Genomic DNA, 57,671 nt, shown 5'->3' with positions numbered 1-57,671 from the left:
TGGAATTTGAGAAGAGCACCGTATGGAAGGTGAATGTCCATGCTTTTCTATCGGCTCTGAGGGTCTATCTGCGCGACAATCAGTTAAAGCTGGAGAAGGCTGAGTGGCTTGCTAAAGCACGGACAGAGATTGATTTATTCTTCGATCAGCTCGACAAGACTGTTCATCCATCGGAAGATGTGAATCCGGTACATTTTCTAAACACCCTGCAAAACAAGATCATGCCGGATACGATTCTTGTTCTTGATGGATCGAATGCCATGTTCTGGGCCGGTCTACTGCTGCGCGCTAACACCCCTGGTCAAATCATCATAGCGTCTGACGGAACTCACGGACCAATGGGACCGGGATTGCCTCTGGCTCTTGGCGCTAAGCTGGCCGCGCCCGGCAGAGAAGTCCTTCTATATACCGGAGACGGATCATTTGGCTTCAACATGGCCGAACTCGATACTTCCATCGCATATCGCATTCCGGTTACGGTGATCGTTCATAATGACAGGTCATGGGGCCTCTGCAAAACAACACAAGAGATCCTCTACCAATCTGTCTGTGGCGTGGAATTATCAGATGTTCGGTATGACCGGATAACCGAAGCATTTGGCGGAGAAGGAGTTCTGGTGGAGAGAGATGTGGATGTGGAGGATGCAATAAATGGGATGGTGTTTCCCACGCCGGTAACCCGTTGTCTTGATGTTCGTATGATAACAACCTCATATAGTCCGGGACTGGCGAAGTTCAATACTTTTTTGGAAGCGATGAAGTGATCCAGCATTTTCAGAGGGGGACTCCAGCATGAATGTAATTGTCTGTGTGAAGCCGGTAGTTCGCGATGACGGTCATGCGACTGACGGTCTAAGCCACTACGATCATCTGGCTCTAAATTTCGCAAGACAAATCAAGATAACGATGCCATGTAAAGTCGTGGCAGTCGCAATGTCGAACAGATCTTCCATTCCGCACTTAAAGAAACTGAAATATAAAGAGGTTGATGAAGTTGTATTAATATCGGACGAGTTGTTTACCGGCTCGGATACTTATGCGACGGCATATATTATGGCTTCGGCAATACAGAAGTTCATTCCGTATGATTTGATCATTTGCGGAAAAAAGTCTCTTGACGGAGGAACTTCACAGGTTCCTATACAAATTGCAGGCGGCTTGAACATTCCGCATATCAGTTATGTGAACAGCATTGAGATAGAAGGCAGCGGTTATGTACATGCTACACGCAAATTATATGAATATGAAGCCGGCGTTAGAGTGAAGCTACCTTGTTTAATAACGGTTGACGAATCTTTTTCTGTCAGACAATATATTTCACTGAGTGCTATCCAACAGCACTTTGATTATCATCCGCGCGTCATCAGCAATAACGAGTTGGGCCTTGATCCTTCTTCAGTTGGCGCATCCGGATCCTTAACAAAGGTTATACGCTCGAAGAGAGTAAATCAGGTTACGAATTGCAGGTTTCTGGAAAGAAATGAGTACTCTCAAATTGCGGGGATGCTGAATCATGTATAGCGGAGCCGCGATTTTTCCAGAAGATCATACATGCCGAGATGTATTAGTATTTGTAGAATGTCAGAATCTCGAAATGCGGCAATCTAGCCTGGAGGTCCTGAATGTCGGATGCCAATTAGCTGTTGAGTGTCATGGGAAACTAGGTGCAATCGTAATCGAAAGCGATGTCTCAGCCGATGAGCTCATTCGTTTGGCTTCGCTCTGCCATTACATCATACTTGTACAGGATCGGATAAATCCTTTCGAGGAAGATCTCTATATAAGGGATCTGGTCAGCGTGTGCAGGCAATACAAGCCGAACGTATTTCTGCTATCGGCGACCCTCTTTGGCAAATCCATAGCACCCGCGATAGCCGTTCAGCTCCAAGTCGGATTGACGGCGGACTGCACGGAATTAAGAATGGACTCAAGCGCTTTGATTCAGATCAGGCCCGCACTAGGCGGAGAGCTGCTGGCCGAGATTAAAACTCTTAATAACCATATTCAAATGGCGACTGTAGCTTCGGGAGGTGTGCAGGCTGCGCCGCCGCAAGCCTTCTTGCATACAGGGACACAGCTGTTTAAAGTGGATACAGCTATTTCGCGAATTGAATTGACGGATTGGCGCAAAGCGGAATTATCCGCAACTCCCGAGCATTCCGAAATCGTAGTGGGAGTGGGGCGCGGCATCAAATATGAAAATGAATTTCTAGCCATCCGGAAATTTGCGCAAGACATCGGCGCGTCAATCGGGTTTACCAGAGCAGTCATTGATGAAAGCTGGGCGGATGAAAGAAATCTCATTGGCCAAACGGGGAAGAGTATTAAGCCGCGTATTTATTTTGCTTTTGGCATTTCTGGAGCCATACACCATATCACCGGAATAAGAGGCGCCCAGTACATCATTGCAGTCAATACGGACAGAGAAGCTCCCATTTTTAAATATGCCCATTATGGAATAGTTGCCGAACCTCTACAATTTATTACCGATATTTCCAAGCATCTTGCCGCTCAGCGCGAGCCAAGTCCCGCTGCCGATGGTTAAACAGTGAACAGGAATACAAGAAATCGGTTTAGCTATGCATAATGAAGTATTTATCGATCTGAGAATGACTTATCGGGAGGATAAACTATGGCGAAAGTGATTCTATTAAAACCTTGTTTCAGGCAGAGAGCTGCCAGAAGGTATTCAAGATTGAAACCGACATTCGCAAGTATACCGTTCCAGCTAGGGGAAGCCACAGCTACAAGGAATTGTATAAGAAACGGACGGTCGTCGAACGGGTGAATTCGTATGTGAAGGGCTTCTTCCAATTGAATAACATTCGTCACCGGGGCGGATCGTTTGCAAAGGTGGACTTCGATATTTCGTGTCTGTTCTATACCCTAAGCAAGCTAGCGGTGGACCGGATCAACAGGCAAATGAAGGAAAAGAAGGTTGCGTCCTAAATCGCTCTCTTGGGGTTGGGGATAATTACAGAAGAGCTGTGATCTCCAGTTTGGAGTTGTGGATAAGTCTGCCCTTTTTTCGGCTATCCACAAAATCAAGGACCGCACCCTTGCTTTTCAAAAAACGTATCCCCAGAATTCGGCCGTTAAACGGAATTAGAACTTGTATTATGAAATTGACTCATAATCTCAAAAAAATAAAAAAGATATAAATATAGGAGGAAAAATGGAAAACAGAAAAGAGTGGATAAAAAGGGCGTATGAGGAATATGAAAAGCTGGATATCAGGAATTTAGACAAAATAGGATTAGGCAGATATGATGATGAGTATTATGTTGTTGGCTTGTATCATCCTTTAAGATCAATGTCACATATTACAACTAATAAAGAATGTATAAATGAATTTTTATCAGATAATTTTCATCAAAATGTTGATATATATATTCATGTACCTTTTTGTTATAAAAATTGTACATTTTGTCACTTTTACAAAGAGATTATTCCATCAAAAAAACCAAATGATCTAGAGGCAAAATATATTGCTGCTCTCAAAAAAGAAATTCTATTTTATAAAAATTTTAATAAAGGTTCTCTAAATGTGAACTCAATACAATTTGGAGGAGGAACCCCGTCTTCACTGTCAGTTTCTGCATTAGAAGAATTAACTGAGTTTTTAAGTAATAATTTTAATATTATGCCTAATGCAGAAATAAAATTTGAATTTTATCCGGATCAGATTGAGTGTGAGGATGAATTCCGTAAAAAATTAAATATTCTTAAAAGATTCGGTCTTAACTGTGTAATAATTGATTTAGAAGCAACTTCACCAAACGTTTTAAAAGCAATAGCAAGAGAAAATACTTCTTATGAAAATTATTTGAAAATGATAGAAATATGTAAATCAGAAGGAATTTCTAATATTGGATCAGCTTTTATAGTGGGACTACCTAATGAAACTCTAGATAGTTTTGCAGAAACACTAGAAAAAATTACTGGAATCGAGGCTCTGTCAGCTATAAATTTATTTCCTTTAATGTGTAAACCATCAGACATTACTTTTAAAGATAGACTAAATTATCCATCAAAATATAGTTCTGCTTTAGAGAGAGACGTTATGTATATAATGGCAAAACAAGTGTTAAAGGACTATGGGTTTATAGAATCACCAACTCAATATTTCTCAAGAAATACATTCATCCCTAAACAACAAACATCAAAAGCTAATTCTGGAAATTTGTTGGGTTTAGGCCCTGCAAGCTTTGGCTTTTTAAATGGAAATAATAAGAGTATACAATATATGAATTATCCCAACTTAGAAGAATATTGTAATGCTACTAATAGTGGGACTAATGGAATGTGGAGATCTTCAATTTTAAATAAAAAACAAACAGGGTTACGTCAATTTATGTTTCAATTAAATAGTTTTAAGTATGCAAATAAAGATGATATTTATTGTGAGACTGGATTTAATGTAGATAGTGAATTGGGAGATAAAATAAAATTTTTACTTGAGCATCAATTGCTTGAGTATAACAATAATAATGAAATTAAATTCACTAAAAGAGGGCAGTTCAGAAATGCAGAAATATTATTCAATTTTACAGAAGAGGATAGAAGAATATGGAACAAAAATGACCCTGAGTATGCTACCTTGGTTAAATATGACTATTTTCCTAATATTTCGTACCAAAATCAATTACTCTTTAATAACGCATTATTACATTGGAATGATAAAAATGCCAAATAAAGCTATAAAGTTTGAAGGGAGTTTAGCGTATGGACAGCAAAGTTTTAGGCGAGGATAATTTAAGTAAAGAAGGACAATACTGGATAAACACCTTAAGTGATAGTCCGTTTACCAGATATTTACCCTGTAGTCTTGTAAGTGATCAGAATAGTAATGAGCTAAGTAGGTCTAGTATAGAATTTAATATTGACAACTTAATCGCGGAAAAAATTATTGAATTTAGCAGAAATTCAGAACTGAAAATATTTTCTATTTTGACGGCTTGTTTGCAGGCGTTTCTATACTTGTATGATTATAAAAATGATTTCAAAAGTATTTTATGGACTCCAGTATTAAAGGAAAGCTATAATAGCAATTCCAGTCTAAATACAAAAAAAATTATTGGAATTGAAAATAAAATTACTACTGAAATGAATTTCAATGATTTGCTTTTTCAAGTTGATGAAGTAATAGAGGCTGCAAATAAAAACTCAAATTATCCTATTGATAGTATATTAAGAGATTTAGGATATGATTTTAAAAACAATGAATGTGAAATGTTTGATATTGGGTTAATATACAATAAAATACATGACGAAAATGAGTCTCAGGTACTTTATTGCAATATAGTATTTAAATTTAGTAGAAACCAGGATAGTATTTTTTGCACTGTTGATTATAAAAATGCCCATTATAAAAAAGAAGATATTGAAGCATTTATTTCCTACTTCTGTAACATTTTGAGTTTCTCAGTAGAGAATATCAATTCTAAAGTTGTTGAGATACCTATGCTATCTAATGCCGAAATATATAAACTTTTAGAGGAATTTAATAATACTGTAGCAGATTATCCTGAGAAAGAATCATTAATAACCCAGTTTTATAAGCAGGTAGAGAAAGCCCCAAATAGTGAGGCTGTAATATTTAAGGATGTTACTTTGTCTTACAAGGAACTCAATGAAAAATCAAACCAAGTGGCAAGAAAACTGAAGAAAGAGGGCATCAAAAAAAATTCAGTTGTAGCTATTATGTTAGGACGTTCTGAATATATTGTTATTGGTATACTTGCGATAATGAAGGTGGGAGGGACTTATCTACCTATTGATCCTGTTATACCAAATTTGAGAATTCAATATATGTTAACTGACAGCAAGACCAATCTTATCCTCAGTGAAAAAATGTGGTTAAATAAAGTTCCAGAAAACTATAAAGTATTAGATATTAAAAATGAAAATATTTATTTAGAAGACAGTTCGAATTTGGAAGAAAACATCTCGTTTGATGACTTAATGAACATCATTTATACTTCTGGCTCTACAGGGAATCCTAAAGGTGTTTTAGTTCCATATAGAGGTATGGTTAATATAATTAACTGGTATGTAAATGAATTGAAATTTACTTCGAAGGATATATCCTTGCAGCTTGTGAATTATACTTTTGATGGATTTGCAGTTAATCTTTTTCCGGTATTAACCGTTGGAGGAAAATCTATAATTTTAGATGAAGAGGATTCAAAGAATTTCATATCTATACGTGATTTCATTCATAAATACCAAGTTACAAATATGGGTATTGTCCCCTCTGTGTACAGAGCAATTCTAGAGGTGTGTAAGCCAGGAGATTTGTCAAGTTTAAGATTCGTACAGGTAGCAGGGGATAAGACAGATATCAAGCTGGTAAACTTAAGTCACCGTATAAACCCATACATATTACTGGTTAATGCATATGGGCCAACTGAAAATAGTATTCAAACTACGACATACTTGGGAATGAAACCCAATAAAAAAGTACTTATAGGAAAGCCTATATATAATAATAAGGTTTTTGTCTTGGGAAAACATAATGTACTTATGCCTATTGGCGCACCTGGAGAATTATGTGTTTCTGGATATGGACTGGCAAAAGGATATTTAAATGATATAAAATTGACTAATGAGAAATTTATACCTAATCCATACATTAAGGGAGAAATAATGTATAGAACAGGAGATCTAGTGAAGTGGAGTTCAGACGGGAATTTAGATTTTTTAGGAAGAATTGATAATCAGGTTAAGGTAAGAGGACTTAGAATCGAAACACAGGAAATAGAAAATTGTTTACTTAAACTTGACTATGTTAAAGAAGCAGTTGTAGTAGTAAAAAGCAAAGAATTTGATAATATGGAAAATACTTATTTATGTGCATATATTGTACTTGAGAAGGGCATTAATGATAATAGTATAACTGCTTCGGATTATAGAAGGCATCTGTCAAAATATTTACCCTTCTATATGATACCTTCTTATTTTATTCTAATAGATAAGAAGCCTCTTACACGAAATGGAAAACTCGATATAAATGCTTTACCTGAAATTAATAAGTGCATAAAAACAGGTAATAAGTATACAGCCCCCACTACATATTTGGAAAAAAAACTTGTGAAAATGTGGGCTAATTTATTGAGAATTGACACAAATAAAATAGGTATTCATGATAATTTATTTGAACTTGGTGGCAATTCCTTAATAATGATACAGTTAGCACAAAATATAAATAGTGAATTCAGTGTGGAGTTACCATTGAAGTTATTTTTCGAAGAGCCAACAATTGGATGGGTTGCGCAGTATATCGGGGAGAATGCTGACATTGTCGGATTATAATGGAACCCAGTAGTTTGACACAAAATTGAAGGCTCAATCTAAAAATCAGTGGTTGAACGTTTCAGCCAGATAAGCGATGCCGATTGCATTCGACTAAAATACCGGCTTTGTAGCAAACGTGATTGCGAGTAAAATAGTGTCTCCGTTGATAGGCTTTAATGCGATTATGCCGACCTTCTACTGTGGCATTGGTCCAACGGCAATAATGGTAATTGATGATTTCATTCTGCCAATTACGCATCGTCTTCAAGGTCCTTTGAACGGATTCATGATCGATGTTTTCGCCTTGTTGTAGCCAACGGTGAAAGCCAGCAATTGCTGCCTGAACATTCGGAGAATACTCATACCAGCGGGAAAACGCTTCTTTCCATTCCCAAGCCTTGCGTAGCAGAGGAGAGAAGGCAAGCAGGACGTTTAGCTGAATGTTGCTTTTTTCAGAAAGACTGTCGCCGGGAGGATTCAGTAACCGATGATCCCTTTTCAAGATCGCTTTGGCCCGAGGCGAAAGCGTGAGCTGCACCGTCTTTCGGACAGCCTGGACACTTTCTATGACATAGCCGTGTACATGGAATCGATCTGCAATGCGAATCGCATCCGGAAAACATTCGCTGATCCACGTATGGTACATCTGGGCCAAGTCCATGACGACAGCTTTCGGCTTCAGTGCTAGAAAGTCAGGGTGCGTACGAGCATAGGTGCGTAAATCCTCCAGTTTGCGTCCTGGCAGTACATCCAGCAGGGTTTCGCCCCGAAGATTATGAATGCCCGTATTGTACGTATGTCCTTTTTGATCGCAAAGTCATCGACCCCCAGCACCAATCCTGAAGAACTCCCTGCTTCGCGCCAAGCCTGTTTGGAAAGGCGTTCACTTTCTGTGGGAAGGGCTTCCTGATGCATCCGCTGTACCGTACTCGTCGGCGCTTCTTGCATTCTTGCACTATGAGCCGCTGTGGAGCCCAGTGCTTGTTCTACCGTCTGCCGGCGGAAAAGATGGCTGTATCGCTGTTTTGGACCTACAAATTCGTAAATCCAGACAAAGCCAATCTGGCAATGGGAGCAAAGCAAACGAAGAGAAGGTACCACTAAGTAGCATCTTTTGCCTAAGAGATTCAGATGCCGGATCTTCCGCGGCTCGTTGTGTCCGTTGCGGATTACGCCTTGTTCCGATTGGCAAACGGGACAGGGTTGCTAGTAAGCAACGGGCTTAGCCTCCAGATGAACCTCTTCGGCGTTGATGATTAACATGGTATGCAGTTGTAGTTCTGGTACTGGAGTGGCATCTGTCATTTCCTTCTTTGTTGTTGGGTAGGACTTTCAACAATACAGGATTTGCAGATGTTTTTCCATTTTTATCCCCGGTTTAATTTTCAACCACTAATTTCGGGTTTGAGCCAAATTGAAAAAGGAGAAGAGTAGATATGGATGCAAACATGACCTTGCCTTGAAAATGTAGACAGTAAGAATCCCTCGTTTTCAAAGATTGATCATACCTAGACTAGACCGCATTTTCAAGCAAACACGGTGGAACATAACCATTGGTTGAATGTGTTCTGCGACGATTATAAAACAACTCAATATAATCAAACACTGCCTTTTTAGCTTCAGCACGAGTCTTAAAAGTATAGTCATTCAAAAGAATATGTAAAATGCGCCCCTGGGCTAGACCATTTTACCGGCCCTTCCGTTATTTTGTTGCATGCCTTACAGTCAACGCGGGGTACTCTGGCGTGCATGTAGGTTTTCCAATCCCAGAAGTCCAGATGACGCCACTGCTTTTTGTCCGCATCATAGGCTTTGCACGTTCCTCCACACAAGGGACAGACGAACTCGGACCCCCGTTCAAAGTCCATAAATAAATGCCAAGCTTGTTCGTGATCATCGAACGTAATTTCGGTTAGTTTCCAAGGATATTCGACCTGCAACGCCACATTAAACAACTCTAATATTACACGATCTTCACTGTTTTTCGAGGTCCACATTGTTCATCCGCTCTTATTAATCTTCTTAGGAACAGTTTGGACTACTTCTCTATTCTTTAGACCTCACCCATGAAATATAGCGACGAGCCAATAAAAAAAGGTGTGGAAAGGAAGGACAAACTATTTATTATCCATAGCGCCGGCTCCGTTAATTTATACAATAATTCTGCTGCTGAGAAAGAAGTGCATGACAACAATTGGCGTGGAACTCGGAATTTGCTAATTTCCTCGGAAGCATTCGATTCCAAGTTTAATTTCATTAGTACAGCTTTTTCATGCGGCATAGTCGAAGGGGTTGTAGGCAATGATTTCACGATCTATGAGCAACCGCATTTTCGAAATCCTTATGAATCCTGCAAGAATCAGACCGAGAAGTTCATTGAACACTATTGCTTGTCGAGAAAAAAAGAGTATCAAATTCTGAGACCCAGTGTGGTTTGCGGAAGACTGATCGACAGTCCGCTTTATTATATCTCGAAATTTGATGTGTTCTATGGATGGACCAAATTTTTCTGGAACTTAAAAAAGCAGGGGATAGCGGAATCTGTAAGGGTCCGAATTTCCGCTGATTCAAAAATTAATGTGGTCCCCGTTGACTTTGTGGCTAAAACTGTGATGAATGTTTTTCAGCAGGATTTAAAATATGACGGCGATGATCGTACGGATTTATGTTTGCCAGTTTATGAGGATGGTACGTTAACGTATTTTTGGTATAAGCGTTCCGAGAATAGGGAACGTGGGACGACCAGGCAAAGTAGCAGGAAGTGGGACGAGGGGACGATGTTTTTTGTTAGCGGCGGAGATCTGTTACCACTCGGCCAACTGGATCAGCATCAGGAAAGCAGCACCAGCCTGGGTGAGTAAATTGAGCATCTCGAATGCAGTCGATGAGGGAAAATCTAGAAGGTATAAGAGAGAAAAGTGGCGGACAAATCGAATCAAGTTATTGTCCTCCAATTGCACATCTGTCAGAGGACAAGAACCAGATATAAAAACTAAAGAACATCGGTGTCGCCGTTTGGAAGCAGCGTGATCAGTGGAAGGTTGTACAACGTAAGTGCGGTGCGTCGTAGGGCAATAGGAATGCTGTCGGCAACAAAGGCGGTGCACCTCCAGGTAACCAAAACGCCAAGTGGGACCGCGGCGGGCATAGCGGGCCATTTCAAAATGACAGGCGATGACGCATGTTTTCTTGCGGAAGTTCCTGCCGGACGATATGGCTGAGATCATGGAGCAGATTGAGACCTGTTCTCCGAGCGATATGCTTGATTCTACATACCCTGACATCAATAGCCAAGGGACCATGTTCTTGTCCTTCGCCATTAGCTGATTGATGAAACAAGACTGGATATCATTCGAACTCTGTACGCCGACATATGTACAAAATACGGGTTTTGTGAAGATGTCCTGAGAAAAACCGCGTAACACCGCAGGTTTATCGATCTATGTTATTTACAGCATTACGCATCTCTTCATCTGTTAAGTTATATCATTGTTGTTTGAATTGATTTTTCAATCTAGCCAAGATGAGGAATCTAAAACCCGCGAAAAGCCTTGTAAAATCAAGGTTTTTCGCGGTTTTTTTATTTTTCTCAAGCCTCGTCATTTATTAAAATTAATTTTAAAAACAACAGCGCACTAGGACTTGAAAATAAGTCTTAGATTACCGCTGCTTTTCTTGTATTATACGGATTTAAAGTGACTACTGTTCCAGACAGATGTCTCCACTTCGACGCTACTCCTAAGTTGGGCTTAAAATCAAAGTAACTCCAGAGCTTTCAGTAAGGCGTATTCACTTGCTTTAGCGCCTTCTTGAGAAAAATGTGCATTCGGAAACATTGGAGCCAAATGATGATATCCAGGGTAAACATGCAATTCAACTAAGACGCCATCAAAGACCAGTTGTTTTGCAAATAATAAGACTTCATCGATGAACAAATCAATGCTGCCTATACTCATATAAGTTGGTGGTAAACCAGCCAGTGATTTTGCACGCGCAGGCACGTAATACTCACTTACCCCCTCCTGACCGGGTTCATGCCCTAAGACAGATTTCCAGCCAAAGTAATTACTTCGCTTTGTCCAAACAAATTCACCAGCATAAGGATGTTCTGGCGAAATACTCATACGGTCATCGAACATTGGGCTACGCAGCCTTAGATGATGGATATCGAATTCCTTCTGATCACGAATGTATAGGGCCAGACCCGCTGCTAAACCACCGCCAGCGCTGCTGCCTGCAAGAGCGACTTTCTGAGTATCTATCGCTAATTCCTCGGCATGTTCAATACACCATTTTAGGCCTGAATAGCAATCCTGCAATTGACTTGGCTGAACATGTTCTGGCGCCAGGCGATAATACACGGATACACAACAAAAACCATGTTGTGCAGCCAGTGACGCATTACCTGGACGATCAACGACTGGACTACCCAAAACCATTCCTCCACCGTGAATCGAATAATATAACGGCATCTTTTTATATTTTGGTTGGCTAGGCTTAATAATTTCTATGCGAATATCAGGACCGCCAAAATAACTTGGCACCACCCTTTCTTCGAATGTGACAGGGAACATCTGTGTTACATCGATTTGCGGTAACATCTTTGATTGATTTTTACGTGATTCCATTAGCGTTGTTTCGGAAAGATCGCTTGTTGGTATTAAATCAATGGCACTAATAATCTCCTGATCAATCAGATGTCTGCTTCTGCTTTTTTGTTCGCCCATAGTTACTATTGCCTCACTTTCTTGATTTCCATTTTTCCTATTCATATTCTAAAGAGTGCAATAGGCTATTTAAATGAAAACAATAACTTAGAACCATTTTTGACATAAAAAAAACTGATGAAAATATTCATCAGTCTCCATTATGTGAATAAACAATTTTCTTAATGGTTTCAATTGAGAGAAAATATTCCTTAGCAAGCTGCTCAATACTGCTATTATTCTTAAAAGCATGTCTAATAGCGGCATTCCGGTGCTCAAGCCACTGTCTTCCGCCACTTAAGCTTCCCCAGCTGTTATATTCCTTCTCCTGTTTAGGAATGTAAATAGTCTCTCCTTGAACATACTGTTGGATCTCTATAATTAACTTTTCAGGTAATATTTTTTTAGCATTCGTATATTTCAATTTGCTTCACCCCTTATTTTTAATCACATAATAAGGTGCAAAGCCAAAATATTAGAAAAGCTTATTCAGCGTTATACAATATTTCGCCCCATGCAAAGTAACGCTTTTCAATAATTGGCTTTGCATGAGTAGTAGAAGTCACAGACAATCTCAAGAAATTATCCATCAGTAAGCACCCCCCTTTACATCGCAAGTATAGCATATTTCATTATTGCGCAGTGGCAAACTTACGAGAGGTAGTCCGATATTTCGTCGGCGACATCTCTTTTCTAGCTGTAAACTGTTTAATAAAGTAGGTATCATACTCAAACCCAGTAGCGCGCGCAATTTCATTAAGGCTCATATCTGTGTGTGTCAAAAGGTCACTCGCAACCTTTAAGCGATGTGAAAGCAAGTAACCAATCGCTGTATTCCCGCATCTTTCCTGAAACATCTTATTTAGAGTCACACGGTTCAAGTGAACACACTTCGTCAAATCCTCCAATGAAATTTTCTTCGAATAATTGGTGTGAATATAATCTAACACTACATCGACAGGTGAGTGTTCGTTATTTCGATTTAATTCCTCCAACAAACCTAAAATTTGAATGAGGTATTTTTTTATTCGGCATACCCAGAGTGCATCACTTTGCGCCTGCACTTCCGTGCCAAGTACGAAAAACCATTCAAACAATAGCGGGTATGCTTTTTCCGTTACACGAGGCACTCCAGTATACAAATTATTACTTTGAAAAAGGGAAAGTCCCGTTTGTATTCTAGGCCATGTAGGAAAATAATCCTTCGTTTCGGAAAGAGTAATAGTGTTAAGAAATTCGGGATGAAAACTAAAGGATTGTGCAGATACGTTAATCTTTTCAACCACTTGCACATGAGCGTCTTCAGCCAAGCAAAGGACACCAGGAGCACTAATAGATATTGGACGTTGGTTCAGTATCCCCTTTATACTTCCAGACGTTATAAAAATTAGCGTAAACCGTTCTGGATAAGGAAGAATACTAAAATCCTCCACGGCGACAAATTCTATGTTCACGGTACGTTCTTTGTGTCTGTCTACTTGTGGCATAGTGATCACCTATCAAATAGTATAGTTGGTTGCTTCACTTATTTCAGTGTAACATACAAGTTCAGAGGATATAATATTGTTGTGAATCAACAAAAAGGGAGGAAATTATGAATGACTGCTGAACCGTTTCATATTCATGTCTCCGATGAAATCCTTGACGATCTTCAATACAGGCTGCGCCACATCCGTTGGCCCGATCAATTAGAAGGCTCTGGATGGGAGCGAGGAACAGACTTAAGTTATTTAAAATCACTCGTTTCATATTGGAAGGATCATTATAATTGGCGCGCACAAGAATCGGAGTTGAACCGCTTCTTCCAGTTTCGCTGCAATATTGACGGGATAGATGTGCACTTCATACATGAGCGCGGCAAAGGACCTGACCCTCTGCCCATTATTCTTACCCATGGATGGCCAGACAGTTACCTTCGTTATCAAAAAATTATTCCTCTCCTTACGGATCCGGCTAGCCACGGAGGTAATCCTGAGGACTCTTTTGATGTCATTGTCCCTTCATTGCCTGGATTCGGATTTTCTGGTCGCCCTAATCGGCCTGGCGTCAACAATTTTATTGTCTCCCAGATGTGGGCTAAGCTAATGACAAAAGAATTAGGCTACAAAAAATTTGCCGCTGCAGGTGGCGATATTGGCTCCGGTGTTACAAGGTATCTAGCATCAAATTATCCTGAACTTTTATTTGGAATCCATCTAACTGATGTTGGCATTATAAGGAGTCTCATGACTTCACAGGATGAGGCAGAACTCTCTGAAGAAGAACTGCAATATAAGAAAAACGCTTCCGAATGGATTTCATATGAGGGGGGCTATATGTCCATTCAATCGACAAAGCCTCAGACTCTTGCTTATGGACTTTCCGATTCGCCGGCAGGTTTGGCAGCTTGGATAATCGAGAAATTTCGCGCATGGAGCGATTGTAAGGGTGACCTCAACCAGAAATACAGCAAGGATGAGTTGTTGACTCATATTATGATTTATTGGGTGACTAACACCATAGGATCATCTACACGTATGTATTACGAAAATTCGCATTCCTTGCCACCATTGGGTCGCATAGAAGTTCCGACAGGCATGGCCATATTCCCCGCGGATATCGTGCTGCCCCCCAAATCCTGGACTGTGCGCAATCTGAATGTCACTCGTTGGACCACAATGCCTTCCGGCGGGCATTTTACTGCTATGGAAGAACCGGAGCTGCTGGCCAGCGACATTCGCGCATTTTACAGACCTATTAGAATGAAAAATAAACAGTCTGAATAGATAATCTAAACACAAATTGTTACTACCATGCATAATGTCTTAGGAATGGAAGTTTAATATTACTCGCGCGCTTCGTAGAATACTCAGCATAAATAAATATTTTAGATCTTAAATCGGGCGCTATCCTCTGTTGAGGACAATGCCCGATTTTGTTTCTTTGTTTTATTTTGTAAACGTGTACTTCAATAAATCTCGTTATTATTGTAAATATTCTGGCATGAAGTTCATTCATAACATGTTGGAACGACGAAACTTATGGGATTGGAAGTTGGCGCTAATGAATCAGTTGAAAAAGCCTTCAGCAGTTACGTTAAGTCATGTCTCCAGCACGCTCAAAAGGACTATTTTGAGAAACTGAGGCGTTATTCAGCTTATGTTGTCCTTTTGGATGCTGTCACCTTCTAGATCAATATTAACTTTCTAGTTCGTCACTACGACATGTCGCAATCTCAGAACATTCCCGTTCTTTCTCAAATCTCCGATCTCTTGCATCTTAGCTCAAAAGAACTGAGGGTTATGTACTATAAGTATTACCAGGATAAAACGGACAGAGAAATTGCTCGAATTTTAGGAATAAGCAGACAAGCTGTCTCGCGCAGACGATGGACGGAATACTAAATATTAAACAAAAAAGCCCATCTGAGAATTATATTCTCAAATGAGATATTGGCTAATTAAGTATGGTGCTGGTGAAGGGACTTGAACCCCCACTCCGTCACCGGAAGCGGATTTTGAGTCCGCCGCGTCTGCCATTCCGCCACATCGGTACATTATAAAGATCTCATAATAGACTGTTAGGATAATGGTTTATAGCATAAAGCATAAACTAGAAAAATAAGTTATGACACAATATATAATAATTCTTTAATGAAGGGTGAAACATAGAGTAATTCTACATTAAAAGAAATACGGGTTTTGTGTATATATTTGTCGTTTTGATTGTTTCATTTTGATATTTGTAATATTTGTTTTGAACAGTGACACAAAGTTCCCCCCTTTTTGTTGTGGAGAACAATAATAATTAATCTTTTGAGTAGTAACATTTCTTTTTATTGATAATCTTTGTGTCGATTTCCTCGCAAAAGGGTAATCTTGGTGTCACTGTACAGGAGGACAAGAACATAGTCCCTTGTAGGACAAGAACTTGATCCCATTGCCGATACATATCCATTTCTGGCCACAAAAATTATTCAATTCGAAATCTTTTGGGAAATCGATGGCTATTCGGAAAGCCCACAATTCTAATACTTTATTTCATTTGACAGCTACAACTGGCCACGAGATCATCACACGGCGTATTGGCTTGCAGATGATCCGGAAATCCGCCGGTTCACCCGGGCGGTCCTACGTTGACAACTCCGACGAATCTTTGCCCCGTCCTCCTGCGGCGGCAACGCCACCCGCCTCACAGAACTCTCCTGATTCACCCTCGCCGGCGCCCGCTTGCCGTTGTGCCCACCCCGGCTCAGGTGAAAAGCTACAATCTGTGTCTGTCCTACTCTCATTCAAACAATTGCTTATGCTTATTGAAAAATCGATAAAAAAATTGTACATTGTCTAGTTCAAACCATTCTGCTGTTTGAAGAGGCTTGGCATCCAGATTATAAATTTTTGCATGTAACGTGCCTAAAACAAAGGGAGAATGAGTGGCAATAATAAATTGACTATCAAAATATCGTGCCAGCTCATTTATTTGTTCTGCCATTCTTATTTGATTGGCAGGAGAAAGTGACGTTTCCGGCTCGTCCAATAAATACAATTGCCCAGGTAGCAGATATTCCTCAAAAAACTGCATGGACGTTTCTCCATTAGAGTATTTTTCTTGTGAAAATTGAATGTTCTCCAGCTTCTTCTTAAACGCATACGTAGCTTTATATTGTGCCGCCTGAGCCTTGCTCATCCCTTTGTTAATCTGCTCATACATTATTCCCTCACGCAGCACGGAAGATTGCTGTATCTTCTTGATCTCATATAAAATATCCTCTGATTTCATATATCGGCTTCCTTCTGGAAGTTGCCTGATTTCATGCTCTTGCTCATCATGCCCAAGCTGATAGCTACTCAAATCAAGGAATCGCTGAGCATAAATACTATGCCCATAGCTTGTCATTCTTTCAGCCCCCGAGATTCCTAGCTTGTTGGAAATTACATTGAGTAAAGTGGATTTTCCGCTACCGTTATTGCCATACAACACAGTAATTCGATCAAACAAAAGCACCTCTCCAGCCACGTGCTTAAATACATAATCAGGGTATATGTTGGAATTTCGATCCGTATAATCAGAAAGCTTAAAGCTTCTCAAATAAATCATTGCCGCACTCCTTCTACCTGTCTTATAGTTTGAATTCTATTTTACCAGAAAAAAGACTATGTATTCTTAGGGTTGCAGCCGTATTTCTCCCACCTTGCTTGGAGTCAACGCTGTAACGCAGTCCCTTTTCAGAGTCGTAGGAGTACGGAATGTGAAATTTATTATAAATAAGAGAAAGATTAGGAGAAAAATCACTTTAAAAAGTTAAATTTTGTAATATTTTTATTTTGAAGGCATTGATATGCAAGAAGGTGTTAAATGAAAAAATGTGTGTATATCATCGTCGTTGTTTGGATCGACGAATGCCCGAGCTGATTTCTGAGTCTGGGCACATCGTTAATTTCCTGGTGTTACCGGGTCGCAAAATTGTGTCTCAAAACGTACAAGATCAGTGGCGGTTTACTGTAGGCTGCCGCATATTTTTTAATCAGCTATTCTATGGATCGGCCTGTGAGCCGGCGGCTTTTTCCTTTTCGCCGCCGCCTTTGCGGATTATGCGTACGGATGCTTTTGTCATGTCCAGATCGTCCATATTAATGCCCGCAACTTCGGATAGCCGCAGTCGTCTAATACTTTATTTTCTCAAAACAGCAAGCCCTTTTTAGTCCAATTAAGTCATCATAGTGTATGATTCCAAAAAATCAGTGGGGATTGGATCAATAATCGATCGACTCTAATCCCCACCTCCCACCATTTCAACTTCTTACTGCTCGTTTAATAGTTTCTGCAATGAAGCTTCATCCAAAAGCGCTACAAGCGCCACAACCGGATTCCAATAATCTTTGTAGTGTACGATTTTATTGTCTCTGGTTTCGATCACGGAAATATATTTCTGAAGATAAGGCTTGCCGGTGGTCAGGAGTTGCGCTTCCTCAATTCCGAATTCGACTATCATGATATTGGGGTTCATCGCGAAGTGAAAGGTTGGTTCACTGAACCGTGTGATATCAAACTTCTGAGGGAAGTCTTTAACATACTCATAAATGGCAGCCTTCCCTTCAAGTTTTTGAGTAAAGCCTTTAGGAGCGTAAGGAAACTCGAACAGCGCATTGTCATCAAACAGCTCAATAAATTGATTCATGTCTTTGTCCAAAAAAGACTTGCAAAACTTATGGAAGATCTCCCGTGAAGCTTCCTGTACCTTTTCATTATCTGCCGGATTGAACGTCATATTTACCACTCCTTATCATTTTGTCAGCTATTGAATAAAACGGAATCATTCTCGAAAAATACTTTTCAGGTCACATAGTCGCTATCTTTCCAGACAAACTAGTCCAAAATGTTCATGAGCAGTCAGTCAAAATTAAAATATCGAATCTGCTGCCGGAATGACTCGGCTTACGACTCCGACGATTGTTTCCGCGCAAGGATCTCGGGAGGTTGGGCGCCAAGCCACCATGCCGGATTTGCCGATCCTTCGATGACACGCCCATCCGTATGCACATAATAGCGTTTATCGGGTCTTTGGGCAAAATCGCCATTCAGCGCCCGCTGCGTCCATTCCGAACCGTAACGGAAGATCTCCGCTGCAACACCGCCAAGGGGATGGAATTCATTCTCATAGATCCGCAGCTCCTTAGGAGCCTTGATGAGCTCGTATAGAGCAAGGGCATCTTCAACAGGGATAAGCTCGTCAAATTCACCGTTGCCGATCAGAACCGGACAAGTGATGTTCGAAACGAGATGCCAAATGCTGTAATTCGCCGCCATTTCTTTATCAAACTTCTCTTCATCCGTGTAGCCGGACATATACATCATATTGGCCTTGAAGCTTGGTTGGGCTTTGCTGAAAGACTTTTCCAGTTCACCGGGGCCTGTCATAAAGGTGGCTAAAGATTTCAGGCGATTGTCGTGGGCAGCTCCCCGTAATCCCCAGATCGCGCCCATACTGACTCCAAACAGACCTATCCGATTCTTGTCGACCTGCGGAAGCTCCTCAAGAAAGTCAATATACCGGCTGATGGCGCGCTGGTAGTTGGTTAAGGTGACCTTGAGTCCGGATGACCCGGATTCTCCTTGACCAGGCCCTTCAATGGACAAGGCGACCATGCCCCGTGACGTATAGTAGCGTTGGGCAATCTGTATATAATCCTCTTTGATCATGTCCATGCCCGGACCTAGAATGACGGCAGGAGCATTCGATACATTTCCTTCAGGGAGAAACAACAGACCGAAGATTTTTTTGCCTTCAAAATCCAGCTCAACCCTCTGGATGGTTTGATTGCTCAGACGCCCAATCGCTTCGACGGACTCATTACAACGTTGGCGAAATACGGTTTTTCTGGGATCATCGTTAAAAAAAGAATACTGCGCTCTACCCCACATCACCGCAGCACGCTGATACAAGTCTTTGGCGGTTGCCGGGAATCCCTCACTTTCATAGTGCTTCGCCCGTGCTTCTGCTTGGGCCGCAACGGTCGACCATGCTTTAGGGATCATGACGCCGCTTTTAACCAATTCAAATACTCTGTCAAAGTCTCTGTGATTGTGGCCGCATTCTTCTAACGTTGCCTTCGCTTCGGGATGCAGGGCGTCAAATCCCCCTTGTGCAAGTGCGATATCCAGAATCCATCCTTGTGAAACTGCTCGTTGTGTCATTTTTTTAACCTCCGTATTTTTATTTTTAAGTACTTACAAGCCGAGAGCCGTCCAACCTCCATCTACAAAAATGGTCTCGCCTGTAATATAAGAAGCTGCATCGGATGCAAGAAATACCGCGGCACCAGCCAGCTCATTGGGATGGCCCATTCTGCCAAGGGGAGTTCGTTCCGTCACTTTTCCGGCAAAATCTTCTTTTGCATCCGAGACGGTTTTTACAAGCGGGGTTTCAATATAAGAAGGCGCAATCCCGTTCACATTGACCCCATACTTTGCCCACTCTACCGCCAGAACCTTTGTCAGCATATTAACTCCCCCTTTGCTGGCGCAGTAGGCGACAGAGCCTGTGAGCGCAGTTGTGGACCCCACTGATGAAATATTAATGATTCGTCCACGGTTCTGCTTGATCATTTCCCTGCCCGCATACTGTGCGAATAAGAAAACACCGGTGAGATTAACCGCAATAATTCGGTTCCAGTTGTCCAATTCGTATTCTTCCGCTGGCGTTTTAATCGTCATTCCCGCATTGTTAATCAGAATATCAATAGATCCGAAACGATTTTTCGTCTCATCTACTACTTGTTGGATATCCTCGGGCTTCGTTACATCGCAAGGGATCACCAATGATTCCGTTCCTATCTTGCGAATCTCATTCGCCACCTCCTCTAATTCGGACTGCGTACGACTGGATAGAACCACATTTGCACCCGATTCGGCTAATCCCAAAGCAATACTTTTTCCGATACCTCTGCCTGCGCCTGTCACAATAGCGGTTTTCCCGCTCAAGTTAAATAATGAGTTCATAGCTTCACCCGCTTTCATTTCTGTTTCCAATGTGAGGCGTGCGCGATGGCAAAGTCTTTCAGAGATTTAGGCGGTCGTCCGGTCACACGCTGAACTGTATCCGTAACCTGGTCTTCAGTACCGTGAAGCCTGATCGCTTCATCCAGCCCTGCGAGAAAATGAGCATAGTCTTCGGCCATCCCGAACTTCATCATCCCGGCCGCCAGCTCTTCCGTGCTAATATTTACATGTTGGATGGTTCGTCCTGCAGCAGCGCCGATGATTTCTCCAGCCTCCGCATAACTAAACGAATCAGGACCTGTGATGATATGATCGGTATTGTGAGGCTGCTCATCAATCAGCGCTCTTACGCCCACCTCGGCAATATCGTCGGCATCAACGAATCCGACCCGGCCCGATCCTGTAGCCGTAATCATCACGCCGTCACTGTTGATTTGCGCTCCATGATGACCCTCAGTGAAGTTTTGCATAAAATAAGAAGGCCGTAGTACCGCCCATTCCGGCACAAGCTGACGTATTACCTGATGCACCTTGCCGAACACAGGTCCATTTTCAGGCACGGAAGCGCTGCTAAGTAACACGACCCGGCGTACCCCTTCCTTTAAAGCCTTCTCCAAAAAAGGTACCATCATCTTGGACGGGTCCATGACTGCAACGGGACCCACCAGGTAGATCTTATCCACGTTTTTCAAAGCCGGTTCAAACGTCGTCTCATCGAACCAATCAAAAGCCACATGCTCATTGGTGCTTTCTGAAGCGGAAGTGCCGCGGTCGGCCGTACGAACGGCATAGCCCAGATCGGTTAGCCGCTTAGCTATACGGCTTCCCGTTTTTCCTCTTCCGCCTGTCACTAAAATTTTACCGTTATTCACCATTTCCATTACTCCCTCTCTTTTTTCAGACTGATAAGTCCAAAATATTCATGAATAGTCAATCAAAAAACAAAATAGTAACTCTGTAATTGGAAACCGGAGTTGGAACGATTGATTTCTAGATCAAACGATCTAATAATTCGTCCAAAACCCGGATCAGAGGTTAATTTAACAGCCTAGGTTAGCGATTGCTTCTGCCCATGCATTGAACACCTCCTTTCTGATCCCTATCATACCCATTTCAGACTATTTAGTCAAGAAAAAAATTAGATCATTGAAAATCCATCCCGTCTGCTGAACCATCCCTCCAGTCGTAAATGCGCTCATGTTAATATCACTGTCGGACAATCAATAGAGGATTCCCACAAAACTTGCAAGACTTGCAAGTCTTGTCTGAAGGCGCGGTTCCCTTAAACCTGTTGGACCACATGTAAAAAAGCAACAAAGTTTTTCTTGACTAAACAGTCTATTAAAGTTTAAGATAACATTAAGAAAGGTTGGATGGATAATGAAGCTTCATAGATGCTTCATTATATTTTTCCAAATATTTGACCATTCGATCCAGAAAGTTGGTGGCCGCTGATGATTTGAACAACGCTTAAACAAGAAAATCTGCCAATGTGAATGCAGCCGCCTAAAATGAAGGAAATTATCAAAATTAATGTGGAGGTAGATGTTATTATGTACGAATTCAATTCAAAAATCTCTGTTTTGGATCTCGCCCCGATCTTGTCGGGCAGCACACCCAAAGATTCTTTCCGACGTACGCTGGAGCTCGCGCAACACGCCGAAAAGCTCGGTTATCACCGATATTGGCTCGCTGAGCACCATAATATGCCAGGAATCGGGAGCTCGGCAACATCGATCTTGATCGGACATATTGCGTCTGGAACTAAGAAAATCCGGGTCGGCTCAGGCGGCATCATGCTGCCCAATCATGCCCCGCTCGTCATCGCCGAACAGTTCGGAACACTGGAATCTCTGTATCCGGGCCGGATAGATCTAGGATTAGGCAGAGCTTCAGGCTCCGACATGCGTACCACCCGCGCTCTCAGGAGGACGCTGGGCAGCAACGGGGATGATTTCCCGGACCTTCTGCGCGAACTGCGCTCTTACTTCCATCCCGAAGACGAACCTATTGAACCGGGAGTACGGGCTATTCCCGGAGAAGGAATGGATATTCCCATCTGGCTGCTGGGCTCCAGCGGGTTCAGCGCACAATTGGCGGGTCGTCTCGGACTGCCTTTCTCATTCGCCAGCCATTTCGCACCGGATTATTTGCTCCAGGCCTTGGATTTATACCGCAGCGCCTTCACTCCCTCGCGAATGTTGGATAAGCCCTATGTTATGATAGGCTTAAATGTCATTGCGGCTGATTCGGCCGAAGAAGCAAGCTGGCTGGCTACTACAGATGAGCAGCAAGTGTTGAATCTGATTCGCGGCCGTACCAGCGAATACAATCCTCCGGTTGAAAACATGGATGCCTTGTGGAATGAGCAAGAAAAAACGCGAATTCGTAAACAAATGGATTTCGGCATTATCGGAGATCGTACCACGATTCTTAAGAAGCTGCCCGTTCTGTTTGAAGAAACGAAGGCGGACGAATTCATCGTAACATCCCATATTTACGATCATCAAGCCCGTTTGCGGTCCTACGAAATTTTAGCGAATGCTGTCAACGAGTTAAGGCAGTAATGGATGCTCATTGAACCGCCAGAGGAAGTGGTCAATCCATAGATCCATATGTTGTTATCATTCCAATGAAAGAACAAGGATCATCAGGCTGCGTCAAACCGCCTAATGATCCTTGATTTTTACCATATCTATCTTTTCATCGCTTGAGTAACCATTCGTAAACGGATTGAATTCAGCACAATAACGATCCCGATTGAAGTAACAATCGCCCCGAACGTAAGCAAGGCCGGCATAAGCCCCCAATAAAACGATAATATCCCGACACCTAATGTAGGCAAAATCATGCCTGAATACGCCGCAATATAAAAGATTGACAGAAGGCGGGCTCTTTCGGAAACGGGTGCCATACTCCCGGTCAGTTTCATGCTGCCTTGAAACGTCCACCCGCACCCGACAGCCTGTATCCCCTTCCCCAGCCACAATAACGCACTATTTATCAATGTTCCGGCCATTAACATGCACCATGTCCCTGCAAGCAGCAATAATACTCTCGCTTGTATACGGCGAAACGCATCGCCAGGCAAAGGAATTAGCTGGGCAAGCGCCCCTCCCGAAAGCAGAATGAACAAGAGAATACCCGGGACAGCAAAATTGGTTGAGTGCATTACAGACCGAACGAAGGTTGGCATCAAGGCAAGTACAGTCCCGTTAAGCGCAAACGCCGTAAATACGGAGGGAGCGGCAAATGCCCAGAACAAGGTTCGATGGGAGGACGGTACGCCCATACTGATCTGAAATAGTCGCCGATTCCCGGTCGATTCTCTCCTTTCACGGATACTGGCCAGGAGAAGCATGCTGATGCTCAGAGCGATAAACATGCTTTGGTAAGGAATTTTCACAGGTGACAGCGGGCTGTACTGGATGATTATGCCGCTAATTGCCGGTCCCAGCCCAAACCCGAGCATGGTAACAATACTTGACAGCGTCAATGCATGCGCCGTTTGGTTCTGTGAGGAATGTTGAAGCAAAAGAGCTGTCCCTGTTCCCATGAAAGCTCCTGACGCCATCCCAGCCAACGCCCGTGCAAGGTACAGTAACGAGATATTTGTGGCTTCAGCGAAAAATATCGTCGAAAGAATTGCCAATCCTAAGCCGATGTACACTACTTTTTTATTGCCCCATACATCCCCTAAAGGACCTGCGATCAACAATACCGGCAGCAGGCAAGTGGAATAAATAACGAACAAGCCTGTAACGATAACGCTGTTAAGATGAAAAGCAGTTGCATAGAGCGGGAAAAAAGGCACTGACAGATTCGTATTGATAGCCATCGCTATGATTGTGAATAGGATACGTTTCATCGGCTTACCTCTAAATCTTGGCATAAGGTGACTTGAGCATCATTACGATTTTAGGGCGCTTGTATATTTATATTGATTATCGTAGCGTTCTACCAGTTTCAAATATTGTTTTGAACTTTCTTGTACCCACCAAAGAGAATTGCCGGATAATTCTTTTTTGACTTGTCCCGGGGAACCTGCAACAAGCTGCCGGTTTGTAATTTTGCTATTACCTGTAATGACACTGCCTGCTGCAATGACATTCTCATTCTCAATCGTTGTCCCGTCGAGCACTACAGCGTTCATACCGATAACATTATCATTTCCAATCATACAATTATGCAGAATCGCGCCATGTCCAATCGTATTGTTATTACCGATAAAAGTCCCGGATTCTGACATGTGAATGACGCAGTTATCCTGGATACTGTTATTTTTCCCGATTCGGATCGGTCCCACATCTCCCCGCAATACTGCGCCGAACCAGATACTGCTGCCTTCCTCAATGGTAACATCGCCAATAATACTGGACTTCGAAGTGCTTCGGAAAATTCTGCATGTAGTCGTAGAGATCTGCCTTGCCTTCCTTCATTTCCGGGAAACCTGCAGGACCGTAAGGGAACTCCAGTACCCCGTTCTCATCCCACAATTCAACCCATGCCTTAATATCCCCGCCCGACAGATGTTTCAGATGATTGCGGAATACTTCCTGTGCTCTTTCGCGAACTGCTTCTTGGGTTTGATCATTTGTTAACATATAAATCCCTCGATTTTTTGGTGGTAACCAATATATTATAGACTATTCAGTCTATAATGTCCAAAAAAAATCGAAGCATTACTTACGTTGTATTCCCTAGCAAGCACCTCCTTTTGTTTATGAATTCATCATACTATTTTCGGATCATTTGGTCAGCTCAATTTGTTTTTTCAATTGCATTCAGATTCATATATAACTTCATATAACAATAAAATGACAAAGAGACTATTCCTGTCTTGAAAATAGTCTCTTCTACACATCTAAAGTAAACGCTTAATTAGGATAGATCGCTCTTAACGATTCCCATTGAATTGGCTTTACAGCGATGATGGGCCGTATGGCTTTTGCTTGTTTTTCGGCTTCTTCCAAAGACTCGGCAAGCCCCAATTCACGCAGTGTTCCGACTGCCACAGTACCCGTGCGTCCTTTTCCCCCGCCACAGTGAAAGGCAACTTTCTTTCCTGCTCGATAAGCGCCTACCACTTCCTGAATTGCCGTGCGGAAGAGTTCTTCTTCCGGCTCTGTTGCATGGTCTCCCAAAGGCACTTTAATCCACTGAACGGTATCTGCCACATACGCACATTCTTCCGCCTCTTCACGCAGATCTACTACGACCTCGACGCCTTCCTCCGTAACCATTTGTTCAACATCTTGAGCTCCGCCAAAATAAATTTTGTCTGCTACCAAAGCTTGATAAGATTTAGTCATAGGAATCTCCCTTTTGTTAATCTGTTAAATAAAATTGCATAACCTTTTTTCTCACCTTAACCTTTAATGAAGGTGTGCAAGTTCCGTCAACTGCTCTACTCCGCGGATCTCTTTCGGCCTCCAAGGAATGATTACCGTCTGACCGCCGGCCCTTTTGTTGATTTCCCGAATCCATGGAACCTCTGCCACGGCTCTGCCTTTCAATACCGGTTCCTCTGTTCCGGAAGCAGCCAAACTCTGGTTGATAGTCCACCATCTTACGGAGATTTCGGCGCGCTTCAAGTCTTCCTCCAGCCGGGACGCTTCATAAAAAGGAGTTGCTTCTGCTAAAGTTACGATAACTACTGCCGTTTCCTTAGCATTACGGAGCCTTGGGAGAAGCTTTCGAACTGAATCCGGGACCAAACCTGTAGAACGGGCGACTTCTTTATGATATTCCTCGCTGGCATCCAGCAAGAGGAGTGTATGGCCGGTAGGTGCGGTATCAATGACAACGATCTGGTCTTGTGATCGTTCAACGAGCTCAGCAAAAGCCCGGAATACAGCAATTTCTTCCGTACAGGGTGACCGTAAGTCCTCCTCAAGAACAGCAAGGCCTTCTTCATCGAGGAGTTCGGCATTCTGGTTGATCACCTCTTGCCGATATTGATCAACTTCAGCCTTAGGATCAATTCTGCTTAGAGATATCAATCCGGCATCCGTGCCAAATAGGGTCTCGATGTGGGCTGCGGGGTCCGTTGTGCTGAGGTGCACGTTATGACCACGTTCCGCCAAACCGACGGCCAGAGCGGAAGCGACGGTTGTTTTACCCACCCCGCCTTTGCCCATCGTGAACAATATACGGATGCCGGCTTGCTCGACATCGTCGATCAGGGCAGAGAGAGACGGCAAACGGGGCGGCGCTTCCTTGAGCGCAGCTTCAAGAGAAACAGGCTCAGTCGGTTTAAAGAGTTGCCGCATACTAGCGACTCCCAGGATATTGAACGCGACCAGCGGAATATGGAATACAGACAGATTTGTGAGTGCTTCAGGCATCTCGCGTAAAGCGGTCTGCTGCCGCTCATACAGCCCCGACGAAATCGGGTCCTCTGACTCCGGCTTTTGAAGCAGGCCGTTAACGATCATTATTTGATGGGTGACGCCGATCTCCCGGAGTTCCTGAGCAGCCCTTGCCGCTTCCAGCAGAGGAGTCCGATCAGGGCGTGTTACTAGCACCAAAGTCGTTTCAAGGTGATCTGATAACGTCCGTACAGCCTGCTCGTAGACATCCTTCTTGCGCTCCAGCCCGGCCAGGGGACCTAAACAGGAAGCCCCGTGAGTGCTTTCTTCCAGAAATCCGTTCCATGCGGCCGGCAGCTGAAGGAGGCGCAGCGTGTGGCCTGTGGGCGCGGTATCAAACAGGATATGATCAAATTGAGATCTCAATTGTTCACCGGTCAGGAGGGTCGTAAACTCATCGAAAGCAGCGATTTCTACGGTACATGCCCCTGACAACTGTTCTTCCATCGTGGAGATCACCGAATCGGGCAAGATCCCCCGGTAGGGAGCGACCACTTTCGCTTTATACTCTTCCACTGCCATCTCCGGATCTAAATTCGCGGCAAAAAGATTAGGAACACTCTCAATCGCAGCCGGATGATTGGAGAGCTCCATGCCAAAGACATCCTGCAGGTTGGAGGCGGGATCGGTGCTAACAAGCAGAACCCGTTTACCCGAGTCGGCCAGCGCTACCGCCGCTGCACAGGCCGTTGAAGTTTTGCCTACCCCTCCTTTGCCTGTAAAGAACAAATATGGAGTGCGCAGGATGGCTAATGGATCAAACCGGGTGGACATGTCGATCCTTCCTTCCCTTATTTTGATTTCAATTTCAGCTCTATACGCACCTTAGGTTTCTGGGTAAGCTCGGATGCCGGGATTCCTGTCCATTCTTCCAGTTCTTCATTCGAAGGATAGCTTTGTTTCTTAACCAATTGTCCATCTAATAGAATGACGGGCAATACATCCGGTCCTTCGTCAGTAAGCAACTGTTTTATCACATGATTGACTACAAAGGCATCCGGCTCACTGGTCAAATTATATCTGGACACGTTGAATTCTTTCTTCTTCAAATGATGAACCACCGCTGAGATGCGGATTAATTCCGGGTCAACAACAGGGCCGCATACTCCTGTGGAGCAGCACATAGCCGGATCATAAATCTCTATAGACTTCATAAACCCAATTCTCCCTTCTTTGAAAAAGAAGCCGGGATCTCTCCCGGCCGGACGATTCATTATTCGCCGGTTTCAGCAAATTGTTTAATGCGTGCTCCGACCTGGTCACGGACCCGCTGGAATACCGCCCATTTCTCTTCTTCCGTTCCTTGCGCCTTGGCTGGATCGTCGAATCCCCAATGTTCACGTTTCACTTTCGGAGGGGTAATCGGGCATTTATCTGCGGCATCTCCGCATAACGTGACAACCAGATCAGCGTTATTCAGCAGCTCCGGATCAATAATATCGGAGGTTTGTCCCGAAATATCAATGCCCACTTCACTCATGGCTTGTACAGCTTTCGGATTTAGACCATGGGCCTCAATACCGGCGCTGTAAATATTCCAGCCATCACTCAGGTATTTCTTTGCCCAGCCTTCCGCCATCTGGCTCCGACAGGAATTTCCTGTACACAAAAAGTAAATGGTTTTCTTGTCCATCCGCAATAATCTCCTTTAAATTTAAAATAGGGTTAACCTTAAATAGAGGCCCAAAAGGGTGATAAACAAGGTAGGGATGGTTAGGATGATGCCTGTTCTAAAATATGTCCCCCAAGAGATCTTCACACCTTTGGCCGAAAGCACATGCAGCCACAGCAGGGTAGCCAGCGAACCGATCGGCGTAATCTTCGGCCCTAAGTCCGAACCGATGACATTCGCGTAAACTAAAGCATCTTTAATGATTCCTGTCGTGTGTGTTGCATTAATGGCAAGCGCATCAATCATGACCGTAGGCATATTATTCATCACCGATGAAATGATCGCTGCAATAAAGCCCATGCCCATCGTTGCTACGAATAGACCTTGATTGGCAGCGCCTTGAATCACATTAGCCAGGACATCCGTAAGACCGGCATTTCGCAGCCCGTACACCACGACATACATCCCGATGGAAAAGAACACGATCGCCCAAGGCGCCCCTTTGACCACTTCCATTGTGGGTACGAAAGGACTTCTTCTTGCCATGAGCAAGAAAAAGATCGCGATGATCCCCGCTACCACGGAAACCGGAATGTTCAGGAATTCACTGACGAAGTAACCGACCAGAAGAACAGCAAGGACAAGACAGGATAACTTGAACATCTTCTTGTCTTTGATGGCCTCTTCAGGATTTTTTAACTGAGAGCTGTCAAATTGTCTCGGGATACTTGTACGGAAGAAAATGAACAGCACCAGAATACTGGCAGTAAGCGAAAACAAGGTAGGAATAATCATATGCCCCGCATATTCCATAAAGGTCACCCCGAAGAAATCAGCGGAAACGATATTAACCAGATTACTGACGACGAGGGGCAGTGAGGTTGTATCCGCAATAAATCCGCTGGCGATGATGAACGGAAACACCTTTTTCTCATCAAAATTCAGCGCACGCACCATGGCCAGCACAATCGGAGTAAGGATAAGCGCCGCCCCGTCATTGGCAAAAAATGCGGCCACAACCGCGCCAAGAATAGTGACATAGATGAACATCCGAATTCCATTCCCCCGCGCGGCTCTGGCCATATGTAGGGCAGCCCATTCGAAAAAGCCAATTTTATCGAGGATTAAGGAAATGAGAATGATCGCAATAAAAGCTAACGTGGCATTCCACACAATCAGGGTCACATCGAGTACATCATTAAAACTCACTACGCCTGCAAGCAGAGCCAACACGGCTCCGCCGCAGGCCGACCATCCAATCGATAAATTCCGGGGCTGCCAAATGACAAAGATTAAAGTAACAACAAAAATGAAACTCGCTAACAGTACCGAAACCAATCCGCTGACCTCCATTTAATTACATGAAATTCTCAGGCCCTTCTTATTCAGTTCTTCCAGCTCATGATCTTGTGAAGGAACGAAGGCGATCAATTGTTGAATTAACTCATGTTGAGGACTGTTTGGATTCATTGAATAAAAAATCCATTGGCCTTTCCGATTTTCCTTAACAAGACCGGCATCCTTAAGCTTTCGTAAATGCTGGCTGACCGACGGCTGACTCGTTTTGAAAATTTCAACGAGCTCGCATACACAGCATTCCTGCTTCTCCAGAAGCTTCATGATTGTCAGCCTTGTCTTGTCTCCCAAAAGCTTCAACGTCTGTGATACTTCGTCTAAATCATCCATTTCAAAGCTCATGCTCCGCCCCCTTTCGCTTCATCATTATATAACTATGTTCTTATATAAGCAATAGCTGATATACAGTCCTTCAATAGCTCTATTTAGCTTCATTTGGATATTTTAAAGCCTCCGTCAACAAATATGGTTTCGCCGTTTATATAATCGGCCATATCTGATAACAAAAATAAAATGACCTTTGCAATATCCGCCGATGATGCGATTTTGCGGGCGGGTATGAGCGTTTCCGAATAGGCCTTTACTTCCGGATTGTCAAAGGCATCTGCTGTCATTCCCGTGTATGTAAATCCGGGTGCAACCGAGTTCACTCTTATGTTGTAGTCCTGTAAATCCAATGCCATTGCCGATGTCAATGCGACCACCCCTCCCTTGGAGGCGGCATAGTCTGCCATATCTGGTCTAAATATTTTTGACCTTATACAACTAATGTTTACAATGGTACCCCTATTGTTTTTTATCATTTTTTTGGCAGCATGTTTTGTAAGGATAAATAGTCCGGTTAGATTTGTAGAGATAACTTTATTCCAATCCTCCATGTTTAGTTCATAGAAGGGTACTGAACTTGCATATACGCCTGCACAGTTGGCCAGTCCGTCAATCTTTCCATACAACGCTTCAATTTCATCAATCGCGTCGGTTACTTTGTGTTCATCTCTAATGTCGATAGGATAGTGTCTATAACGTTCATTCGTTATGGTGCTCTGGTTAATATCTAACCCCACAACAGAAGCCCCATTTTCAAGTAATAATTCTGCACAACTCCTTCCTATTCCTGAAGCGGAGCCAGAGACTAGAATCGTTTTACCTGTAAAATTCATGTTAACCACACACCTCAATATTATTTTCGTTTAGCATATCATTTCATTTGCCAACTTTAGTATCATACAATAATTAGCAGAAAAAAATAAGATTTATACTTGCACTATGCAAATTAATGAGTTATAACTAAATCACGAGGTGAGACAAAATGGAAAATGCACGAGAATTATTTCAAATCATGACCCGGCGCTTTGGTCTACTCAATAAATATTGCTGTTCGGTTGGCGGCTGCGATATCTCTTTAGCCCAAAGTCACTTACTTTATGAAATTGATCGCCGGCATAAGCCCTCCATGCAACAAGTTGCAGAAGCACTAGGCACAGAAATAACGACCTTTAGTCGGCAAGTACAATCTCTCATAAATATGAACTTGGTTATGAAAACGCCCGATCCTAACGATCGGCGGGTGTATACCCTCTCCCTAACCACGGAAGGCAAAATGATCGCCGGCATAATTGATCAAAAAATGAATGATTATCTGGACGAAGTTTTCTCGTACATGACGGAGTTTGAGAAAGAAACCGTGTTGCGCTCGGTTAAGCTTTTTAATGAGGCTATGGGGAAATCAAGCAGATGCTGCGCACCCGTAACCGGGTGATTTCTCTTGGTTTATAATTGCAAATTGCAAGTAATAAGTTATAAATCTTTACTAAGATTTAAGGATAAACATTCTCTAAGGAGGCAGATGTTATGTTAGGAGATCTTTATGTTGCGGAGTGCTTGATTAAGTATCAGGAGAAAGAACTGCAGAGGAAGGCTCTGCACGCTTGGAAATTACCTCAACAGAAAACCTTCTCTTTAAGCAAATGGTTTTCTCTAAGAAGCTCTTTTGTCCCTTCATCCCATCTTTGCTGTGAGCCTTGCTGCTAAAGTGGGAAGTGCCTTCAAAATTATATTCTAAAGGAGTGTTGTCCAATGACAAAGCTCACGAATGACCAAATTCGCCAAAATGTTAGAAGCCGGTATCAACAGTTTGCTGTACGAAAAATCGAATCGAGTTCTTCATGCTGTTCCGCAGAAAACTCCATAAGCTCAGCGAGTTGCTGTGATACCCCTACGGACTTTAATGTGATCTCCAATAAACTTGGCTATTCCATGGAGGAGTTAGCTGCCGTACCTGAAGGTGCTAATCTTGGTCTGGGATGCGGGAACCCGCAAGCCATAGCCGAGCTCCAGGCAGGCGAAACGGTTCTCGATCTGGGCAGCGGCGGGGGATTTGACTGCTTCTTGGCCTCCCGCCAGGTCGGCGAAACCGGTCAGGTCATCGGTGTGGATATGACACCCGAAATGGTCAGCCGTGCTCGAGAGAACGCCGTTAAGGGCCATTTTACGAATACCGAATTCCGTTTGGGTGAAATTGAACATTTGCCCGTGGCTGACGATACGGTAAATGTGATTATTTCCAACTGCGTGATTAACCTGTCCCCTGACAAGCAGCAGGTGTTCCATGAAGCATTTCGTGTTCTTAAACCAGGGGGCCGCCTCGCTATTTCAGACATTGTGACGACTGCTGAGCTTCCTGCGGAAATCAAGGCTGATCTTGATCAATTATACTCTGGTTGTATTTCCGGCGCCTCATCGATAAGCACGCTGGAGTCCATGCTTAAGCAAAGCGGATTTACCGATATTTCCATCGAACCAAAAGATGAATCGAAAGCTTTTATTAAAGATTGGGTTCCCGGCGCTAACATTGAAAATTACATTGTGTCCGCCGTGATTAAGGCAACCAAATAATTTTTAGGTCTAATCCATGGAGGGAAAATAATGATATCCACACTCACGGTTCGGCAAGCCGTTTCAGATGATATTGGCAGTATCCTTCGTATTTACAACCAGGGCATTGAGGACCGTATAGCCACACTCGAAACGGATGCAAAAGACTTGAATTACATGGAATCCTGGTTCCAAGACCATCAAGGAAGATACACTGTATTAGTCGCTGAAATGGATGGTCAGGTACTTGGTTGGGCTTCCCTCAATCCGTATTCTCATCGCTGTGCTTACAACGGTGTAGCAGACCTCTCCATTTACATTGGCCGTAAATCACGAGGACAGGGGGTTGGTAGCACTCTTCTTCAGGCATTAGAGCATGAAGCCAAAGAAAAAGATTTCTACAAGATCGTATTGTTTACATTTCCTTTTAATCAACAAGGCCAAGGGCTATATCGGAAAATGGGATATCGTGAAGTGGGTGTTTTTGAAAAGCAAGGAATTATTGACAGTGAGCATATCGATGTCATGATCATGGAGAAGTTACTCAAATAAACATGTCTTACGACGAGGATAACTAGAACCAAGTGTGTCGCGATTGTTAATGTGATCCTTCTTTAGGAATCCGCATTTCCCTATTCCCTGATTGAGCACAAAAAAGCGGAATCCAGTTATAAATGTTCTGGATTCCGCTTTCAATTAACTTCTTTCTTTGTCAATAACTAACCTTTCAATATAATAATAAGGGGTTAGTTTTTGATCTCCTTCTTTTAATTAACCCTTTATACATATATAATGGAGTTAGAAAACGAAACGAAAGGTGATCCGATTCAATGGCCGTTCAAGAAAAATTCCAGTTTCTTTCAAACTCCCTATCTTTGAATTTGGTTAATACAGAAGAAAATCGAAGAGGAAAAAGGCATGATCTGCTTGAGACCGGCCAGCAAGTTTACAATTGGCTTGAACACATGTTTTCCGAGCAAGTCATTCATGCCGAACAATTTTCACAAAACAACCATGTCAATTTCCCGCAAGAATCCTTGTCCGCTCTTAAAGAACTTAGAGGTCTCTTGCGAAAGGGCTTTGAGGATATCGTAGATAGACAACTAGTAGACGAGCATTGGATTCATTCGTTGGAGAGATATATCCATAATGCTCCTTTCACCTTTGTGATCAAGGAAAATAAGCTTTTACCCATTCCCTGTGGACCTTATGAAAATGCCCTTTTCTCCCTTATTGCTTATGACGCACTGGAATTGCTGGCAAATGGTAAGCTTGCCATTCTTCATCGGTGCTCCAATCCAAAATGTTTGTGGATGTTTATGGATGCTACAGGGAAACGTAAGTGGTGCTCTATGAAAATATGCGGAAACCGGATGAAAGTAGCACGCCACCAGTATCGCTCTTAACGGCTAAAACAAAGAAGCGTAAAAAAAGAGCCACCACTTTTTGAGTGATGGCTATCGTTTGGAAACTCTATAGAAGAAGTAGGGGGAGCAGAAGTTTATTTCTTGCCAGTCTCATACGTACTCGCGGGTTCTGCTCATCTCTTCCAGCAGCCGGTCCAGCATTTGCTCGAAAATAGCTATGAGTCTATCATCCAAAGCACTATATACCGCCGTACCTTCTCGATCAGCGGATACAAAGACCGGATCAAATGGAATGCTGCCAAGCAGAGTCACCCGTTCATCTGCGAAAAAAGACACATCGGTGCTGCTTAGTCCCTCCATCCATTTGTTTTGAATCAAATAAAATTGTTCGATGCCAATATCCTTCGCCAGCCGAATTACGGATTTTGCCGTTTCCAGACTCCGGCTGCCCGGCTCAATTACGAGCATCAGCGCATCCACGTTTTTGGCGGTTGAACGGCCTAGATGCTCCAGCCCCGCTTCAAAATCAATAATTATTGCGTCATCTTCCTCGGTCACCAGGTAATTGAGCAGGGTCTTCAGCAGCGTGCTCTGCGGACAGGCGCAGCCGGCGCCGCCCTTGGATGCTCCGCCCATTTGCAAAAGCCTAATGCCGTCTTTGCTCACAACATAGTCCTCCGGAATATCGTCGACTTTCGGGTTTAGCGAAAACCAGCTGCCGCTGACGCCCGGATCGCCTCCGGTCTTTTTCTTGATCAAATCCCGGTCATCAGCGATGGTGCGGATTTCCGAGAGTTCTTCTCTGCCGAACCCAAGCGCCATTCCCAGATTGGCATCCTGATCCGCATCAATGGCGAGCACCCGGTGGCCTTTTTTCATCAATAAATGAGAGAACATCGCGGCAACCGTTGTTTTTCCCACGCCGCCTTTACCTGAAATTGCGATTTTTAATGCCTGGCTCATTTTTCTTCCCCTCCCTTATCTTTCAGATCCCTAGCGCTTTGCGTTTCATATCAATCCGTTCAAGTAAAATAGCGGCCGCTTTCACAGGATCACTTTCCACGATCAGCTTCCCTCCGAACAGTCCATCCATCGTAATTTCTTTGTCCTCGCGGCTTCCGGTCAGTGTCCGGGCAACCAGATTCGAGCCTGACACCTGCGGGTCCACGCCGACATGAACGTCCACACCATGCGCCATAAAATAAGTTCCGATTGTAAGCGCCTTTGGACTATGCGTTTCCGGACAACTGCCGACTGCGGGAAGGCTCGAGACAGGAACATCCAGCTCATCCGCAATGGCCGACAGCAAATCCAGCGGTCTGGAGTTATCCACACAACTGCCCATGTGAAGAGCCGGCGGAAGTGCGGACAAGCCCGCATGCTGTCCCAATTGCCGCAATAAAGCCTTCAAACTGTCGCCGCATGCTTCAAGCCCGTCTTCATTCATCAGCCCGTATTTCGCTAACGAATGCGCGGCGCAGCCTGTGGTCACGATCAACACATTGTTTTTGAGCAGTTCCTTTGCCACGGTGACGTTGCCTATATCCTGCGGCTCCCGCGGGTTGGTGCATCCGATCACTGCCGCAACTCCACGGATGGTCCCGTCTTTGATTGCGTCGATCAGCGGCTGTAAAGGCTTGTCCTCGTTGATTTTTGCGGTCACTTCACAAATCTGTTCGACGGAAAATCCGGCATAGGCCTCCACCGAACCTCCTGGGATGACCACTTTTGCCGGGTCCCGTTTTGCAAAATTGCGGATCGCTCTCTCCACGATTTCCCTGGCCGCATCATCCGCGTATTCCGGTTCAAAATTAACGTGCGTCGCACCTGGAATTTTAACATGGGGCATGGTTGTGATGATTTCGGTATGAAAACATTCCGCCACCTGCTGGATTCCCGGCATAATACACTGGATATCGACAACCATCGCCTCAAGCGCTCCTGTCACAATAACAAGCTCCTGGGAAGAAAAACTGGAAGCGGCATGTACCCCCTGACGCATTAACAGCTCATTTCCCGTACAGCAGACACCGACAATATTGATCCCTTCCGCACCTACGGTTAGGGCTTTACGCTCAAGTGTTCGTGCCCATTCCACGATTTTCTCCGACAGCAGCGGAATATGGCCATGCACCGCGATATTGATCTGCTTCTCATCAAGCACCGCAAGGGAGTAATTGAATTTGACCGCTTTTGGCGTCCCGAACAGAATATCCTGCAGATCAGAAGACAAGTGCAGTCCGCTGTAGCCGTCAACCAGCCCCATCGTAACGGAGCCCAGCAGCAGATTGAGCGGATCGGCGTCTCCGCCCATGGCGTTTCTCGTGACCGCTTTTGCGATTTCCAGGTGGGCATTTACCGGTGTGATGCCAAGCTTATCCCAGATTTCCCGCGACTTTTGGTGACCCCGATATTCAATCCAGTTCATCACGCCTTCATGCTTTTGAAAATCCTCAAGCGCCGTAAGCGCCACAGCCTTTGCAACCTCGTTAATGGATTTCCCTTCAATCTCCAGGTTCAAACCTTTCGCGACCCGCATCAATTTGCCGACATCCCGGATCACATACGGAGCCTTCCCTTCCGCCGTCTTCAGCAAAGCCATTGCGACTTCTCTGCCGTGTTCGGCATGGCCCGACGCTCCCTGAATCATCGTGTTCAGGAGACTTCTCGCCACTAATGTATCTGCATCCGAACCGCAAACTCCGCGCCTCGGCCCGCTTCCGTTCGGCACAATCCGGCAAGGACCTTCCAGACAGGAACGGCAGCAGAGGCCGGCCGACCCGAACGGACACCTCGCCGCCATCTGATCGGCACGATCGAAGGCCGTTTCGATCCCCCTGCTTCTTGCAACCGCCAGCATTTGCTGAACCTGAGTATCCTTGGAGACCTCTTCCGGTTCTCTTATTTTAGCCACCTTATCCATCCTCCCTGTTCTAAGCGACTGATCCGTTTCCACATGTAGTAATCTATTGATTTATTGTAATCTACTGGAATTGTAACACCGGATCGTTAAGCTGTCGATTCAATTCGACATAGAAAAGCCTTACACATACAGCAGTGGAAGCTACGATTAGCAATCCCGACTATGCTCCATACACTGAGGAACCTTTATAAAAATAACAATCTATGGTAAGGTAAATTATGTAAATCATCACTTTGGTTTACTTAATCTGATTTAAGGAGTGAACAACTGACGATGAACATATTAATGGTTAATTTTCCTGCCGAGGGGCATGTAAACCCTACCCTGGGTATTGTAAAAGCATTTGCTGATCGGGGAGATAACGTGCACTATATTACCACTGAGAAGTTCAAGGAAAGACTAGAAGGAGTTGGGGCGATCGTACATCTTCATTCTGATTTGCTTAGAAAAGCATCCATTGATCCCTTTACTCCTTCCGGATTGAACGCTTTTATAAACATCCATATTCAAACATCATTAGATATACTTGAAATCACGAAGCAGTTATCGGAAACCACTAACTTCGACTTTATTATTTATGACAAATTTGGTGCAGGGGAGTTAGTGAGGGATTATTTACATATTCCAAGTGTCTCTTCATCCGCATCGTTTTTAATGCCCGAGAAAGAATTCAAACCTATGCTTGGCCCTGATTCGTTCCAGCCTGACGAGAATGCTGAAAAATTACTTGATCAAATGAAGGCGGAATTCGATGTTGTGCCCAAGAATATGCTTCAATTCATGAATAATTCCGGTGAAATAAATATTGTATACACAAGCCGATATTTCCAGCCTGACAATGAGCTTTTCGGGGAGGATTATGTATTTATTGGTCCAAGCTTTCCACAAAGGAAAACAACCGATCACTTCTCTCTTGAAGCGTTAAAAGATCACAAGGTTCTTTATATTTCTATGGGAACCGTTTTGGATCATGTCGAACAATTTTTCAATACTTGTATCGATGCTTTTTCTGATTTTGAGGGGAAAGTTGTGATCGCAGCCGGAGAAAAAGCTGATTTTACTAAAATCAAGCAAGCGCCCGAAAATTTTATCATTTCTCCATATGTACCTCAATTAGATGTACTAAACCTATCTGACGTTATTATTACGCATGGTGGAATGAACAGCGTTAATGAAGCTATTCATTACAATGTACCCTTGGTTGTTATCCCCCATGACAAGGATCAGCCCATGGTGGCGCAGCGATTAACTGAGCTTGGAGCTGGCTTCAGATTATCAAAAGATAATATTGATGCGAACTCTTTAAAGGATGCCGTAAATGAAGTGCTTTCTAATAGTGAATATAAAGAGGCGATACAAAAAATCAATGATAGTTTCCAAGAGTGCGGCGGGCCAGAAAAAGCCATTGGAGTCATTGATTCTTTTTTGAAAAATGCGGCTGCCAACAATTAGTCAGCAGCCGCTTCAATTCGGTTTTCTTTTTTCATCTCGTATGGCATGATCTCGATTATGGACAGCGGGTTCTCTTGAGCCGGCAGCGGCAAGCCGCTCGGGCCAAAGTCTTCATCTGCCAGAACGCATACCGCCCTTCGATATTCCCCGCCGGACATTAGCCATTCCAGCAGCGACAGCGTATGGGAGAACGCCTGGCTTCCGGAATGCCCCAGTGTCAGGGGCAGCGTGTCGAGCAGATTAAGCTCTCTTCTGATTTTGGCGCAAGCTCGCTCGGCATGGGGAGTATTCGCGTGATAGCAAAGGACCAGTACATCCATGTCTGTCAGCCATTGTCTGTTCGCTTCCATTTGAGCGATGGCTATGTCTACCAACGATTGATTTTCACCGTCCGCCCTTGTGCCCGAATAGAGAACATTAAACGTTAATTCCGTCTTCATCGTAATCATAGCCACCCTCATTCTCTGTTACTCATATTTGTGCAAGGCACAGCCGTAATAGCCTCCGAAGCCTACGGTAACCGTCAAGTAGAAGTCGCCTCTGTTCAAGGAACCGTTCCTGACCGCATCGTTCACGTTTAGCAGAATGTCCGTATTATGAAGATGCCCCGCATGTCCAAGTGCCCCGGCATAAAATTTATCCAGGGGACAACTGATCGCCCGGGCAAGCGTACTCCAGGTGTGCAGACCCAGATTTGAGCAGAAAATAAGGCTGATCTCGTTCATACTCATTCCTGCTTCCCGTAACACCTGCTTTACAACCTGACGAACAGCCAAATAGAAGGTTGAGAAGTACATTTTAATTCGTTCGGGACAATCATCGTATACCAAACCGTCCACTTTGAGCCGCGTAGATAGCGTCCGCTGCCCTCCGGTACCGGACCCCCGGAATAGAGCGGCGCTTGCCGCATCCCCATAGAGCATATAGGTGTCGCTGCGGTGATGAGAGCTTATCGCTTTATCCGCCGCGACAAACAATACAGCGGCATTGTCGTCAGTTTCAACGGCCAAATAAGCTTTTGCCAAATTAAGCGATAAATGTATGGTAGCGCAGCCGTATTCCTCTGGCTGAATAACCGGCGTCTCACCATAGGCATATTCGCGGAGCAGCCCGGAGAACAAGCTCTGCGCCCCCACTCCGGCGCTCGTGACACATGCGAAGAGAATCGCTCCGAGCCGTATTCCTTCCTGTCTTGCCTGGCTTAATATGGGGGCGCATACCCGGGCAATCATATGCTCCAGACTTTCATCCCTGGCGATGGGAACTTGCTCAAAGCCGCTGTCTCTGTACTCCGCCGCGCTTAAGCGGAAAGAAACGCCGTCTTCGTTGATTTCCTGGATAACTTGATCGATAGAAGGCCGGAATGATGGAATATATACATTAATATCCGTAAGGGTTAAATGGGCTGCCGTCATCGCTTCACGCCTTCTTAACCAGGTGCAGAATTTTGTACCTGCGCTTTCCCGCACGCATATCATCGTAAATCGGCGTTCCGGGAACGCCCATCGTTTCCCATACGGCGTCCCCCTTACCGAGAGTATCACCTAGCGCCGCGAGACGGCTGCCTTTAGCCAAGTCGCTTGCCAGCAGAACCTGCTCGGAGATATCGCGGGATAGCGACACTTCAAAGCCCAGCTCAATCAAATACCTTTCACCTTCCTCGAACTTGAGCGCATCCAGATCATCCGCATAGACGAACACGCCTCCCGCCTTCAGCACGCGGAATACCTCATCATAGAAACGGTTAATCCGGGGATAAAGATCCGAGGATTCGATATTCAGCACGATATCGCAGCAAGCGTCAGGGATGGGCAGCTCTTCCGCGTCGCCGACGCAGAACGAAGCCTGTTCATACCGGTTGCTTGCCAGACAGAAAGCGATATTCGTTTCCGTCAAATCAAGTCCCGCAACGGTTCGCGGCCCATAGCTTTTGCAGAGTGCCCGTACGTTGCCGCCTCTGCCGCAGGCGATTTCCAGCACGTCCTTCCCCTCTACATCGACTCCGTTCAGGATCTCCTGCAGAAGCCGCAGCGATTGATGATTGACTCCTCTCGGCAGGCTTGCCCCGCCTTTCTCATCGCTGGGCTCAGCATACCCCCAATTGATAAATGTGGAGAAGCGCGACACCCCGTTATCCTCCAAGGCCCGGTTAAATGACGTAAACATCTCTTTAACCGCCGCCTTCCGCTCCTTATGCTCCATCGTTTCCTGAGCGTTGCTCTCCAAAAGCAGGTATGGAATCAATCCGCCCTGCACGGGGTAGCTTACCCCGCATGACGTACAGTCGAATGAAGACTCCTTTTTCTCCAGTGCTTGCTTGCACCGCGGACATGCCCAGCTCATGCCAGTGATTGGCCAAGCACTGCTCACTGCATCCCCCTCCTTAGCCATGGCTTGCCGCGCCTTCGATGCCTGAGGCATCTTTCACCAGATGTATGATTTTAAACACCCTTTGGCCTCTGACCATATCCGTGTGGTTTTGCGTGCCAGGCGCCTCCAGCCATTCCATGACCCGTTCATCGCCTTCAAAGGAGCCTTCAAGCGCCTGCCGGCGACTGCCCAGCGACTCGTCTCCCGATTGCAATACATTGCCGGTAATATCCCGGATATATGCGGTGCGGAAGCCAAGTTTTTGCCATTGCTCTTCATAGCGCGGCAGGTCGGAAGCGCTCATAATATCCGCATACAAAAATGTCCCTCCAGGCTTTAATACACGGTAGGTCTCTTCAAAAAAAAGCTCGATATGCGGGTACAAATGCGAGGACTCGACGTTCAGCACATAGTCGCAGCTCTCCGTGCGGACAGGCAGCTGCTCCGCGTCGCCAATACAATAGTAGGCTTGTTCATATCGGTTGTTTCCCTGGCAAAAATAAATATTGGATGGCGTCAGATCAATGCCGACCACGCTGCCGGCCCCATAGCTTTTGCACAGCTCATTCACATTGCCTCCCCGTCCGCAGCCGATTTCCAGAATATCCCTTCCTGAAAGATCGAGCCCGCCAATGATTTCGCGGAGCAGACGGATGCTGCTTTGATTTATACCCAGAGGCCCGCCTGTTGGTTCGTTCCCAGGGGTGGCATACCCCCAGTTGATAAAGGTGGAAAATCTGGAAATCCGCTTCTCCTCAAGCGACCGGTTGATGGAATCGAACATGCCGATGATCGCTTCCTTCCGTGCCGCGCCTTCCGAAAGCTTCTCCTCCAAAGGGCTGTTGATTAACATGCTCGCTACACCATTTTCCCGTGCGTATTCGAGACCGCAAGTCCCGCAGACCAAACGTCCGTCCGCCTCATGCAGAGCATTCTTGCACTCGGTGCACACCAGGGTAATGCCTGACAATGGCCAAGTCGTGTTCATATTAACATCTCCTCGTCATTTTAGCCGCTTGCGCTGCTATAATTTTTGATCGCCTTTCTCCAAATCAAACGGACACACACCAGAAGTAGGATCGGGACGAGCGCACCCCACAGCATAAGCCCACCGTCCAGCCTCTCCATGACGCTAAGCGGCCCAAAATTCGTAATCACTAGAAAAGGCAGCACATATACGCCGATCCTCTGAATCAGCCGGGGATAAATCGGCATAGGCATATTGTTGGCATCCCAAATCGCATAAAATATACCCGCGAGGCCCCCGGTATTGACGAACCAAAAGGACAGAATGGCCGGAATAATCATCAAGCAGTAAGTAATGACCAAGGCGGACAGAAGGTACAGCACAAACAAGAACAGATGGTACGCGGTAACGGGAATTTCGAGCGCGCTCCAGCCTATGGAAACCATCGTGATGCCTGCGACGAGATTGGGAATAGGCATACCCAAATCGATATAACGGAGCGAGACCATAAACTGCAGGGAGATCGGCTTCACCATCAGCAGATCCAGTTCACCCGTTCTCACATAGTCCGAAATACGGACGAAATTGGTGAAGAACAGGCCAGAATAAAGACCCGTCATCATCGTATACGTACCCACGAACATCAAAATTCCGTCTGGCGGTATATCGCCGATATGCAAATCGCTCTTATATACGACGACGACATACAGCAGCTTGGACAGCAGGTAGGCGATTTCAACAGCGATGCCTAATATGAAATTCGTACGGTATTCCATTTGCGCGATAAAGCAGTTTTTAATGAATTGTAAATAAATGATGCCATAGGTTTTGAGCGTGCCGAGCCGCGTTTCCAACGATTAGCCCCCTAAACCGAGATACTTTTTAAAGCCGAGCCGCCACACCAGCTTCGAAACGAGGAACATGACACCGATCCAAAAGATTTGCATCAACAGCCCTTCCGTGATTTCATTCATCATCAGCTTCCCGTTGATCACATTGGACGGAAAATAAATGGTGTACTTAAAAGGAAGATAGTTCAGAAGGCTGCTCACCGTCCGGCCGAACACCTCAATCGGAAACACGCCGCCGCTCAAAATAATGACAAGCAGTCCGGTCATTTCGAAGAAATAGGAGATTTCGGACAGCCAAAAGGCGATTGCCGCAATCGTGTATGAAATGAGAAAGTTCAAGATCAGCGACAAGGCCATCGCCGCCACAAAGCACACCAGGTTTACATGCGGGATACGGATGGTGTACCGTCCGCCAAAATAATAGATAACGAGAAACAAAACAGCCAGCATGACCGTGAAAAAGAACAGCTTTTGCCCAAGCAAAGTAAACAGCTTCAGCCCGAAGTAGCTGGCCGGCTGCACCAGGTATTTATTCAGGGCCCCGTCCTTGATGTCCGATGCGATGACATGATCCATATTGGTCGTCACGATTTTGGTCACAATCGCCGCCACAATCGTATACAGAATCATTTCTCCGTACGTATAGCCGAAAAATTGTCCTGAGCCTGATCGTCCGTAGACAGCGGTCCAAATATAGTACTGGATCATAATCGGGAAGAACGCGCTGATCAGAGAAAAGGCAAAGTCAAGCCTGTATTCCATCGAAGCCTGAACGCCCAGCTTAAAGACGCGTATATATTTCGGATAAATGCTCATACGGGCTGCGTCCTGTTATAAAGAGAGACGATGACTTCCTCGATGGGCTTCTCTTCAATCGTAATATCCTCGATCGGGAAAAGGTTGAGCAGCTCTCTCGAAATCGGACGAATCTGTTCCTTGGCGATTTCCAGCGTTGCCGCAAATTCGTCCGTCTGACGAACGGCTCCGAACGGCTCAAGCCTGAACGCTTCGACGGATTGGCTGAATTTCAGCTTGACAATCTTGGTTTCATTCACCGCACTATGCACCTGATTCAAGTTGCCGTCGAAGACGAGCCGGCCGTCGTTGATAATCAGGGTTCTTTTACACAAATCCTCAACATCCTTCATGTAGTGGCTCGTCAAAATAATCGTTGTCTTATGATGCTCGTTGTAATGCGCCAGAAACTCCCTTACTCTCTTCTGCGTGACGACATCAAGCCCGATAGTAGGCTCATCCAGAAACAGCAGCTCGGGCTTATGGATAAGCGCGGCGATCAGCTCCATCTTCATGCGTTCACCCAGCGACAGCCGCCGGACCTGGACATTCAGCACATGCTTCACATCCAGAAGTTCGACCAGCTCATCGAGCGTCCGCTTGTAGGTCTGCTCCTCGACCTGGTAGATGTACCGGTTCAGCAGAATCGACTCCGCCGCAGGGAGGTCCGCCCAGAGCTGGCTTTTCTGGCCCATGACAATCGCGAAACGCTTCTTGAACTCCTTTTTCCGCTCATAAGGCTTAAACCCCAGTACGGAAAGACTGCCGCCAGTGGGATGCAGGATGCCGGAGAGCATCTTTAACGTCGTTGTTTTGCCCGCACCGTTCGGTCCGAGAAAGGCGACCATTTCGCCCTTGCCGATAGAGAAGGTAATGTCCTTTACCGCTTGCTTGGTTAAGGATTTGCGGTAGATCAGATTTTTGAGGGAGTTCATCACTCCGACGTCCTTCGTATAATAGGTAAAGCTCTTGGCCAATTGCTCAACCTTGATCGCTTCTTCCAAGTAGCATCAACACCCTGCTCTTATATGTTGGAATTACCGTCCGTAATGATACAGCAGGCCGCAGCGGGAGCAGACCGGCATCAATCCGCAGGACAGCAGCTCACGGTGCTTGCCGTAATTCTCCCCGTGCCACACCTCATTGGCGGGCGCTTCGCTTATGTTGCCGACTGCAAGCTCCGGAAAGAATTTACACGGCGTCACGTTCCCGCTGGGCAGCACATCCATCCGGGTGGAAATGGCAAGGCACTCTTTCCGCTTCATCCCCGTCATCTGGACCCCGCTCACGAAATCGCCGATCTCGTCAAGCTCCAGTGCAGGCATGAACCGTATCCGGCTGCTCCACGTATGCTCTGAGATACGGCGAACCTCCTCCTTCAGCAGCTCCACGTTCTCCGGTGAAATGCGGTAGGTGAAGGAATGCCAGCTGCAGCTCCCGGGCTCGGCCGGGTTCAGCCAACTGAGCTCCTTCCTGTACAAGTTATCCATGTCCGCCGCGGATTCGGCAGAAATATACCAGGGATAGACGAAATAGACGGAATCGACGCCCATCTCCTGAAAATGCTGCATAAAGGAAAACAGCTTCGGAATCATGGCATCGTTCATCGTCAGGCTGATCGAGACCTTGCCTTTGAAAATGCCTTTTCTTTGAAGCTCCAGCAGCAGCCGGACCGCTTGGATAACCTTTTGGTAGGTCCCTTTGCCCCTGATCGCATCGTTCTCCGCTTCGAATCCTTCCAGGCTGGCGAGTACGACAAGCCCTTCACCGATCTTGAGCAGCGATTCCAGATGCTGCTCCACCAAAACAGCGTTCGTGCAAAGGGTAACGGTACGCTGATCCTGTTCCAGCAGATCGGCCAGCTGCGAAAATTGGCTGTAATAGAGCGGCTCGCCGCCCCACAAGTACAGCTTGGATTTCTTCTCCCGCGTAAACGCCAGCAGCTTCTCTACAAGCGCGATATCAATTTCCTTCCTCTGATCCTCCTTGGTCATCTCCCGATGGAAGCCGTCTTCATTCCATTCATAGCAATGCTTGCAGCGCAAATTGCAGCCGTTGTTCAGCTTGATCCCGATATCCTCCGGGACCTCCATCGCATATCGGCTGTCCGCCTTTCGCAAGCGGCTTGCCCGCGACATGTTCATAATCGTTCGTTTCAGATCGTTGAACACCTGCTCATCGAATTTCCGGGTTGTTTTGGGCTGCATCAAGAATCCCTCCATAATCCATTGATTGATTTCGTGCTCGTATCAGGTTCTCATGCATGGAAATGAGCGTATCCAAGGAATAACGCTGGGCCTTCCAATCCTCATACCAGATTCCGAAGCCCTGCTTAATCCAGTAGGCGGCATTAGCCGCCTCATGCCTGCCGAATGGCTCCAGAAAAACGAATGGCGTCGCCGCGGCAAAGGACTCCATCAAGGAATATCCGCCCGGCTTGCTGATGATCGCGGCGGAGTGCCGAATGACATCGAATAGCGGCGGATAAGGCTGCTGATTCCGGTAGGCCGGCGCCTGACCCGGCTCGATGCGCGCAAGCGGGGGAAACTGCATGCGGTCGTATTCGTCCTTTACCCAGGGGCTCCATTCGGGATCATTCATGTAATATTGAATTTGCTCATGGGGATTAATATCTTCTTGGTAATAGGCAAGCACATTCAGGCGTTTCCCCGCCTGAAGCAGTTCCTGTACGGCTGACGGATAAGTCCCGATTCCCCATCCCCCTCCGTGCGCAATATAACGTTCTTCCCTCATACTTAGCGGTACAGGAGCCTCTTTCGAAATGGCAATCCGGTAGGACATGCCCTTGCAAGCCGGGTCATAGAACCAAATATGATTATATGAATCGCCTATGTCCTCGTATACCAAATAAGAAGGGGAGTGAACCGCGTCCAGGTGAAGACAATCCACCTCCAGCCGCGGGCTCCCGATATAATGTTGATACTGCTCTATTATCGGAAGCCAGAAGCCGGTTGCGGTGATTAATCGGGTTCTGCCCTCCCGGCTCCAGACTTCAAAGAGCTGCTGCAGCTTGATAGAATCCAGGCAGCTGGAAATATCACGGGCCAGCTCGGCCCCTTTTTTGGCTACGGCGAAGTTTTGATGAAAAGCTTTTTTATAGGCGGGCACCTTTTGTTTAATGTGATCAAGGTAGAGATCCTCCAGCACGCACACTTCCGCTGGTATGCCTCTGCCGTTCAATTGGCTGCTCAGCTGCATGACCGGCACATAAACCCCTAACGAGTTGCCGGAACCGAGCAGGGTAACCTGTTTAAAAGTCTCGCTAGCTATACCATTTCCCTCCTTTAGACTCGAAGCTTAGTCTCATTCGCTCCAAATAACGTTCCCGCTCCGGCATATGATCGGCAATAACGGTCATGTAGAGCCTGCCCTTGTACAAGCCGCCGCCTTCGGGAGCGGCTGTTCCGGCTTCGGCTGCGCCAGCGAATAATGTGGCGGAAGACAGCGGCAGAATGCCGTTTCCTTGCCGGTTCGGGTACAGAATGTCATGCCGCTTCAGTTCGTCAAGCCACCATTCATAATCGAACCGTTCTTTGAAGCCGACCGACCGGAAGGTGAAGAAGCCTTTTTTTCCGCAGGTCTCAAGCACCTGATCCAAACGATGATTAATGAATCCCATCGACTTCCGCGCGTTAATCTCGACAATCGGCACTAGCGTTCCGTCTTTCAGTATCATCGAGTCGATGCACACCGGTCCATAGTAGCCATCTTTATACAGGCTGGCGGCAGCTTGCATCAGCACTTCGAAGTAGCCTGCTCTTTCGAGCGCCTCCCGCCCATCTGCATCCATGGATTCGGAGCCCAAATAGGCAAACTGTCTGTTGAGTATTTTCTGCAAGCCGGTTAATTGAAATGAGCCGTCCCTCAAAATATCGAACTGGCAGGAGAAATCGCATTCTACATCCAGGTAAGGCTCGATGACGAAAGCGGCAGCTTTGCCTTGCCCTTCCTGCCTGCGGATATAAGACGCCACTCGCTCCAGGCTCGCCTGCGATTGAAGCAGCATATTGCCTTTTCCGGAAACGCCGTACGGATCTTTAATAAGAACCGATCCATGCTCCGCCAGCAGGTTATGTCCAAGCACCGACAGCTCTTCTGCCGAGTAGACGGGCTTACCGAAGCTTGTGCCAAGAAGATTTCCCGTTAAAAGGGTAGAGTATATTTTGGAATTGACCCGCTTCACCGTTTCGATCCCTGGCACCTTGGTGTCATATCCATATTTGGCGATAACCTCACGGGTATAAGGCACGATTGAAAAAGGGGATAAAGCGTCAAATGCTCTATACCGCTCATCATAATTCGAATCGGATACCATGGCCTGAAAGAGATTAGCCGAAGCTTCCTCTCCCTCCCAGACCAAATGCCCGAAGGAGAAACCAATGCTTGCCAGATACGCCTTATGTGCATCCTCCATGGCAAACCGGGTCAACAGCGTATCGCCGCTGCCGCAGAACGGAAACATTAGCTCATCCATTGCCAGAACAATCCGTTCTCTTTCTTTATCGCGAATAGCGGGCAAGCGCGCCAGATTCTCATCTCTCCAGTGGGACTCCGCGTCAAAGATTCCGGCAACCAGCTCTCTAGCCAATCTTTTTCTCCATTCCGTTCAGGAAATCCATGAAACGCTCAATGGACAGCAGACTGTTGTAATCCAAATCCTCATAAACAATTTCCACTCCAAACTGGTCTTCAATCTCCAGAATGAAATTGATCATTTGTAGCGAATCCAGGCCGACATCATTAATCAAATCGCTCTCTGGTGTAAGAGTGCTTCGCAAGCTTTCATCCTCTTTAACTTTGATAATAATTTCTTTAATACTCTCAAACATTTCTCCTCTTCCTTTCTAAATTAAGATGATATGAATAACATATATAACTAGATTAGTATATAATTGTAATCACAATGCAAAGGAGGGCCTTATGTCACAACATGTTTTGTTTATTTCCGCCCATTTGGACGATGCGATCCTGTCCTGCGGCGATTACATCGATGCGCTTGTACATAACAATTACCGGGTTACGATTGCCACAGTCTTTACGGGTATGGGAACGGAGTTGTCCATGCTGGCCAGAATCCTTCACAAAAAATTCGGGCTCGGGATGGATACGATGGACGTCCGCCGGGAAGAGGATATTCATGCTGCTAAGGCGCTCGGCGCCAGCGTCCTGCATCTCAACCTGCTGGAATGCATTTATCGTAAAAATAAAGACGGCAGCCCTGTATACAGCAAGCTGAACGAGTTGTTCAATACGGAAGTGAGGACTGAACATCAGGTGATGGAAGAGATCGTCTCCGTACTGTCTTCACAAATCCAATTTGAAAATTATGATGGCATTTACGTGCCGCTTGGAATCGGAAGACATATTGATCACTGCCTCGTCCGTCAGGCTGCCGAGCGGTGCGGGCTTCGAGCCGGGAACAGTACAGGCGGGCACATTCGGTTGATTTACTATGAAGACCTGCCTTATCTATGCTTTAATAATGACTTAACCTGGAGAACCGAGCTCGCCGCGGGACTAATTGAAAGATCAGTCAAGCTTGGGCGCAGCAACTTAACAGCCAAATTAAATGCAGCCTTGAAATACGGCTCGCAAATCAGCCTGCTTTGGACGTCTAGATTCAGCATGCTGAGGCAAATGGCGGAACATGCAAGAGGAGCGGCTCGTCAATCCAAGCTTCAAGGTCCTGAAAGCGGCAATTATTTCTTTAGAGTTTACACGGCGGATGCCAACGAGCCTGTGCCTCTTAGCGAGAGCGGTACATAAGGGCTAGACTGCATTACCTGTAACCATTGCGGCCAGATCGGCTACATTTAATGAGCTTCTGTCTATCTGGCCCAGGAGTTCATCCGGCAGCTCCGTCTCGTATTCCGTCTCCAACTCTACGACAAGTTCAACGACCTGAATCGACTCCAGTCTAAGCCACACATCGCGCAGCAGCGTGTCAGCCGTAATGGACGCGTCCTCAGAGGATGAGCCTGGGGAAGACGATATTTTTTGCTTGATCAGTTGAATAATTTGCTCGGTAACACCTTGCTTACTCATGCCTCACACTCCTTTCATCCATCATTTAACAATTAGGCTATCACCAAATTCGATAATAAGATTTTAATTTGCTCTTCTTCTTCGTTTCTAATTTTTCTTATTTTTGTTATTATTTTGTCGATAATTGACGATTGTTCCGTAACCATATACTTGATAAGCAAGTTTCTGCACAGGAGAGCATCATTTTCTAGGCTTTGGTAACGTTCCAGAACCCCAGTACCCGGCTTCAAATATCCGTGCCGCTCCAGGAAGGGAATCCGGCGCAGCATGAGCGCTTTATGGTCACATAGCACATGAAACGGCCGGTAATCGGCTCCCTGCTCTTTATCCTGAATCTTGATAAGATTCTCAATCAATTTGTCATAGACTGCCAGTCCGTATACGCAAGGATTTGTCCGGTGGGTCATTTCCCTGCTTTTCTCAAAGCAGTTATGCCCCGTTAAAAAGCCCTCCATCTGCTCCGCCAGATTCGATAGATTAAAATCATAGCCTAGCGAGTCATTAAAGCTGATTAACGATAAGCCGCCCTTGCCGGAAAAAAGCCAATCCTCGTCCCCTTCTATCGCGTGGTACGCCTTCTCCAGCTGCTCGAACGGAACCTCCGCGAAAGAATATTTGCCCGTAAACGTAAAATCAGCCGCATGGAACACTTGGCGCTCCAGATCATATCCGTAAATAAACAGATCATGCGGCAGCCGGTCATGACCCTGTATAAAATAGGCCTGATCGAACACACCGTATATGTAATTGTTCAGATTGATGCAGTCCACGAAGAAAGAGCAAATGTCTTCATTGAAAAAACGCACCGTTTCCCGCTTCAAATGCTGATGAAACAGCCACGGGCAGAACTCGAATGTAGGTGTCCGGTGAAAATCTACGTACGAGCTGATCCAGCCTGGATTAGAGGTGAGCTGAAGCTGAATAAAGTGGTTCATAATCCAAGGTTCCGTTTCCGGATAATTGCCTAATACGGCGAACGAATTCGCCTGCCATTGCCATGATGTGATAATCGGGTATTGCATCGGTAAAATTTTTGAGCTGCTCATGCAATCCTCCTTTTTAGTTTCCTCATATGAGGGCCGAGCTGTAATTACTGGTAATCAAGTTCTGTTATACCATATAAAACCAAGTAATATGGATATAATATACATCTTTTATGTTATTTTTTCCAGAAAAAAATTCAGCAAAGGGAACGCAGCATAAATCTTGAAAGGAAATGGGATTAGAAGAAACGGAAAAAAAAGGGGCCTGCCGGTTATTTGTACCCGGAACGTCCGGTGAATAGCCGGGCAGGAGAAGTGAGGTTTAAACGTTTATAATTCAAGCTGGCTGCGGTGGTTAAAGAATGTACGGTAGCCGAGCTGTACGAAAAGTATTACGGATAACGAGACGCTCCCGACAATACCCAGCATAATAGCTATCTGGTATTCGACGGCTACGATTGGCGATGTTCCGGACAAGATTTGTCCCGTCATCATTCCAGGTAAGAACACGATACCCATACCGACCATCGAATTAATGGTGGGCAGCATAGCGGAATCGAATGCCTGGTTGACAATTTCCCGCGCGGCCATTTTCGGTGTTGCCCCAAGCATGAGCGCCGCCTCCACTTTATCTTTTTGGCCGTGCATGCCTTCGGTCAGGGAATTCACGCCTAACGCGATCCCTGTCATCGAATTGCCAACAATCATCCCAGCTATTGGAATGACATACCTTGGTTCGTACCAGGGCGCCAGCTGCAAGACGATGAAAATAAAATAGAGAAGGCTGACCAAAATCCCGGAAGTCATCGAAAATGCAATGCTTCGTTTCATGGCTTTGGACAGTTTTCCTTTTGCCCGTTTATTAATCGTCCGGATAGAAAACACAAGCATAACAGCCACAAGCAGCAAGGTATACACCGGATGAGCGTGCCCAAATACGTATACCAGCAGGTACCCGACCAGAATGAGCTGAAGGGTCATTCGAGCTGTTGCGATCAATATCTCCTTTTCACGCGGGATACCTTTAATTCTGACGATTACAATCAGAAGAATCACGAACAAATAGGCTGCGGCCAGCTGCCAAAATAATAAATCAATCGTTCCGTTCACTCAACATCCCTCCCGTTCCCCTGCGGCACTCCATTTTTCATTTCAATAACAAAATCGGCGTATGTATCGGCAATGTAACGGGAATGCGTAATCATGACGAGTGTCTTGCCGTTTTCACGAATGAATGTGGTCAATCTCTGCATTACCGTATCCGCAGTGTCTTCATCCAGTGCTGAAGTCGGTTCATCCAGAAGGAGCGCCATCGGATTCATCACAATAGCCCTTGCAAGGGCTAAACGCTGCTTTTCCCCGCCTGAGAGATCCTCCGCATTTTGTTCCATATCTTTCTCCAGACTGGCGAGATGAAGCGCCTCCTCCAATTGTTCATTGGATGCTTCAGGCTTACCGGCAAAAGACAAACCGATCTGCAGGTTATCTCTTATCGTCCCTTTGAACGTGATCGTGGCTTGCGGCACCATCACCGCACCTCTCCTCCACTGGGTGGGGTCCATTTCACTCGAAAGATGTTGACCCAGCCAAATCTCGCCTTCATCCGGGCTGTCCAACTGGTTCAACAACCGAAGCAAGGTTGTCTTTCCGCTGCCGCTCTCACCTACAATGCAGGTTATTCTCTTTGCAGGTATCGTTAAGTCTGTGATGGACAGAACCCCTCTGGCTTTTACTCCCTTTAACCGGAACATCGTCGCCCTCTCCTTTTGGCCATGCGGTCACTCGTTGATTATCGATATCGAAATTCATTATTGATGGTACTCAAATAGCCGCGAAGCGTCAAACCTTGCAAAATAAATAAGTGGATTCATCAACGGACTGTCTTTAACTTCGCTCGCACATTAACAAGGACAAAGCAAAGAAGTAAGAATAAGAAAATAATAATCCCTACGATTTCGAAATCAAGTTCTGCCCAAGGATTAAAGTAAGTGAATGCCTGATAGAAAGAAACACCATAAGCGAGCGCAACAATCACCCATCCAATGATTCTTGAAGCCGATTGCCCCAAACTGCTTGATTGGTTCATCATTCTGAACGTAATTAGAGAATCGATGGTATCGGTAATCATCATTCCAAGCATAAAAATAAGTCCCAGAATTAGAGGCATGTATGTGAATGAATTGCCGGCGGCTGCTAGTGCCCAAACAGACGTTTGACTAATGGTCTCGGCAGCCAGTGCGAAGATCCCTCCTACTAAAATAATTAAAAATGGATTTGTTGTTCCCCGCGCAACATTCGAAATAAACTTCCCTTTAATCCCCTTAAGTTTAAATTCCTCATTTTTAAATTTGGAACGCATTAGATTAATAATATTTATGGTTCCAATGATAAATAGGGATATGATTGATACCCAGGTTGCAAAGGTATCAAAGTACTCAGGAAATCTAAAATTTTGGGTAAACATTCCGAGAATTGTCGCCATACCAGCCACGACTGCTCCATGACCAAATGAAAACAGTGTACCTACAAAGCGGGCGATCGGGCTGCCCATCCGCCAATTGTAACGGGTTTGTCCATCAATAAAAGCTAAATGATCCGCATCCAGTCCATGACGTAGACCCAGCACAAAAACAAGAAGTATAAGCGATATCGTTGACATTGATGATTCCCTCTTTCTTAATCCTATTTTTTCACACAAAAAAAGCCCCGGGGCAACCTTTGCAGATTCGGGACTTACCAATGGGAACGTTTATAAACGACATGTTTAGCAGAGCTAAAATGCGAGTTCATGTTTCGTCACCACTCCTTTTCTCCGAAGGCATGATTGGTGTGCACATCCAGGTAGGTCTTCTGGCTTCCGTATCATTGCCTGCCTTCTGTCTTCCCCAGACTTGCTGCTGAGTGACATAAAAGAAGGAGGCTCCTCGGTTACAGCGGCGGGACCGCTCGGGATTTTCACCCGATTCCCTGTTACCCCTTGATCTCGCAAGGGCACCTGGTTGCAATATATGAAATTAATCTGATTTTAATTCTAAAATCAGACTGTGACCAGTCCCAAGCAGCACTGCTTATATTTCTTGCCGCTGCCGCAGGCGCAAGGATCGTTGCGGTCTGGGAGCTTTCCTTTTAAGTAAATCTGCACGTTTTGGCAGAACAGGTTGCTTCTGACGCTGTCTCCAAGCTGCTTCATCCGCTCGTCTGCATATGCATAAATCTCCTTATAGCTGGCGCAAAAATAATCTCTGCCCTTGGCCTCTAGCTCCGCTCCCCATTCCCGGTTGCGCGGGCAACCGCCATGACAGAGACGTTTCCATTCGCAGCTCCGGCATCCCTCCGGCAGCGTAGGCTTCATCCCAAGAAATCGATTGTACAACGGATGCTTCAAAATGTCTTCAATGGAGTGTGTTGCCACGTTGCCGATTTTCCATTCAGGAGAAATGTAAAAGTCGCACGGATAGGCGTCTCCGTTCTGCTCTAGAATAATCGTGGTCGGGCACTCGGCTCGATGAATGCACAGCTCTGCCTCCCGATTCGTATAACCGGCCAGCATGTTGTCAAAAAAACGCACGGAAACCCGCGGATTCCCTCCGTTATACCAATAATCGAAGGCTTCACGCAAAAATCGGCCGTATTCCGCAGGCGTAATATCGTAAACACCCGGCTTGTCCGGCTCCTGCGACCGGAAATCCATGCAAGGAATGAACTGGACGTAGCTGAAGCCTTCCTGTTCAAAGAAAGCCATGATCTCGGCAGCATTACCTACATTGCCTTTGTGAATGACGGACAATATATTGAAATCCACGTTATGCCGCCGTAATTGCTCGATCCCCTTCATTACCCGGTGAAAGCTGCCCTGCCCGCGCGAGTCCACCCGCCGCGCGTCATGAATAGCTTCAGGACCGTCCAGACTTACGCCGACCAGAAAATTGTATTTTTTAAAAAAAGCCGCCCAGCGGTCGTTAATCAACGTCCCGTTCGTCTGAATGGAATTGCCGATGCTTGTCCCTTTCGGAGCATAACGAGCCTGAAGCGATACAACCTCCTCAAAGAAATCCAGACCCGCGAGCAGCGGCTCCCCTCCCTGCCAGGCAAAGGAAGCCGCTCCCCGTGACCGGGCCATATATTCTTTAATGAATTTTTCCAGAATGGCGGAATCAATCCGGTTGATCTTGGGTCCCGGCTTGCCGCCACATGTACTGTAGTAGCAGTAATCACAGGCCAGGTTGCAGTCCTCCGAAACCGTCTTCCACATCACGCCTATATGCCGATGTTCCAGTGTTAAGCCCCCGCAGCCCATGTGTTCTCACCCTCCTAGTCTCTACCACCCGAAAAAAAGAGACGTATTCCATAGATTCATGGAATGACGTCTCCGAAGTTCCGGTCAACATTATTCGACAGCCCGTTTAATTCCAATTTATTTACTCGGTTATCACGGTGTCTTGAATATTAACCTCAGGATATTAATTTGTCAACTTCTATTTTTTTAATTTGTTATTTCCACCGCTGTTCTGTCAACGGGATACCGGTTGTTTCAAGCTTATGCTTGGCTTTTTGCTTTTTTGCTGTGCAGCTATTTGTGTGTCATCAAGGCTGCGGAAATATTGCTCCACTTCTTCCAGTGATTTTCCTTTGGTCTCCGGCAGGTATTTCTTTACGAACAGTATTGCCAGCAGGCCCAAGGCGAAGAAAATGAAGAATGTCATCGATAAGCCGATTCCTTTAAGCAGTGTCGGGAAGACCAGGCCGATTGTAAAGTTCGCGATCCAGAGGCAAAAGGTGGTTACCCCCATCCCAAGCCCTCTGACTTTTTGCGGGAAGATCTCGGAAAGCATCAGCCAGGATACCGGCGATATGGCCGCCTGCTGGAAGGCAAGAAAGATAACGGTCAGACTTAGCACCATATATGGCAGCACAGCCGTTCCTTCAAGCAGGTAAGAACTAGCACCGATCAGCAGCAGCGATAATGTCGTTCCCATCAAGCCTCTAATCATCATCGTACGCCGGCCGATTCGGCCCAGAAGCCAGATACCGAAGAACGTCGCCGCAACGGATATTATCCCGTTTACAATATTGCCGATGAGCGCCGCCTTCGTAGAGAAACCCGCATTCCGCAGAATTTCCGTACCGTAATACATAATCGAGTTGATCCCGGTAATTTGCTGAACAATTGCGACCCCGATCCCGATAAAGAGAATCCGGCGAATCCAAGGCTGATTCAAATCCTTGAATTTCGCTTGTTCCATGCTTTCTTCGGCATTGAGGGATCTTTTAATTTCTATAATCTCGGCCTTTGCCTGCTGTTCCTCACGCACCTGCCGAAGCACTTCCAGAGCCTCACCTATTTTGCCCTTTGATGCAAGCCAGCGCGGGCTCTTCGGAACAAACAGCATACCAAACCACAATAGTACAGCCGGCAGTGTCGCAATAACGATCATATACCGCCAGATGTGATTGGTTTCACCAAATATAGTGCCAAGAACCGCATTAAAAATATAGGCTAACAGCTGCCCCGAAACAATCATCAATTCATTCTGGGTGACCATCTGGCCCCGCCGTTCCGCCGGCGAGATTTCCGATAGGAACGTCGGAACGGTCACGGATGCGCCGCCGACGGCAAGCCCGAGGATAAACCGGAAGACGACCATTAAGTCCACATTAGGCGCCAGCGAACATCCGATTGTAGCAAAAAGAAACAGCATGGCGAGATAAAGAATCATGGTGCGCCGGCCGAAGCGATCGGATAATCGCCCGCCGAACACTGCGCCGAATGCCGCTCCCAGCAGCAGTGAACTCGTGACCAATCCTTCCGTAAAAGCGCTCAAATTCAGTTGGTCGACGCTTGACATGTAAGGCAGCGCGCCATTGATTACCCCGGTGTCGTATCCGAAAAGAAGTCCGCCCAGCGTGGAAATGATAGCGATGATCCGCAGATTCCTCTTTGGATTATTTTTCTGCGTGTTGGTCTCCGCCTCTACTACAGTATTCATATCGTTTCCCTCCCTGAATCTGTTGCGCAAACGAATCCTTTTCGCTGTAAGTTCCGTCCATTTCATGTCATTTCATTTGCTTTCATAACTATAACAAATCATTTCACAACTGACAACCCACAACTATTATACGAGTTGTAGGTTGTAGGTTGTCGGAGGCTTCGCTTATCGAGTTATGCATGGGGGGAGAAGCGGGATAAATGTAAAGAAACAGCGGCGGACTAGGACTCGAATAAAGTCTTAGGCTGTCGCTGCTTTTATTGAGCTAACGTTCCCCGTTAATGAAACACTGATTAGGTTGCGCTGTTTGCCGCTGCACGCTGTCTTTTCTGAATTGCATGCATTCCCATGATCACCGCCACAAGCTCGTAAGTATCCAAATAATCGCATTGATTGTTCAGAAGATAAGCCCCTGAAGAAAACCAGCCGTTCACTTGTCTAAAACTGGCAATGATTTCGGATTCATCGGATATCTCATATTCTCTTGAAAATGCCGGGGAAGTTATCTCGTAACTCCCTCGTCCTTCGGTTTCATACGTAAATTTCTTTGTGAAAAGTGCAAATCTGCTTCGAAGCACACCTAAGAGCTCCCCTTCGGGACCGGTAACCTCCCATTTGTTAGAGAAGAATGGAAAATGTCCTTTGCACAGCAGCTCGCCATTCTGCCCGTACACATCGATTGCAGAGCCAAAAGCACTCCTCAAATCTATATGACCTGCGTTCTCTTCCTGTTCATTCAGAATCTCCGTAACACCTGCATTAAAAAAATTATCCCGAAAATATAAATCCATTAACCTCGCCTCCTCCGGAACAATACGATGTAAAGGAGGCAAGGTTACATTTATTCCCAACTATCATAAATCTTTGGACTTGAAACGAAGTATCCCTATTATAAAAGCTGCAACGGTGTACACGATGGCATATGTAACAAAGGAATTTGAGGGTACCGAGGAAAAATTGTTGATTCCGGATGAAGACACGTCGAAAGGAACCATTCCGCTCAATTCGTCAAAGCTGAACAACTCGGCAATCATTTTGCGCTGCAGACCGTCCGCGGGCATGATCAGCGATATGATTCCGGTAAGGCGGTTCAGCGATTCCGTCACAGCCGGATCATTGGTGAAGCCTGAGCCGATCCGTTCAATCATGCCTCCCAGCCAGCTTGCTCCATACAACATCGTCATAAAGACCCCGTTACCTATGGCAGAGAATAATCC

General features: G+C 45.4%; 57 protein-coding genes, 3 pseudogenes and 1 riboswitch (2 of these 61 cut by a window edge). Of the genes and pseudogenes, 16 read left to right on the top strand and 44 right to left on the bottom strand.

Annotated elements, in window-relative coordinates; all coding sequences use genetic code 11:
• The 6 genes and pseudogenes from KP014_RS17405 to KP014_RS17380 form a co-directional block, all read left to right on the top strand.
• Positions 1-764, top strand: partial view of a thiamine pyrophosphate-binding protein gene (locus KP014_RS17405; RefSeq protein WP_036603183.1) — the final stretch only. The gene continues 943 nt to the left of window position 1, outside the view; the window shows 764 of its 1,707 coding nt (coding positions 944-1,707); its start codon lies off the left edge, out of view; the stop codon is at positions 762-764.
• Positions 765-792: 28 nt separating this feature from the next.
• The gene (locus tag KP014_RS17400; protein ID WP_036603182.1) at positions 793-1,521 is read left to right on the top strand and encodes an electron transfer flavoprotein subunit beta/FixA family protein; all 729 of its coding nucleotides are present in this window, start codon (positions 793-795) and stop codon (positions 1,519-1,521) included.
• On the top strand, positions 1,514-2,545 hold the full coding sequence (locus tag KP014_RS17395; protein WP_036603180.1) for an electron transfer flavoprotein subunit alpha/FixB family protein: 1,032 nt from the start codon (positions 1,514-1,516) through the stop codon (positions 2,543-2,545). The genes KP014_RS17400 and KP014_RS17395 overlap by 8 nt, the downstream gene beginning before the upstream one ends.
• Positions 2,546-2,673: 128 nt before the next feature.
• A pseudogene (locus tag KP014_RS17390) lies at positions 2,674-2,949 on the top strand (transposase); the annotation flags it as partial.
• A gap of 226 nt (positions 2,950-3,175) precedes the next feature.
• The gene (locus tag KP014_RS17385; RefSeq protein ID WP_036603176.1) at positions 3,176-4,696 is read left to right on the top strand and encodes a radical SAM protein; all 1,521 of its coding nucleotides are present in this window, start codon (positions 3,176-3,178) and stop codon (positions 4,694-4,696) included.
• A 29-nt stretch (positions 4,697-4,725) separates the two neighbouring features.
• Entirely contained in the window at positions 4,726-7,314 is a 2,589-nt protein-coding gene (locus KP014_RS17380) for a non-ribosomal peptide synthetase (RefSeq protein WP_051500584.1), read from the top strand.
• A gap of 61 nt (positions 7,315-7,375) precedes the next feature.
• On the opposite strand, the pseudogene KP014_RS29390 reads toward KP014_RS17380, so the two are convergent.
• The 3 genes and pseudogenes from KP014_RS29390 to KP014_RS29385 form a co-directional block, all read right to left on the bottom strand.
• A pseudogene (locus KP014_RS29390) lies at positions 7,376-8,601 on the bottom strand (ISL3 family transposase).
• 208 nt (positions 8,602-8,809) lie between these two features.
• Entirely contained in the window at positions 8,810-8,947 is a 138-nt protein-coding gene (locus KP014_RS17370) for an IS3 family transposase (RefSeq protein ID WP_425517226.1), read from the bottom strand.
• On the bottom strand, positions 8,940-9,164 hold the full coding sequence (locus tag KP014_RS29385) for a transposase family protein (RefSeq protein WP_367888855.1): 225 nt from the start codon (positions 9,162-9,164) through the stop codon (positions 8,940-8,942). The genes KP014_RS17370 and KP014_RS29385 overlap by 8 nt, the downstream gene beginning before the upstream one ends.
• Positions 9,165-9,362: 198 nt before the next feature.
• On the opposite strand from KP014_RS29385, the gene KP014_RS17360 reads away from it, so the two are divergent.
• On the top strand, positions 9,363-10,157 hold the full coding sequence (locus KP014_RS17360; RefSeq protein ID WP_051500583.1) for an SDR family oxidoreductase: 795 nt from the start codon (positions 9,363-9,365) through the stop codon (positions 10,155-10,157).
• 894 nt (positions 10,158-11,051) lie between these two features.
• Here the strand turns inward: KP014_RS17360 and KP014_RS17355 are convergent.
• The 3 genes from KP014_RS17355 to KP014_RS17345 all read right to left on the bottom strand — a co-directional run bounded on the left by KP014_RS17355 (position 11,052) and on the right by KP014_RS17345 (position 13,489).
• On the bottom strand, positions 11,052-12,023 hold the full coding sequence (locus KP014_RS17355) for an alpha/beta hydrolase (RefSeq protein ID WP_036603173.1): 972 nt from the start codon (positions 12,021-12,023) through the stop codon (positions 11,052-11,054).
• Between the two features lie 130 nt (positions 12,024-12,153).
• The gene (locus tag KP014_RS17350; RefSeq protein ID WP_036603170.1) at positions 12,154-12,426 is read right to left on the bottom strand and encodes a CD3324 family protein; all 273 of its coding nucleotides are present in this window, start codon (positions 12,424-12,426) and stop codon (positions 12,154-12,156) included.
• A 208-nt stretch (positions 12,427-12,634) separates the two neighbouring features.
• Positions 12,635-13,489, bottom strand: coding sequence for a helix-turn-helix domain-containing protein (locus tag KP014_RS17345; RefSeq protein ID WP_036603167.1), 855 nt, complete (start codon positions 13,487-13,489; stop codon positions 12,635-12,637).
• Positions 13,490-13,600: 111 nt separating this feature from the next.
• On the opposite strand from KP014_RS17345, the gene KP014_RS17340 reads away from it, so the two are divergent.
• Positions 13,601-14,767: an epoxide hydrolase family protein gene (locus KP014_RS17340; protein WP_036603164.1), complete on the top strand. Its 1,167-nt coding sequence runs from the start codon at positions 13,601-13,603 to the stop codon at positions 14,765-14,767.
• 438 nt (positions 14,768-15,205) lie between these two features.
• The gene (locus KP014_RS29130) at positions 15,206-15,385 is read left to right on the top strand and encodes a sigma factor-like helix-turn-helix DNA-binding protein (protein ID WP_281426412.1); all 180 of its coding nucleotides are present in this window, start codon (positions 15,206-15,208) and stop codon (positions 15,383-15,385) included.
• 883 nt (positions 15,386-16,268) lie between these two features.
• On the opposite strand, the gene KP014_RS17330 is transcribed toward KP014_RS29130, so the two are convergent.
• The 6 genes and pseudogenes from KP014_RS17330 to KP014_RS17305 all read right to left on the bottom strand — a co-directional run bounded on the left by KP014_RS17330 (position 16,269) and on the right by KP014_RS17305 (position 21,355).
• On the bottom strand, positions 16,269-17,078 hold the full coding sequence (locus KP014_RS17330) for an AAA family ATPase (RefSeq protein WP_036603161.1): 810 nt from the start codon (positions 17,076-17,078) through the stop codon (positions 16,269-16,271).
• 254 nt (positions 17,079-17,332) lie between these two features.
• Positions 17,333-17,640, bottom strand: a pseudogene (locus KP014_RS17325) (tyrosine-type recombinase/integrase); the annotation flags it as partial.
• A 141-nt stretch (positions 17,641-17,781) separates the two neighbouring features.
• Positions 17,782-18,249 (bottom strand): nuclear transport factor 2 family protein, encoded by a 468-nt coding sequence (locus tag KP014_RS17320; protein ID WP_051500582.1) that lies wholly within the window; start codon positions 18,247-18,249, stop codon positions 17,782-17,784.
• Between the two features lie 167 nt (positions 18,250-18,416).
• Positions 18,417-19,676, bottom strand: coding sequence for an alpha/beta hydrolase (locus KP014_RS17315; protein ID WP_036603158.1), 1,260 nt, complete (start codon positions 19,674-19,676; stop codon positions 18,417-18,419).
• 33 nt (positions 19,677-19,709) lie between these two features.
• Positions 19,710-20,510, bottom strand: coding sequence for an SDR family NAD(P)-dependent oxidoreductase (locus tag KP014_RS17310; protein ID WP_246590525.1), 801 nt, complete (start codon positions 20,508-20,510; stop codon positions 19,710-19,712).
• Complete coding sequence (locus KP014_RS17305) at positions 20,495-21,355, bottom strand: NAD-dependent epimerase/dehydratase family protein (protein ID WP_036603193.1); 861 nt, start codon at positions 21,353-21,355, stop codon at positions 20,495-20,497. The genes KP014_RS17310 and KP014_RS17305 overlap by 16 nt, the downstream gene beginning before the upstream one ends.
• 678 nt (positions 21,356-22,033) lie before the next feature.
• On the opposite strand from KP014_RS17305, the gene KP014_RS17300 reads away from it, so the two are divergent.
• On the top strand, positions 22,034-23,047 hold the full coding sequence (locus KP014_RS17300; protein WP_025334937.1) for an LLM class flavin-dependent oxidoreductase: 1,014 nt from the start codon (positions 22,034-22,036) through the stop codon (positions 23,045-23,047).
• Positions 23,048-23,175: 128 nt separating this feature from the next.
• Here KP014_RS17300 and KP014_RS17295 read toward each other — a convergent pair whose 3' ends face one another.
• The 10 genes from KP014_RS17295 to KP014_RS17250 form a co-directional block, all read right to left on the bottom strand.
• Positions 23,176-24,348, bottom strand: a complete 1,173-nt coding sequence (locus tag KP014_RS17295) for an MFS transporter (RefSeq protein WP_036603155.1) — start codon at positions 24,346-24,348, stop codon at positions 23,176-23,178.
• A 42-nt stretch (positions 24,349-24,390) separates the two neighbouring features.
• Positions 24,391-24,729, bottom strand: coding sequence for a gamma carbonic anhydrase family protein (locus KP014_RS17290; RefSeq protein WP_246590524.1), 339 nt, complete (start codon positions 24,727-24,729; stop codon positions 24,391-24,393).
• 100 nt (positions 24,730-24,829) lie between these two features.
• Positions 24,830-25,084: a nuclear transport factor 2 family protein gene (locus KP014_RS17285; RefSeq protein WP_246590523.1), complete on the bottom strand. Its 255-nt coding sequence runs from the start codon at positions 25,082-25,084 to the stop codon at positions 24,830-24,832.
• Between the two features lie 273 nt (positions 25,085-25,357).
• Positions 25,358-25,792 (bottom strand): protein-tyrosine phosphatase family protein, encoded by a 435-nt coding sequence (locus tag KP014_RS17280; protein WP_036603149.1) that lies wholly within the window; start codon positions 25,790-25,792, stop codon positions 25,358-25,360.
• Between the two features lie 63 nt (positions 25,793-25,855).
• On the bottom strand, positions 25,856-27,625 hold the full coding sequence (gene arsA / locus KP014_RS17275; protein ID WP_036603148.1) for an arsenical pump-driving ATPase: 1,770 nt from the start codon (positions 27,623-27,625) through the stop codon (positions 25,856-25,858).
• A gap of 17 nt (positions 27,626-27,642) precedes the next feature.
• Entirely contained in the window at positions 27,643-28,005 is a 363-nt protein-coding gene (gene arsD, locus KP014_RS17270; protein WP_036603145.1) for an arsenite efflux transporter metallochaperone ArsD, read from the bottom strand.
• A 59-nt stretch (positions 28,006-28,064) separates the two neighbouring features.
• Positions 28,065-28,484: an arsenate reductase (thioredoxin) gene (gene arsC, locus KP014_RS17265; protein WP_036603143.1), complete on the bottom strand. Its 420-nt coding sequence runs from the start codon at positions 28,482-28,484 to the stop codon at positions 28,065-28,067.
• A 21-nt stretch (positions 28,485-28,505) separates the two neighbouring features.
• Positions 28,506-29,816, bottom strand: a complete 1,311-nt coding sequence (locus tag KP014_RS17260) for an arsenic transporter (RefSeq protein ID WP_036603141.1) — start codon at positions 29,814-29,816, stop codon at positions 28,506-28,508.
• Entirely contained in the window at positions 29,817-30,161 is a 345-nt protein-coding gene (locus KP014_RS17255) for an ArsR/SmtB family transcription factor (RefSeq protein ID WP_036603139.1), read from the bottom strand.
• A gap of 89 nt (positions 30,162-30,250) precedes the next feature.
• Positions 30,251-30,979, bottom strand: coding sequence for an SDR family NAD(P)-dependent oxidoreductase (locus tag KP014_RS17250; protein WP_036603138.1), 729 nt, complete (start codon positions 30,977-30,979; stop codon positions 30,251-30,253).
• 149 nt (positions 30,980-31,128) lie between these two features.
• Here KP014_RS17250 and KP014_RS17245 point away from each other — a divergent pair, with 149 nt between their 5' ends.
• The 4 genes from KP014_RS17245 (at position 31,129) to KP014_RS17230 (ending at position 34,099) form a co-directional block, all read left to right on the top strand.
• A complete protein-coding gene (locus KP014_RS17245) occupies positions 31,129-31,578 on the top strand; it encodes a MarR family winged helix-turn-helix transcriptional regulator (protein ID WP_036603136.1) in 450 nt (149 codons plus the stop codon).
• Positions 31,579-31,895: 317 nt separating this feature from the next.
• Entirely contained in the window at positions 31,896-32,714 is an 819-nt protein-coding gene (locus KP014_RS17240; protein WP_036603132.1) for an arsenite methyltransferase, read from the top strand.
• Positions 32,715-32,747: 33 nt separating this feature from the next.
• Positions 32,748-33,245 (top strand): arsinothricin resistance N-acetyltransferase ArsN1 family A, encoded by a 498-nt coding sequence (locus tag KP014_RS17235; RefSeq protein ID WP_090833986.1) that lies wholly within the window; start codon positions 32,748-32,750, stop codon positions 33,243-33,245.
• Positions 33,246-33,523: 278 nt separating this feature from the next.
• Positions 33,524-34,099 (top strand): CGNR zinc finger domain-containing protein, encoded by a 576-nt coding sequence (locus KP014_RS17230; RefSeq protein ID WP_036603126.1) that lies wholly within the window; start codon positions 33,524-33,526, stop codon positions 34,097-34,099.
• A 111-nt stretch (positions 34,100-34,210) separates the two neighbouring features.
• Here KP014_RS17230 and KP014_RS17225 read toward each other — a convergent pair whose 3' ends face one another.
• Together KP014_RS17225 and cooS are read right to left on the bottom strand one after the other, a co-directional pair.
• Complete coding sequence (locus tag KP014_RS17225; RefSeq protein ID WP_036603122.1) at positions 34,211-35,023, bottom strand: ATP-binding protein; 813 nt, start codon at positions 35,021-35,023, stop codon at positions 34,211-34,213.
• Positions 35,024-35,045: 22 nt separating this feature from the next.
• Complete coding sequence (cooS, locus tag KP014_RS17220) at positions 35,046-36,974, bottom strand: anaerobic carbon-monoxide dehydrogenase catalytic subunit (protein ID WP_216700380.1); 1,929 nt, start codon at positions 36,972-36,974, stop codon at positions 35,046-35,048.
• Between the two features lie 282 nt (positions 36,975-37,256).
• Between cooS and KP014_RS17215 the strand changes: the two genes are divergently transcribed.
• Complete coding sequence (locus KP014_RS17215; RefSeq protein ID WP_036603118.1) at positions 37,257-38,435, top strand: macrolide family glycosyltransferase; 1,179 nt, start codon at positions 37,257-37,259, stop codon at positions 38,433-38,435.
• On the opposite strand, the gene KP014_RS17210 is transcribed toward KP014_RS17215, so the two are convergent.
• The 11 genes from KP014_RS17210 to KP014_RS17160 form a co-directional block, all read right to left on the bottom strand.
• Positions 38,432-38,884 (bottom strand): hypothetical protein, encoded by a 453-nt coding sequence (locus tag KP014_RS17210; protein ID WP_036603115.1) that lies wholly within the window; start codon positions 38,882-38,884, stop codon positions 38,432-38,434. The two genes, KP014_RS17215 and KP014_RS17210, sit on opposite strands and share 4 nt — an antisense overlap.
• A gap of 18 nt (positions 38,885-38,902) precedes the next feature.
• Positions 38,903-39,850: a 3-oxoacyl-[acyl-carrier-protein] synthase III C-terminal domain-containing protein gene (locus tag KP014_RS17205; RefSeq protein WP_036603112.1), complete on the bottom strand. Its 948-nt coding sequence runs from the start codon at positions 39,848-39,850 to the stop codon at positions 38,903-38,905.
• Between the two features lie 4 nt (positions 39,851-39,854).
• Entirely contained in the window at positions 39,855-40,805 is a 951-nt protein-coding gene (locus tag KP014_RS17200) for a class I SAM-dependent methyltransferase (RefSeq protein WP_175491814.1), read from the bottom strand.
• Between the two features lie 13 nt (positions 40,806-40,818).
• Entirely contained in the window at positions 40,819-41,793 is a 975-nt protein-coding gene (locus KP014_RS17195; RefSeq protein WP_051500580.1) for a class I SAM-dependent methyltransferase, read from the bottom strand.
• Positions 41,794-41,813: 20 nt separating this feature from the next.
• The gene (locus tag KP014_RS17190) at positions 41,814-42,626 is read right to left on the bottom strand and encodes an ABC transporter permease (RefSeq protein ID WP_051500579.1); all 813 of its coding nucleotides are present in this window, start codon (positions 42,624-42,626) and stop codon (positions 41,814-41,816) included.
• 3 nt (positions 42,627-42,629) lie between these two features.
• Positions 42,630-43,439: an ABC transporter permease gene (locus KP014_RS17185; RefSeq protein WP_036603110.1), complete on the bottom strand. Its 810-nt coding sequence runs from the start codon at positions 43,437-43,439 to the stop codon at positions 42,630-42,632.
• Positions 43,436-44,422 (bottom strand): ABC transporter ATP-binding protein, encoded by a 987-nt coding sequence (locus KP014_RS17180; RefSeq protein ID WP_036603106.1) that lies wholly within the window; start codon positions 44,420-44,422, stop codon positions 43,436-43,438. Before KP014_RS17180 ends, KP014_RS17185 begins: the two co-directional genes overlap by 4 nt.
• Before the next feature lie 33 nt (positions 44,423-44,455).
• Entirely contained in the window at positions 44,456-45,625 is a 1,170-nt protein-coding gene (locus KP014_RS17175) for a radical SAM protein (protein WP_036603104.1), read from the bottom strand.
• The gene (locus KP014_RS17170) at positions 45,594-46,637 is read right to left on the bottom strand and encodes a glycosyltransferase family protein (protein ID WP_090833967.1); all 1,044 of its coding nucleotides are present in this window, start codon (positions 46,635-46,637) and stop codon (positions 45,594-45,596) included. Before KP014_RS17170 ends, KP014_RS17175 begins: the two co-directional genes overlap by 32 nt.
• Positions 46,638-46,701: 64 nt before the next feature.
• Positions 46,702-48,027 carry an ATP-grasp domain-containing protein gene (locus tag KP014_RS17165; protein ID WP_051500232.1) on the bottom strand — a complete coding sequence of 442 codons (1,326 nt, stop codon included), beginning with the start codon at positions 48,025-48,027 and terminating at the stop codon, positions 46,702-46,704.
• On the bottom strand, positions 48,020-48,268 hold the full coding sequence (locus tag KP014_RS17160) for an acyl carrier protein (protein ID WP_036597217.1): 249 nt from the start codon (positions 48,266-48,268) through the stop codon (positions 48,020-48,022). The genes KP014_RS17165 and KP014_RS17160 overlap by 8 nt, the downstream gene beginning before the upstream one ends.
• A gap of 91 nt (positions 48,269-48,359) precedes the next feature.
• Between KP014_RS17160 and KP014_RS17155 the strand changes: the two genes are divergently transcribed.
• Positions 48,360-49,205 carry a PIG-L deacetylase family protein gene (locus tag KP014_RS17155; RefSeq protein ID WP_036597215.1) on the top strand — a complete coding sequence of 282 codons (846 nt, stop codon included), beginning with the start codon at positions 48,360-48,362 and terminating at the stop codon, positions 49,203-49,205.
• Between the two features lie 3 nt (positions 49,206-49,208).
• Here KP014_RS17155 and KP014_RS17150 read toward each other — a convergent pair whose 3' ends face one another.
• From KP014_RS17150 to KP014_RS17110, 9 genes are all read right to left on the bottom strand, one after another.
• Positions 49,209-49,484, bottom strand: a complete 276-nt coding sequence (locus KP014_RS17150) for a phosphopantetheine-binding protein (protein ID WP_036597212.1) — start codon at positions 49,482-49,484, stop codon at positions 49,209-49,211.
• Positions 49,485-49,516: 32 nt separating this feature from the next.
• Positions 49,517-50,530 carry a hypothetical protein gene (locus KP014_RS17145; protein WP_036597210.1) on the bottom strand — a complete coding sequence of 338 codons (1,014 nt, stop codon included), beginning with the start codon at positions 50,528-50,530 and terminating at the stop codon, positions 49,517-49,519.
• 267 nt (positions 50,531-50,797) lie between these two features.
• A complete protein-coding gene (locus tag KP014_RS17140; protein ID WP_036597208.1) occupies positions 50,798-51,577 on the bottom strand; it encodes an ABC transporter permease in 780 nt (259 codons plus the stop codon).
• Positions 51,574-52,218, bottom strand: coding sequence for an ABC transporter ATP-binding protein (locus KP014_RS17135; RefSeq protein ID WP_036597207.1), 645 nt, complete (start codon positions 52,216-52,218; stop codon positions 51,574-51,576). The genes KP014_RS17140 and KP014_RS17135 overlap by 4 nt, the downstream gene beginning before the upstream one ends.
• A gap of 119 nt (positions 52,219-52,337) precedes the next feature.
• Positions 52,338-53,126, bottom strand: a complete 789-nt coding sequence (locus tag KP014_RS17130) for a HoxN/HupN/NixA family nickel/cobalt transporter (RefSeq protein WP_036597205.1) — start codon at positions 53,124-53,126, stop codon at positions 52,338-52,340.
• Positions 53,127-53,290: 164 nt separating this feature from the next.
• Positions 53,291-53,479: riboswitch (cobalamin riboswitch) on the bottom strand.
• A gap of 25 nt (positions 53,480-53,504) precedes the next feature.
• Entirely contained in the window at positions 53,505-54,764 is a 1,260-nt protein-coding gene (locus KP014_RS17125) for an anaerobic sulfatase maturase (protein WP_051500231.1), read from the bottom strand.
• Between the two features lie 214 nt (positions 54,765-54,978).
• Positions 54,979-56,454: a sugar porter family MFS transporter gene (locus KP014_RS17120; RefSeq protein ID WP_036597202.1), complete on the bottom strand. Its 1,476-nt coding sequence runs from the start codon at positions 56,452-56,454 to the stop codon at positions 54,979-54,981.
• Positions 56,455-56,747: 293 nt separating this feature from the next.
• Positions 56,748-57,245, bottom strand: coding sequence for an LURP-one-related family protein (locus tag KP014_RS17115; protein WP_036597201.1), 498 nt, complete (start codon positions 57,243-57,245; stop codon positions 56,748-56,750).
• A 63-nt stretch (positions 57,246-57,308) separates the two neighbouring features.
• Positions 57,309-57,671, bottom strand: the 3' end of a protein-coding gene (locus KP014_RS17110) for an ABC transporter permease (protein ID WP_036597199.1). 519 nt of this gene lie beyond the right edge of the window; the window shows 363 of its 882 coding nt (coding positions 520-882); its start codon lies off the right edge, out of view; it ends in the stop codon at positions 57,309-57,311.

The organism is Paenibacillus sophorae, assembly GCF_018966525.1.
Lineage (GTDB): Bacteria > Bacillota > Bacilli > Paenibacillales > Paenibacillaceae > Paenibacillus_AQ > Paenibacillus_AQ sophorae.
The sequence above is the reverse complement of the archived record's forward strand: the minus strand, read 5'-3'. Positions and strand labels throughout refer to the sequence as shown.

Bases quoted from the DNA above. Each gene is read 5' to 3' on its own strand.
- KP014_RS17285 (WP_246590523.1), bottom strand. From the start codon at position 25,084: ATGTTAACAAATGATCAAACCCAAGAAGCAGTTCGCGAAAGAGCACAG.
- KP014_RS17295 (WP_036603155.1), bottom strand. From the start codon at position 24,348: ATGAAACGTATCCTATTCACAATCATAGCGATGGCTATCAATACGAAT.
- KP014_RS17225 (WP_036603122.1), bottom strand. From the start codon at position 35,023: ATGAGCCAGGCATTAAAAATCGCAATTTCAGGTAAAGGCGGCGTGGGA.
- arsC (WP_036603143.1), bottom strand. From the start codon at position 28,484: ATGGACAAGAAAACCATTTACTTTTTGTGTACAGGAAATTCCTGTCGG.
- KP014_RS17170 (WP_090833967.1), bottom strand. From the start codon at position 46,637: ATGCAGCTGAGCAGCCAATTGAACGGCAGAGGCATACCAGCGGAAGTG.
- KP014_RS17300 (WP_025334937.1), top strand. From the start codon at position 22,034: ATGTACGAATTCAATTCAAAAATCTCTGTTTTGGATCTCGCCCCGATC.
- KP014_RS17245 (WP_036603136.1), top strand. From the start codon at position 31,129: ATGGAAAATGCACGAGAATTATTTCAAATCATGACCCGGCGCTTTGGT.
- KP014_RS17115 (WP_036597201.1), bottom strand. From the start codon at position 57,245: ATGGATTTATATTTTCGGGATAATTTTTTTAATGCAGGTGTTACGGAG.
- KP014_RS17250 (WP_036603138.1), bottom strand. From the start codon at position 30,979: ATGAATTTTACAGGTAAAACGATTCTAGTCTCTGGCTCCGCTTCAGGA.
- KP014_RS17135 (WP_036597207.1), bottom strand. From the start codon at position 52,218: ATGTTCCGGTTAAAGGGAGTAAAAGCCAGAGGGGTTCTGTCCATCACA.
- arsD (WP_036603145.1), bottom strand. From the start codon at position 28,005: ATGAAGTCTATAGAGATTTATGATCCGGCTATGTGCTGCTCCACAGGA.
- KP014_RS17320 (WP_051500582.1), bottom strand. From the start codon at position 18,249: ATGACGTTCAATCCGGCAGATAATGAAAAGGTACAGGAAGCTTCACGG.
- KP014_RS17160 (WP_036597217.1), bottom strand. From the start codon at position 48,268: ATGTTTGAGAGTATTAAAGAAATTATTATCAAAGTTAAAGAGGATGAA.
- KP014_RS17400 (WP_036603182.1), top strand. From the start codon at position 793: ATGAATGTAATTGTCTGTGTGAAGCCGGTAGTTCGCGATGACGGTCAT.
- KP014_RS17305 (WP_036603193.1), bottom strand. From the start codon at position 21,355: ATGGTGAATAACGGTAAAATTTTAGTGACAGGCGGAAGAGGAAAAACG.
- KP014_RS17280 (WP_036603149.1), bottom strand. From the start codon at position 25,792: ATGACTAAATCTTATCAAGCTTTGGTAGCAGACAAAATTTATTTTGGC.
- KP014_RS17215 (WP_036603118.1), top strand. From the start codon at position 37,257: ATGAACATATTAATGGTTAATTTTCCTGCCGAGGGGCATGTAAACCCT.
- KP014_RS17210 (WP_036603115.1), bottom strand. From the start codon at position 38,884: ATGATTACGATGAAGACGGAATTAACGTTTAATGTTCTCTATTCGGGC.
- KP014_RS29385 (WP_367888855.1), bottom strand. From the start codon at position 9,164: ATGGACTTTGAACGGGGGTCCGAGTTCGTCTGTCCCTTGTGTGGAGGA.
- arsA (WP_036603148.1), bottom strand. From the start codon at position 27,625: ATGTCCACCCGGTTTGATCCATTAGCCATCCTGCGCACTCCATATTTG.
- KP014_RS17330 (WP_036603161.1), bottom strand. From the start codon at position 17,078: ATGATTTATTTGAGAAGCTTTAAGCTTTCTGATTATACGGATCGAAAT.
- KP014_RS17315 (WP_036603158.1), bottom strand. From the start codon at position 19,676: ATGACACAACGAGCAGTTTCACAAGGATGGATTCTGGATATCGCACTT.
- KP014_RS17240 (WP_036603132.1), top strand. From the start codon at position 31,896: ATGACAAAGCTCACGAATGACCAAATTCGCCAAAATGTTAGAAGCCGG.
- KP014_RS17255 (WP_036603139.1), bottom strand. From the start codon at position 30,161: ATGAGCTTTGAAATGGATGATTTAGACGAAGTATCACAGACGTTGAAG.
- KP014_RS17230 (WP_036603126.1), top strand. From the start codon at position 33,524: ATGGCCGTTCAAGAAAAATTCCAGTTTCTTTCAAACTCCCTATCTTTG.
- KP014_RS17260 (WP_036603141.1), bottom strand. From the start codon at position 29,816: ATGGAGGTCAGCGGATTGGTTTCGGTACTGTTAGCGAGTTTCATTTTT.
- KP014_RS17175 (WP_036603104.1), bottom strand. From the start codon at position 45,625: ATGCAGCCCAAAACAACCCGGAAATTCGATGAGCAGGTGTTCAACGAT.
- KP014_RS17205 (WP_036603112.1), bottom strand. From the start codon at position 39,850: ATGACGGCAGCCCATTTAACCCTTACGGATATTAATGTATATATTCCA.
- KP014_RS17345 (WP_036603167.1), bottom strand. From the start codon at position 13,489: ATGCCACAAGTAGACAGACACAAAGAACGTACCGTGAACATAGAATTT.
- KP014_RS17130 (WP_036597205.1), bottom strand. From the start codon at position 53,126: ATGTCAACGATATCGCTTATACTTCTTGTTTTTGTGCTGGGTCTACGT.
- KP014_RS17380 (WP_051500584.1), top strand. From the start codon at position 4,726: ATGGACAGCAAAGTTTTAGGCGAGGATAATTTAAGTAAAGAAGGACAA.
- KP014_RS17185 (WP_036603110.1), bottom strand. From the start codon at position 43,439: ATGAGCATTTATCCGAAATATATACGCGTCTTTAAGCTGGGCGTTCAG.
- KP014_RS17155 (WP_036597215.1), top strand. From the start codon at position 48,360: ATGTCACAACATGTTTTGTTTATTTCCGCCCATTTGGACGATGCGATC.
- KP014_RS17355 (WP_036603173.1), bottom strand. From the start codon at position 12,023: ATGGGCGAACAAAAAAGCAGAAGCAGACATCTGATTGATCAGGAGATT.
- KP014_RS17360 (WP_051500583.1), top strand. From the start codon at position 9,363: ATGAAATATAGCGACGAGCCAATAAAAAAAGGTGTGGAAAGGAAGGAC.
- KP014_RS29130 (WP_281426412.1), top strand. From the start codon at position 15,206: ATGTCGCAATCTCAGAACATTCCCGTTCTTTCTCAAATCTCCGATCTC.
- KP014_RS17145 (WP_036597210.1), bottom strand. From the start codon at position 50,530: ATGAGCAGCTCAAAAATTTTACCGATGCAATACCCGATTATCACATCA.
- KP014_RS17125 (WP_051500231.1), bottom strand. From the start codon at position 54,764: ATGGGCTGCGGGGGCTTAACACTGGAACATCGGCATATAGGCGTGATG.
- KP014_RS17395 (WP_036603180.1), top strand. From the start codon at position 1,514: ATGTATAGCGGAGCCGCGATTTTTCCAGAAGATCATACATGCCGAGAT.
- KP014_RS17290 (WP_246590524.1), bottom strand. From the start codon at position 24,729: ATGTCAGAATCCGGGACTTTTATCGGTAATAACAATACGATTGGACAT.
- KP014_RS17150 (WP_036597212.1), bottom strand. From the start codon at position 49,484: ATGAGTAAGCAAGGTGTTACCGAGCAAATTATTCAACTGATCAAGCAA.
- KP014_RS17340 (WP_036603164.1), top strand. From the start codon at position 13,601: ATGACTGCTGAACCGTTTCATATTCATGTCTCCGATGAAATCCTTGAC.
- KP014_RS17120 (WP_036597202.1), bottom strand. From the start codon at position 56,454: ATGAATACTGTAGTAGAGGCGGAGACCAACACGCAGAAAAATAATCCA.
- KP014_RS17195 (WP_051500580.1), bottom strand. From the start codon at position 41,793: ATGAACACGACTTGGCCATTGTCAGGCATTACCCTGGTGTGCACCGAG.
- KP014_RS17385 (WP_036603176.1), top strand. From the start codon at position 3,176: ATGGAAAACAGAAAAGAGTGGATAAAAAGGGCGTATGAGGAATATGAA.